General features: G+C 42.5%; 42 protein-coding genes. 22 read left to right on the top strand and 20 right to left on the bottom strand.

Annotation, left to right across the window (positions count from 1 at the left end; genetic code table 11):
• Nucleotides 1–318: 318 nt before the first annotated feature.
• Nucleotides 319–2250: an ATP-binding cassette domain-containing protein gene (locus tag MKI85_RS16220; protein WP_241629240.1), complete on the bottom strand. Its 1932-nt coding sequence runs from the start codon at nt 2248–2250 to the stop codon at nt 319–321.
• Between the two features lie 183 nt (nt 2251–2433).
• Between MKI85_RS16220 and MKI85_RS16225 the strand changes: the two genes are divergently transcribed.
• From MKI85_RS16225 to erpA, 4 genes are all read left to right on the top strand, one after another.
• Nucleotides 2434–3441: a putative solute-binding protein gene (locus MKI85_RS16225; RefSeq protein WP_413351488.1), complete on the top strand. Its 1008-nt coding sequence runs from the start codon at nt 2434–2436 to the stop codon at nt 3439–3441.
• A gap of 218 nt (nt 3442–3659) precedes the next feature.
• Nucleotides 3660–4670 (top strand): putative solute-binding protein, encoded by a 1011-nt coding sequence (locus tag MKI85_RS16230; RefSeq protein ID WP_241629242.1) that lies wholly within the window; start codon nt 3660–3662, stop codon nt 4668–4670.
• A gap of 189 nt (nt 4671–4859) precedes the next feature.
• Nucleotides 4860–5867: a putative solute-binding protein gene (locus tag MKI85_RS16235; RefSeq protein ID WP_241629303.1), complete on the top strand. Its 1008-nt coding sequence runs from the start codon at nt 4860–4862 to the stop codon at nt 5865–5867.
• A gap of 126 nt (nt 5868–5993) precedes the next feature.
• A complete protein-coding gene (gene erpA, locus MKI85_RS16240) occupies nt 5994–6329 on the top strand; it encodes an iron-sulfur cluster insertion protein ErpA (protein WP_142769879.1) in 336 nt (111 codons plus the stop codon).
• Nucleotides 6330–6381: 52 nt separating this feature from the next.
• Here the strand turns inward: erpA and MKI85_RS16245 are convergent, their stop codons facing one another.
• Nucleotides 6382–7512 (bottom strand): anhydro-N-acetylmuramic acid kinase, encoded by a 1131-nt coding sequence (locus MKI85_RS16245; protein WP_241629244.1) that lies wholly within the window; start codon nt 7510–7512, stop codon nt 6382–6384.
• A gap of 63 nt (nt 7513–7575) precedes the next feature.
• On the opposite strand from MKI85_RS16245, the gene tyrS reads away from it, so the two are divergent.
• The gene (tyrS, locus tag MKI85_RS16250; RefSeq protein ID WP_241629245.1) at nt 7576–8808 is read left to right on the top strand and encodes a tyrosine--tRNA ligase; all 1233 of its coding nucleotides are present in this window, start codon (nt 7576–7578) and stop codon (nt 8806–8808) included.
• Between the two features lie 58 nt (nt 8809–8866).
• Here the strand turns inward: tyrS and MKI85_RS16255 are convergent, their stop codons facing one another.
• The 5 genes from MKI85_RS16255 to dnaA all read right to left on the bottom strand — a co-directional run bounded on the left by MKI85_RS16255 (nt 8867) and on the right by dnaA (nt 15624).
• Nucleotides 8867–9238, bottom strand: a complete 372-nt coding sequence (locus MKI85_RS16255) for a hypothetical protein (RefSeq protein ID WP_241629247.1) — start codon at nt 9236–9238, stop codon at nt 8867–8869.
• A gap of 137 nt (nt 9239–9375) precedes the next feature.
• Nucleotides 9376–11844 carry a DNA topoisomerase (ATP-hydrolyzing) subunit B gene (gene gyrB / locus MKI85_RS16260; protein WP_241629249.1) on the bottom strand — a complete coding sequence of 823 codons (2469 nt, stop codon included), beginning with the start codon at nt 11842–11844 and terminating at the stop codon, nt 9376–9378.
• Between the two features lie 43 nt (nt 11845–11887).
• A complete protein-coding gene (recF, locus tag MKI85_RS16265; protein WP_241629251.1) occupies nt 11888–12970 on the bottom strand; it encodes a DNA replication/repair protein RecF in 1083 nt (360 codons plus the stop codon).
• Between the two features lie 14 nt (nt 12971–12984).
• Nucleotides 12985–14133, bottom strand: coding sequence for a DNA polymerase III subunit beta (gene dnaN / locus MKI85_RS16270; RefSeq protein WP_241629253.1), 1149 nt, complete (start codon nt 14131–14133; stop codon nt 12985–12987).
• A gap of 111 nt (nt 14134–14244) precedes the next feature.
• Nucleotides 14245–15624 carry a chromosomal replication initiator protein DnaA gene (dnaA, locus tag MKI85_RS16275; protein ID WP_241629254.1) on the bottom strand — a complete coding sequence of 460 codons (1380 nt, stop codon included), beginning with the start codon at nt 15622–15624 and terminating at the stop codon, nt 14245–14247.
• A 650-nt stretch (nt 15625–16274) separates the two neighbouring features.
• Between dnaA and rpmH the strand changes: the two genes are divergently transcribed.
• The 5 genes from rpmH to mnmE all read left to right on the top strand — a co-directional run bounded on the left by rpmH (nt 16275) and on the right by mnmE (nt 20375).
• Entirely contained in the window at nt 16275–16409 is a 135-nt protein-coding gene (gene rpmH, locus MKI85_RS16280; RefSeq protein ID WP_000831329.1) for a 50S ribosomal protein L34, read from the top strand.
• Nucleotides 16410–16439: 30 nt separating this feature from the next.
• Nucleotides 16440–16829 (top strand): ribonuclease P protein component, encoded by a 390-nt coding sequence (rnpA, locus tag MKI85_RS16285; RefSeq protein WP_100242855.1) that lies wholly within the window; start codon nt 16440–16442, stop codon nt 16827–16829.
• 9 nt (nt 16830–16838) lie between these two features.
• Nucleotides 16839–17159 (top strand): membrane protein insertion efficiency factor YidD, encoded by a 321-nt coding sequence (gene yidD, locus MKI85_RS16290; RefSeq protein ID WP_241629256.1) that lies wholly within the window; start codon nt 16839–16841, stop codon nt 17157–17159.
• 5 nt (nt 17160–17164) lie between these two features.
• A complete protein-coding gene (yidC, locus tag MKI85_RS16295; RefSeq protein WP_241629258.1) occupies nt 17165–18919 on the top strand; it encodes a membrane protein insertase YidC in 1755 nt (584 codons plus the stop codon).
• A gap of 100 nt (nt 18920–19019) precedes the next feature.
• On the top strand, nt 19020–20375 hold the full coding sequence (mnmE, locus tag MKI85_RS16300; RefSeq protein WP_241629260.1) for a tRNA uridine-5-carboxymethylaminomethyl(34) synthesis GTPase MnmE: 1356 nt from the start codon (nt 19020–19022) through the stop codon (nt 20373–20375).
• Nucleotides 20376–20428: 53 nt separating this feature from the next.
• Here mnmE and MKI85_RS16305 read toward each other — a convergent pair whose 3' ends face one another.
• On the bottom strand, nt 20429–21613 hold the full coding sequence (locus MKI85_RS16305) for an MFS transporter (protein WP_455168465.1): 1185 nt from the start codon (nt 21611–21613) through the stop codon (nt 20429–20431).
• Nucleotides 21614–21701: 88 nt separating this feature from the next.
• On the bottom strand, nt 21702–21968 hold the full coding sequence (locus MKI85_RS16310; protein ID WP_241629262.1) for a metal/formaldehyde-sensitive transcriptional repressor: 267 nt from the start codon (nt 21966–21968) through the stop codon (nt 21702–21704).
• A 37-nt stretch (nt 21969–22005) separates the two neighbouring features.
• On the opposite strand from MKI85_RS16310, the gene dmeF reads away from it, so the two are divergent.
• On the top strand, nt 22006–22956 hold the full coding sequence (gene dmeF / locus MKI85_RS16315) for a CDF family Co(II)/Ni(II) efflux transporter DmeF (protein WP_413351726.1): 951 nt from the start codon (nt 22006–22008) through the stop codon (nt 22954–22956).
• Nucleotides 22957–23081: 125 nt separating this feature from the next.
• On the top strand, nt 23082–23783 hold the full coding sequence (locus MKI85_RS16320; RefSeq protein WP_241629266.1) for a DsbC family protein: 702 nt from the start codon (nt 23082–23084) through the stop codon (nt 23781–23783).
• 70 nt (nt 23784–23853) lie between these two features.
• On the opposite strand, the gene MKI85_RS16325 is transcribed toward MKI85_RS16320, so the two are convergent.
• The 4 genes from MKI85_RS16325 to MKI85_RS16340 all read right to left on the bottom strand — a co-directional run bounded on the left by MKI85_RS16325 (nt 23854) and on the right by MKI85_RS16340 (nt 27481).
• Nucleotides 23854–24111 (bottom strand): GlsB/YeaQ/YmgE family stress response membrane protein, encoded by a 258-nt coding sequence (locus MKI85_RS16325; protein WP_241629267.1) that lies wholly within the window; start codon nt 24109–24111, stop codon nt 23854–23856.
• Nucleotides 24112–24320: 209 nt separating this feature from the next.
• Nucleotides 24321–24848: a hypoxanthine phosphoribosyltransferase gene (gene hpt / locus MKI85_RS16330; RefSeq protein WP_241629269.1), complete on the bottom strand. Its 528-nt coding sequence runs from the start codon at nt 24846–24848 to the stop codon at nt 24321–24323.
• A gap of 204 nt (nt 24849–25052) precedes the next feature.
• Entirely contained in the window at nt 25053–26372 is a 1320-nt protein-coding gene (guaD, locus tag MKI85_RS16335; RefSeq protein ID WP_241629270.1) for a guanine deaminase, read from the bottom strand.
• 53 nt (nt 26373–26425) lie between these two features.
• A complete protein-coding gene (locus MKI85_RS16340) occupies nt 26426–27481 on the bottom strand; it encodes a Rieske 2Fe-2S domain-containing protein (RefSeq protein ID WP_241629272.1) in 1056 nt (351 codons plus the stop codon).
• A gap of 116 nt (nt 27482–27597) precedes the next feature.
• Here MKI85_RS16340 and MKI85_RS16345 point away from each other — a divergent pair, with 116 nt between their 5' ends.
• Nucleotides 27598–28203 (top strand): nucleotidyltransferase family protein, encoded by a 606-nt coding sequence (locus tag MKI85_RS16345; RefSeq protein WP_241629274.1) that lies wholly within the window; start codon nt 27598–27600, stop codon nt 28201–28203.
• Between the two features lie 64 nt (nt 28204–28267).
• Here the strand turns inward: MKI85_RS16345 and MKI85_RS16350 are convergent, their stop codons facing one another.
• A complete protein-coding gene (locus tag MKI85_RS16350; protein WP_241629275.1) occupies nt 28268–29230 on the bottom strand; it encodes a TerC family protein in 963 nt (320 codons plus the stop codon).
• Nucleotides 29231–29879: 649 nt separating this feature from the next.
• Between MKI85_RS16350 and MKI85_RS16355 the strand changes: the two genes are divergently transcribed.
• Nucleotides 29880–30164 (top strand): GNAT family N-acetyltransferase, encoded by a 285-nt coding sequence (locus tag MKI85_RS16355; RefSeq protein WP_241629277.1) that lies wholly within the window; start codon nt 29880–29882, stop codon nt 30162–30164.
• Between the two features lie 63 nt (nt 30165–30227).
• Here the strand turns inward: MKI85_RS16355 and mpl are convergent, their stop codons facing one another.
• Nucleotides 30228–31595, bottom strand: a complete 1368-nt coding sequence (gene mpl / locus MKI85_RS16360) for a UDP-N-acetylmuramate:L-alanyl-gamma-D-glutamyl-meso-diaminopimelate ligase (protein WP_241629279.1) — start codon at nt 31593–31595, stop codon at nt 30228–30230.
• 235 nt (nt 31596–31830) lie between these two features.
• Here mpl and MKI85_RS16365 point away from each other — a divergent pair, with 235 nt between their 5' ends.
• From MKI85_RS16365 to MKI85_RS16380, 4 genes are all read left to right on the top strand, one after another.
• A complete protein-coding gene (locus MKI85_RS16365; RefSeq protein ID WP_241629281.1) occupies nt 31831–32181 on the top strand; it encodes a DMT family protein in 351 nt (116 codons plus the stop codon).
• Nucleotides 32182–32473: 292 nt separating this feature from the next.
• Nucleotides 32474–32989, top strand: coding sequence for a 5-(carboxyamino)imidazole ribonucleotide mutase (gene purE / locus MKI85_RS16370; protein WP_241629283.1), 516 nt, complete (start codon nt 32474–32476; stop codon nt 32987–32989).
• A gap of 15 nt (nt 32990–33004) precedes the next feature.
• Nucleotides 33005–34126, top strand: a complete 1122-nt coding sequence (locus tag MKI85_RS16375; RefSeq protein ID WP_241629285.1) for a 5-(carboxyamino)imidazole ribonucleotide synthase — start codon at nt 33005–33007, stop codon at nt 34124–34126.
• 672 nt (nt 34127–34798) lie between these two features.
• Complete coding sequence (locus tag MKI85_RS16380; protein ID WP_241629286.1) at nt 34799–36097, top strand: lytic murein transglycosylase; 1299 nt, start codon at nt 34799–34801, stop codon at nt 36095–36097.
• A gap of 51 nt (nt 36098–36148) precedes the next feature.
• Here MKI85_RS16380 and MKI85_RS16385 read toward each other — a convergent pair whose 3' ends face one another.
• From MKI85_RS16385 to MKI85_RS16405, 5 genes are all read right to left on the bottom strand, one after another.
• Entirely contained in the window at nt 36149–36526 is a 378-nt protein-coding gene (locus tag MKI85_RS16385; protein ID WP_241629288.1) for a hypothetical protein, read from the bottom strand.
• A 118-nt stretch (nt 36527–36644) separates the two neighbouring features.
• Complete coding sequence (locus MKI85_RS16390; protein WP_281070043.1) at nt 36645–37550, bottom strand: matrixin family metalloprotease; 906 nt, start codon at nt 37548–37550, stop codon at nt 36645–36647.
• Nucleotides 37551–37659: 109 nt separating this feature from the next.
• Nucleotides 37660–39603 (bottom strand): molecular chaperone DnaK, encoded by a 1944-nt coding sequence (gene dnaK / locus MKI85_RS16395; RefSeq protein ID WP_241629290.1) that lies wholly within the window; start codon nt 39601–39603, stop codon nt 37660–37662.
• A gap of 121 nt (nt 39604–39724) precedes the next feature.
• The gene (gene grpE, locus MKI85_RS16400; RefSeq protein ID WP_241629291.1) at nt 39725–40273 is read right to left on the bottom strand and encodes a nucleotide exchange factor GrpE; all 549 of its coding nucleotides are present in this window, start codon (nt 40271–40273) and stop codon (nt 39725–39727) included.
• A 174-nt stretch (nt 40274–40447) separates the two neighbouring features.
• Nucleotides 40448–41326 (bottom strand): LysR family transcriptional regulator, encoded by an 879-nt coding sequence (locus tag MKI85_RS16405; protein WP_241629293.1) that lies wholly within the window; start codon nt 41324–41326, stop codon nt 40448–40450.
• Between the two features lie 100 nt (nt 41327–41426).
• Between MKI85_RS16405 and MKI85_RS16410 the strand changes: the two genes are divergently transcribed.
• The 4 genes from MKI85_RS16410 (at nt 41427) to MKI85_RS16425 (ending at nt 45130) form a co-directional block, all read left to right on the top strand.
• The gene (locus MKI85_RS16410) at nt 41427–42290 is read left to right on the top strand and encodes an MBL fold metallo-hydrolase (RefSeq protein WP_241629295.1); all 864 of its coding nucleotides are present in this window, start codon (nt 41427–41429) and stop codon (nt 42288–42290) included.
• 540 nt (nt 42291–42830) lie between these two features.
• Entirely contained in the window at nt 42831–43067 is a 237-nt protein-coding gene (locus tag MKI85_RS16415) for a hypothetical protein (protein ID WP_142769856.1), read from the top strand.
• A gap of 265 nt (nt 43068–43332) precedes the next feature.
• The gene (locus MKI85_RS16420) at nt 43333–44394 is read left to right on the top strand and encodes an alpha/beta hydrolase (RefSeq protein WP_241629297.1); all 1062 of its coding nucleotides are present in this window, start codon (nt 43333–43335) and stop codon (nt 44392–44394) included.
• A 166-nt stretch (nt 44395–44560) separates the two neighbouring features.
• Entirely contained in the window at nt 44561–45130 is a 570-nt protein-coding gene (locus MKI85_RS16425) for a peptidylprolyl isomerase (RefSeq protein WP_241629299.1), read from the top strand.
• Nucleotides 45131–45426: the final 296 nt, after the last annotated feature.

Raw genomic sequence — 45426 nt, forward strand, 5'->3', positions numbered from 1 at the left:
AGCTAAATCCTTGTTAATCAACAAGTTTTTATCTGCATCACCGCCGATGGATGTGCATTCTACAGCATTTCTTATCCGTTACAACCCCTATTTTGGTTTATTTTGCACGTCTGTTGTTTTTTTCCACGAATTTGTGCAAAAAACTTGTTTTCCACTCATTTTTTAAGCGTTTTAATGCCTAAATTGCATATTTATTTTCATTTTTTCTCTTTTATATATGTTTTTATTTGCTCTCTATCACTTTCTTACTTGTTTAAGTTTTCTTCTACAAAAAAGCACAGCCTAGGGCTGTGCTTTTTTGTCTTCTCTATCAATGAATCAAAATGAGCTTTCGAGTTCTTCCAATTCCATCATCAAACCCAGCATATCTTCTTCAGTTTGCTCTAACTTGGCTTTGAGTTGATTTTGCTCATCCATCAATTTTAATAAATCTTGCTTACGTTCAGCGTCATATAAACTACTATCCCCCAGCAAGGTTTCGATTTCTTGCAAACGCGGCTGTAACTTCTCCATTTGCGATTCGCATTTCTCAATATTCTTACGAATTGGACGACTGAGTTCACGTTGACGTGCTGCTTCTTTGCGTTGAGCTTCTTTATCCAGTTTAGAAATAGTCGGTTTCACCTCGACTTGTGATTGAATTGGAGCAGTAGGTTGCTGACCATTTTTCATCATGTCGATACGCGCTTGACGTAACCATTCTGCATAAGCGGTCAGGTCACCATCAAAGTCACGACACGTACCTTGGTGTACCAACAACAGTTCGTCACAAACGCTGGCAATCAATTGACGTTCATGTGACACCAACACCACAGCACCTTCGAAATCTTGAAGTGCCATGGTCAGTGCATGGCGCATGTCCAAATCCAAATGGTTAGTCGGTTCATCTAGAATGAGTACATTAGGGCGTTGCCAAACAATCAGTGCCAGCGCTAAACGGGCACGCTCTCCCCCAGAGAAGCTTTCACTCGGCGTATCCATCCGCTCACCACTAAAGCCAAAACTGCCTAGAAATGATCGTAAACTTGCTTCACTAATTTTCGGATCTGCAATACGTGCCAATTGCAACATTGGGCTAGCATTCCCATCCAAGGCATCCATCTGATGCTGGGCAAAATAACCAATATTGAGTAATTCAGATGCTTTTCGTAGTCCTGCTAATAAAGGGAGATCACCCACTAAGGATTTAATCAGGGTAGATTTACCTGCTCCATTCATCCCCAATAAACCAATTCGACTGGTCGGGGTAATTTGCAGGTTTACATTGGTCACAATCAGTTTGTCGCCATAACCGATATCTGCACTTTCCAATTCCAGTAAAGGTGAACTCATTTTCGATGGTTCGCGGAAACTAAACGTAAACGGCGTATCGACATGGGCAGCAGAAAGTTCCTGCATACGTTCTAATTGTTTAATTCGACTTTGTGCTTGTTTGGCTTTGGTGGCTTGTGCTTTAAAGCGGTCGATATATTTTTGCAAATGAGCGCGGGTTTCTAATTGCTTTTCATAGGCTTGTTGCTGTTGTGCTAAACGTTCGCTACGGGTACGTTCAAAAGTCGAGTAATTCCCCGTATATAAAGTCAGTTCTTGATTTTCAATATGTAAAATATGATCGGTGATGGCATCCAAGAAATCACGGTCATGCGAAATCAGCACTAAGGTGCCTTCATAGGCTTTTAACCAGTCTTCTAGCCACAAAATTGCATCTAGGTCTAAATGGTTGGTCGGTTCATCCAGTAACAATAAATCTGAACGGCTCATGAGGGTACGTGCCAGATTTAGGCGCATACGCCATCCACCTGAGAAACTTGAAACATCGAGTTGAGATTGATGTTCAAAGAAACCTAAACCCGCCATGAGTTGTGATGCTTTGGCAGCAGCCGAATAGCCATGAATTTCATCAAAGCGACCATATAAATGTGCCAGTTCATCATTGCTTAAGTTTTCTGGATGATCCAGTTTGTTCTGAATCTCCCAATATTCTTCATCGCCCGATAGAACAAAATCAATCGCTTTCATATCTAAGGCTTTGATTTCTTGAGCCATATGTGCGACTGTCCAGACTGCTGGACGGGTCAAACTGCCTTCATCTGCACCTAATTCACCTAAAAAGGCTGCGAACAAGGTCGATTTACCTGCACCGTTTACCCCTGTTAGACCAATTTTCCAGCCTGGATGCAATTGCATAGAGGCTTTTTGGAACAAAACTCGTCCCCCACGGCGTATAGAAAGTTGATCTAACTGAATCATTACAAAGACTGGCACATAAAAAGTTAGCGCTATTCTAAAGGAAGTCGCTCAGAAAACAAAAAGTACAAAAGCAAACCGACCTAAATGTTACTGATCGGAAATAGAGTAAAAACTCTATTTCATCCAAATAAAACATGCTTATATAAATTTGTTCCTGAAAAATCAAAAGAATGAGGTGGAATCGTGAAGCAAGCCGTTTTGATCTTATCGACAGCAACGCTCTTTAATTTATCCAATGTAGCTCACGCCAATAGCAATGTATGTGTATTCGATTTACTGGGCAAATCAGGGGAATCGTATAAATTTCTGGAAGAATGGGCATTAGCCAGTCAAAGCTGGGGCGCCCATATCGATCTGACGGCTTATAAAGATGAAGCTCAATTAGACCAAGACTTTAAAGCTGGGGTTTGCGATGGGTTCTATATGACCTCTATGCGGGCTCGCAATTATAATAAATTCGCAGGTTCAATCGATGCCTTAGGCGGCGTACCCAATAACGCGATTGCGCAAAAAGCCATTATCTATGTCTTGGACAAGAGAAATCAAAAACGCTTGATTACCAAATCAGGAAAAGACACCTATGAAGTTGCGGGCATTGGTCAGATTGGTCCCGCTTATTTATTTGTGCGCGATAAATCAGTGAATAGTGTTGACAAACTGAATGGTAAAAAAATTGCGGTGATGGAATTCGATCAAGCCCAAAAAATTATGGTGAAACGGGTCAATGCAGTACCCGTAATGTCTGAAATTTCCAATTTTGTGAAAAAGTTTAATCAGAGCGAAGTCGATGTTGTCCCTGCCCCAGCCTATGCATTTAAACCACTGGAAATCCATAAAGGATTGGGCAGTAACGGCGCGATGATCAACTTCCCCGTGCTGAATGTCACCGCAGATCTGATTCTACGCCCAGAAAAATTTCCAGATGGCTTTGCTGCTCAATCGCGACAATGGTTTGTCCGCCAATTGCCTAAAAGTTTTGCCATGGTGCAACGTGTAGAAGCCACGATTCCCGCGAAATACCGAATGGAACTGGACAAGGAGGATAAAGAAAAATACCAAAAGCTATTACGTGATGCGCGCATGGATCTGACTCAGCAAGGTATTTATGACCCGACCATGATGACCGTCCTCAAAAAAGCCCGCTGTACTGTGGAACGTACCAATTTTGAATGCTCACTGGGTGGTGAATAATTTTTTGATCGTTTTGAGCAGTAAGCGCATCATTCAATTGACTGATTTTCATGAGAACACTTCTTTGGATTGGACAAATTGACAGCAATTTTACTCAGCGTGTCATTTTTTTATTTAAAAATGGAGTAAATACTCTATTTATACATGTAAAACTTGCTTAATATTGTCTGCGTGTAAGGACACTAAGAACAAGAATCAATCTGAAAAGGATGAACACAATGAAAAAAGTCATGTTAGGTTTCGCTGCAGTTACTGCGATGGGTCTGTCGACGACCACGCAAGCCGCACAGGTAGATGTCTGTGTGTTTGATTTGCTTGGAAAATCTGGTGAGTCTTATCAAATGGCGCAAGAATGGGCTTTGGCGGCAAAAAGCTGGGGCGCAGAAGTTAATCTGATTCCACGTCAAGATGAAGCTGTTGCAGACAACGACTTTAAAGCAGGTAAATGTGACGGCGTATTTATGACTGCCATGCGTGCCCGTCAATACAATAAATTTGCAGGTTCGATTGATGCCTTAGGTGGTGTACCTAGTAATGCCATTGCACAAAAAGCCATTAGCTTTGCTCTAGACCAGCGTAATGCCAGCAAAATGGTCACGACTCTGGGTGGGAAGAAATATGAAGTTGCAGGCATTGCCCCTCTCGGTTCTGCCTTTATTTTTGTTCGTGATAAAAACATCAATTCCATTGAAAAAGCCGCAGGCAAAAAATTTGCTGTATTAGGGTATGACCAAGCGCAGAAAATTATGGTGCAACGTGTCGGTGCACAGGCAGTCATTTCAGATGTCTCGAATTTTGTGGCGAAATTCAATAATGGTCAGGTGGATATGGTCGGTGCTCCAGCGTATGCCTATAAACCCTTAGAAATTTACAAAGGTTTGGGTAACAGTGGTGCGATGTTCAACTTCCCTGTACTGCAAGTGACTGCAGACTTTATTATTCGCCCAGAACAGTTCCCAGCAGGCTTTGGACAAAAATCCCGTGATTGGTTTGTGAAAAACCTGCCAAAAAGCTTCTCGATGATTAACCGACTTGAAGCCGCAATTCCTGCAAAATACCGTATGAATCTGAGTGCTGAAGATAAAACCAAATATCAAAAGATGTTACGTGATGGTCGTATCGATCTCACCAAACAAGGCATTTATGATGCCAGCATGATGAGTGTTTTGAAAAAGGCTCGTTGTTCTGTCGATAAAGCCAATTTCGAATGTTCAATGGCTGGTGAATAAGCCTAAAATCAATCATTAAAGCCTAGATTCTTCTAGGCTTTTTTCTGTTCACCTTTTGTCTCCAATGCCAATGAAGATCCTGCAAAACAGGCTAAGCTTGAGCACAGGTAACATGATTGTTTTACCGCGACATGATGAAGAAACTCATCACAACACTATAAAAAGAATGGAATAAGGACAATTCACATGATGACAGCATCATCCAAGCAACTTTTGATCGGACTCGGACTCTGTGCTGCAACCAGCCTTGTACAAGCCAAACAAGTGGTCTGCGTATTCGACTTGGTCGGGAAAAGTGGCGATGTATATGCCCTCATGAAAGACTATCAATTGGCTGCCAAAAACTGGGGAGCCGATATTGAACTACGAGTGGCTCAAAATGAAGCGGTGATTGCGGAAGATTTTAAAGCAGGCAAATGTGATGGCATCAGCGTTACAGGTATGCGAGGACGCCAATTTAATGATTTTACAGGTTCACTGGATGCGATTGGGGCAATTCCCAATCTCAAACTGGCGGTCAAAGTCATGCAAGGTTTAGCCAATCCGACCTTCAGTAAATATATGGTGAAAGGTCAATATGAAATTGCAGGTGTCATTCCTGTTGGCGATGCCTATTTAATGGTGAATGACCGTAATATTAATAGCGTGGCAAAAGCCGCTGGGAAAAAGATTGCGGTACTGGATTATGACCAAGCACAAAAAATCATGGTGCAGCAAGTCGGTGCTCAGGCAGTCAGTTCAGATGTCACCAATTTCGGCAGTAAGTTTAACAATGGTCAGGTCGATATTATTGGCGCTCCTGCGGCTGCCTTTAAACCGCTCGAACTGCATAAAGGTTTAGGCAGCAAGGGCGCAATTGTGAACTATCCGATCTTACAGGTCACAGGCAATATCATTATTCGTCCCGAACGCTTTCCCAAAGGCTATGGTCAACAATCGCGTGAATGGGTAAAAGCACAATTGCCACGTGCCTTTGATATTTTAGGCAAGATGAAAGCCGATATTCCAACAAAGTACTGGATGGACGTTCCTGCTACCGACAAACCTGGCTATCAAAAAATGATGCGTGAAGCACGGATTAATTTGACCCAGCAAGGCGTGTACGACAAGCGCATGATGAAACTGCTGTGGCAATTTCGCTGTAAAGAAGATGCCAAAAATTTTGAATGTGGTCTGCAAGATGAAAACTACAAATAATCTTGATAAAATTACTCTGATTTGACTTTTAATCTTCGAATATTGACCATATATTGAGTATGCTATACTAGACATATGGTCTTTTCATTTTTTAAAAGACCCAAGAACCGAACTGAGGAATCTATCATGACTGCTCCAGCGCTTGAGTTGACCGACAATGCAGCAAATAAAGTACGCCAATTGCGCGATAGTGAAGGCAACCAAGATCTAATGTTACGTGTTTATGTAACGGGTGGGGGCTGTTCAGGCTTTTCTTATGGCTTTAACTTTGCCGACAATATGAATGAAGATGATGCTGAGTTCATTAATGGCGATGTAAAAATGCTGGTTGACTCACTGAGCTATCAATATCTCGTCGGTTCAGTGGTCGATTATGTGGAAGGTCTAGAAGGTTCTCGTTTTATTGTACAAAATCCGAATGCCACCACGACGTGTGGCTGTGGATCGTCTTTCTCGATTTAAGCCGATCACAGAGATAAAAAACCTCCTGAATTGGAGGTTTTTTTATACATGTCTAGACTGCCGTGATGCTGCCTAAAATCCGATAGCCGTCCGCGCCTGTCACCGCAGGTAAATTACCACTCAAATGCTCGACAAAACGCATGGCTAACCATGCAAAAGCCGTCGCTTCAACCCACGTCGGACTTAAGCCCAAATCTGCAGTACTTTGTACGGTCCATTGATGCTTACGTAAACGCCAACGTAATTGCTCTAACAGTTGCGAATTATAGGCCCCACCACCACACACGTAGACTTCACCCGTATCCATCCCAGAACGATAGATGGCTTTTTTAATTGCACGTGTGGTTAGTTTTAATAGTGTGGCTTGGACATTTTCAGGAATGTCTTCCAATTCATCATAAGCCAGCTCGTCATTACGCCAGTCCATGATCTGATCATCCAGCCAATCCAGATTAAAATCTTCACGTCCCGTACTTTTAGGCGGCTCCTTGGCAAAAAAGTCATGGGCTTGTAAGCGCTCTAACAAACTGCGAATTGGCTGACCATAAGCGGCCCAGTTGCCATTTTCATCGTAAGGCTGCCCCGTATAACGATGACACCATGCATCCATCAGAATATTGGCGGGTCCTGTATCAAAACCTGATACTTTTTCAAGTGCACCCGCTGGTAAAAGACTGACATTGGCGATGCCACCCAAGTTCAGAATCACACGGTGAATGCTTTCATGCTGGAATAAGGCTTGATGAAAAGCGGGTACCAACGGAGCCCCCTGCCCACCTGCTGCCATATCACGACGGCGAAAATCGGACACCACTGGAATGTTGGTGATTTCAGTAATGATATTTGGATCGCCAATCTGTAAGGTAAACCCATGCTCTGGACGATGGCGAATGGTTTGCCCATGCGAACCAATGGCTTTAATTTGGCTACGATCTAGTTGATGCTGTTCAATCAGCGTATTGATGCCTTCCCCTATCATTTTCGCCAATGCCACATCGGCTTTGCCCATACGATCAATTTCGTTGTCATCTGGCAAAGTCAGCGCCATCAGTTCATCACGTAAATCTGGGTCAAAAGCTAAGGTGAGCGTGGCATGCAACTGCAATGGATCGAATGAAGCGGCCACAATATCTACCCCATCCATGCTGGTGCCGGTCATTACTCCAATATAGATTGCTGTCATGATTATTCTAAAGCCTGCAATGTGCTGAAAAAGTGTTAGTATATCGCACAAATTGAATAACTGATGTGTTTGGGTTTTGTGATGTCAAATTTCCTGCCAGCTGAAGAACAGCTTGCCCTCATTCAACGAGGCACTCATGAAATTATCTCGGAAGAGGATCTGTTAAAGAAACTCAAAGAGAATCGTCCTCTAAAAATTAAAGCGGGCTTCGACCCGACTGCACCTGACTTGCACTTGGGTCATACGGTGCTGATCAACAAATTAAAAACCTTCCAAGACCTCGGTCATGAAGTGTTTTTCTTGATTGGTGACTACACCGCCATGATTGGTGACCCGACGGGTAAAAGCGCGACTCGCCCACCGTTGTCACGTGAACAAGTCTTAGAAAATGCCAAAACCTATCAAGAGCAAGTGTTTAAAATTCTTGATCCGAACAAAACCAAAGTGGTGTTTAACTCGGAATGGTTTGCGACCAAGACTGCGGCTGATTTAATTCAGCTAGCTTCACAGCAAACCGTTGCACGTATGTTGGAACGTGATGACTTCACCAAGCGTTATAACAACCAACAACCGATTGCGATTCACGAGTTCTTGTATCCCTTGGTACAAGGTTATGACTCTGTTGCCTTGCATGCCGATGTAGAACTCGGTGGTACGGATCAAACCTTTAACTTATTGATGGGTCGTACCTTACAAGGTCGCTATGATCAAGAAGCGCAAGTGTGTATTACTGTGCCAATTCTTGAAGGCTTAGACGGCGTCAATAAAATGTCTAAATCTTTAGGCAACTACATTGGTGTATTTGATACACCAGGGGCGATGTATCAAAAAGTCCTTTCTATGCCAGATGCTTTGATTGAACGCTATTTTGATCTACTCAGCTTCAAATCGGTTGAAGAAATCAAAGTATTGCTAAAAGAAATTGAAGAAGGACGTAACCCTCAAGAAGTGAAGAAGATTCTTGCACTTGAATTGGTGGAACGTTTCCATGGTGCTGAAGCGGCTGCAAACGCCCACAAAGGTGCAGGCAACATCATTACCGAAGGTGAACTACCAGAAGGTACACCTGAAGTGACTATTTCACGTGCCGAGTTTGGTGGCGAAATGTTTATTGCTTCGATTGTACGTGCTGCGGGTTTAACAAAAAATGCTGCTGCAGCAAAAGATGCTGTTTCACGTGGAGCCGTTAAAGTTGACTGGAATGTGGTTGATGCCAGCTTCTCTGTGAACGAAAACATCACCCTGATCGTTCAAGCAGGTAAAAAAGCGATTGCGAAAGTGACGTTTACTGACTAACCCACGCAAAGCTAAAAAGCAGGTCACTCGACCTGCTTTTTTATGTCTAAAAATCAACTCAGTCGAATAGGCCCACCAGTTTCTTTTTACAAAAGCGTAATTCTACAATTTGCCATGCATCAGATTGGAAATGCCACGTTTCCTGAATAACCTGTTCAGGCTGTGCCAAATGCAACAGAATTCGGCATTCTGTTTGGGCCGGATTAAACTCAAACATTTCGGTCTGAATCTCTAAATGACGCGGCTTCCACACCCCATTTTGCACTGCATGCTGAATACTGGCATAACGGCTTAAATTACTTTCCACCTTTCCCTGAGCTTCATACACCACTTTAAACTCAGGATGCTCATATTGCATCAACTCTTGTATCTGCCCCGTATAAAAGGCATTCAGCCAATGATCACGCTGCTGCTCCAAACTTAAATCCATCATCTTCCCTCGCTATTATTTATTTTTATTCAGCATGCCACACCAATACGACAGTTTAATAACGCTCACCAAAACTCAACAAAACAACCCGCCATAAAAAAGCAGCCCTCAGGCTGCTTTTAGAAAATCACCACCGATTATGCATCGATATCTGCATTTAACGCATTTTCTTCAATAAAGGCACGACGTGGTTCCACATCATCCCCCATTAAGCAAGAGAACATACGGTCCGCTTCAATCGCATCATCAATGGTCACTTGCAACATATGACGGTTTTCAGGATCCATAGTGGTTTCCCAGAGCTGCTCCGCATTCATCTCACCCAAACCTTTATAGCGCTGAATCATCATGCCACGGCGAGAGTCTTGTAGAATGTGCTGCCACACTTGATGGAAAGTATTCACCTGAATTTTGCGCTCACCTTTTTCTAAATAAGCACCTTCTTCAAGCAAGCTGAACCAGCTCTTCGAATTCTTGAGTAAACGTACATATTCAGTCGAAGACAATAAACCCGCATCCAATAAATAGCTGTGCGGCAAATTATGCACATAAATGGTAATACGCGGGAAATACACTACCGCTTTTTCACCACCCGCCAATTCTTTATCGAAAGCTTCGAGCGTTAATTCAGGGCGTAAGCTCGGCTGAATTTTTTCTACTGCAGCACGCAATTGCTCGCCCCAGTGTTGTACATAGGCCAAATCTTGCGAGTGATCAAATTTGTAGGTTTCTAATGAAATCAGACCATCCAACAAACTTGCAGGATAACGCTGGGTTAAGCGCTGTAAACTTTTTTGCGAGGTTTGATAATCGGCAATCACACGCGCCAACGCTTCACCACGAATGGCTGGAGCATCTACATTGACATGTAAAGCTAAATCATCAATCGCATTGGAGATCAAGAAGGTTTCGAGCGCCTCATTATCTTTCATGTATTGCTCATGTTTACCCTTCTTCAATTTATAAAGCGGTGGTTGCGCAATATAAATATGTCCACGTTCCACCAATTCTGGCATTTGACGGAAGAAGAAAGTGAGTAACAAGGTACGGATATGCGAACCATCGACGTCAGCATCGGTCATGATAATGATTTTGTGATAACGCAACTTATCAGGATTATATTCTTCACGACCAATACCACAGCCTAAAGCTGTAATCAGTGTGCCGACTTCCTGAGAAGAAATCATCTTGTCAAAACGTGCACGTTCCACGTTTAGGATTTTACCTTTCAACGGCAAAATCGCCTGCATTTTACGGTTACGACCTTGTTTCGCCGAACCACCTGCAGAGTCACCCTCGACCAGATACAGTTCAGACAATGCTGGATCTTTTTCCTGACAATCTGCCAACTTACCTGGCAAACCCGCAATATCCAAAGCACTCTTACGACGCGTCATTTCACGTGCTTTACGTGCTGCATCACGCGCACGCGCTGCATCAATAATTTTGCCTGCAATTGATTTTGCAGCCGCAGGATTCTCAAGCAAGTACTCTGAGAATGCCTTGTTCATAGCTTGTTCAACGGCTGGCTTCACCTCACTCGATACCAATTTTTCTTTGGTCTGTGAAGAGAATTTTGGATCAGGCACTTTCACTGAAATAATCGCCGTTAAACCTTCACGAGCATCATCACCCGTCACAGCCACTTTTTCTTTTTTCAGTAGACTTTCATTTTCCATGTAGCTGTTTAAGCCACGCGTTAGCGCTGCACGGAAGCCCGCCATGTGCGTTCCGCCATCTTTTTGCGGAATATTATTGGTAAAGCAACGCACATTCTCTTGGTAAGAATCATTCCATTGCAAAGCCACTTCGACCCCAATGCCATTTTCAGCTTGAGTGGTAAAGTGGAAAATGTCATTCAGATGGTTTTTGCCCTGATTGATATATTTTACAAACTCAGACAAACCACCTTCATACGCATAAATGTGCTCTAAATTGATCCGTTCATCACGTAATACAATGCGCACACCTGCATTCAGGAAAGACAACTCACGTAAACGACGCGCCAAAATATCAACATTAAAAATAGTCTGGCTAAAGGTTTCTGCACTTGGCCAGAAACGTACAATGGTCCCTGTGGTTTCAGTATTACCAATCACTTTCAATGGATACTGCGGATCACCATGACGATATTCTTGTTGATGAATATGTCCTGCACGGTGAATGGTTAATTCGAGTTTGCTCGACAAAGCATTTACAACGGAAACACCTACGCCGTGTAAACCACCTGAAACTTTATAACTATTATCATCAAACTTACCGCCTGCATGCAGAATGGTCAGAATAACTTCTGCGGCAGAAACGCCTTCTTCAGGGTGAATATCGGTTGGAATCCCACGACCGTTATCTGAAACACTGACCGATTCATCTTCATGAATCGTGACGAGAATTTCATCACAATGACCTGCCAATGCTTCATCAATGGCGTTATCCACCACTTCGAACACCATGTGATGTAAACCTGTGCCATCATCAGTATCGCCAATATACATACCTGGGCGCTTACGGACGGCATCCAAACCACGTAAAACTTTGATACTGGAAGAATCATAAGCCTTTTCGATGGTTTGTTCTGTTTGAGTGACAGATTGGTCTTCTGAACTCATGGTTACTCCCTAGTGAAAAATCGGTCTATCCAAAGATGGGAAATCATTGCACAACACATGCCACTCGCCCATTTTCCACGTGGAACAATTGGTAGGAAATAGACAAGTCATGTAAATGTTTTTGTACGGATTCATGCTCTAAAGTGGTAATAAAAACTTGACTACCAAGTTGGCTTAATCGCTCAATTAAACGTTGTTGTGCGGCTAAATCTAATTCTGCTGTCAGATCATCTAATAATACCACAGTTTCCTTATTACAGGCATGTAGCATTGCAATCTGGGAGAGTTTTAGCGCCATAATCAAGAGCTTTTTTTGTCCACGTGATAAAACAATATCCGCCTCCCCCATCGGGGTTTTTAAGCGTAAATCAGCACGATGTGGACCATATTCAGTATAACGTCGATCAAGGTCTTTTTGGTGGTGACTGCACAGGTCATGCAATAACCCATGCTCAGTATGAAAGCCTGCGACATATTCCAGCTCGATGCTTAAATTGGGCAATAATTGCTGCAAATCTTGCTGAAAATAAACATTCCACTGTTCCACAATCGCAACACGCTGAGAGTGTAAAATTTCGCCATATTCACCCAGCATTTTATTCCATGGTTCTAAAGTTGCCAGACTTAAATTACGCTGTGACTTTAATAAACTATTCCGTTGCTTCAAAGCACGAGAATAGTATTGCCAGGCATGATAAAACTCAGGTTCCACGTGAAACATGAGCCAATCGAGTAGCTGGCGCCGTGGTTTGGCCCCATGATCAATAATATCGGTACTTTGCGGATCAATATGTTGTAAAGGCAATAGTTTTGCTAATTGCCCTTGCGTGGCAATATGATCGCCATTGACTTTCATGACCTGCTCACCACTCAGATGCTTTTGCATACCCACTTTTTCAGTGGCTGATTGAGCGAATACAACAGCATTCTGAGCTTCATACAGAATATAGTGCTTGGGAATATGGGTACGAAAGGAACGCCCTGTCGCAAGTAAATGAATAGCCTCTAAAATAGAGGTTTTACCCGAACCATTCGCACCGTAAAAGACGTTAAACGGCTGCAACTCAGAGAGTGCAACCGTTTTTAAATTACGAACACGTTCGATGTTTAAACGCGTAATATGCATAATAAATCTAGAGATTAGACACGCATCGGCATCACGACATAAGTCTGATCGGTATGTACAGGATCATGTACCAACACCGACTGGTTGGCTTCAGTCATGGTCATCGACACATCATCACCGTCCAAGGCACTTAATACATCCAGCAAATACTGTGCATTAAATGACATTTCTAACGGAGCATCGTGATATTGAATGGCTAAATCTTCAATCGCTTCATCTTGTTCAGGGTTATTGGCACGCAACTGCAAGGTATCCGTGCTGAAATTTAAGAACACACCGCGTAATTTCTCATTACTTAAAATCGAAACACGTTGTAGAGATTGCTTAAACACATCGTGTGCAATCAATACATTTTTGTCGCCACCACGTGGAATCACACGGCGGTAATCAGGAAATTTTCCATCAATCAGTTTCGTGGTAAAGCGAACTGTAATTGGTCCCTGCTCTTTATCACGACTTGGTGTATTGATGGTGACATTTAACAATTCACGACCAATCAATAGAGACAATTGCTCATCTTCAATGCTGAGTAAACGTTGTAATTCACCCACGGCTTTTCGTGGCACAATTGCTTGAACCAATTGCTGCGTATTTGAAGAAGCTAAGGTTTCACATAATGCCAAACGGTGACCATCAGTTGTGACTGCACGTAATTGATTTTCATCAATTTCCAATAACGTACCCGTTAAATAAAAACGCACGTCTTGCACAGCCATCGCAAACGCGGTTTTTTCAAATAAACGTTTTAATTCACGCTGAGTCACCGTAACTTGCGTGCCTTGCGTATTTTCAGTGTTTAACAGTGGATAATCTTCAGCAGGTAAGGTACCCAATACAAAGCGACTGTTGCCTGACTTAAGGATACAGCGTTGATCTTCAGTAATTTGAATATCAATCAGGGCAGCACTTGGTAAAGACTTACAGATATCCATCAATTTACGTGCAGGAACTGTGGTTTCACCTGCTTGTAAGCAAGCCCCTTCAATCAAATTGGTGCTCGCCACCAACTCAACTTCCAAATCAGAACCTGTTATCGCCAAAGCATTTTGACTCACTTGTACTTTAACATTCGATAAAATGTTTAAGGTGTGGCGACGTTCCACCGCTCCTACCACATGGGAAAGAACATTAAGTAAACTTTCTTTGGCGATTTTTAAACGCACGATGCATTCCTCGAAAAAACTGAAGATGAAATATAAATAAATGTATTTTTTAGCAGTGTACTATGCGGCAGAATATACCGCATTGCAAGACTAGAATTTGAGCAATAGGCTTTAACTTTGCAGCAGGCGTTGCAAGTTTTTGTAATCCTCATTAAAGATTGGATCTTCTTCTCTGAGGCTTTGCACTTTTTCACAGGCATGCATCACGGTACTGTGATCACGACCACCAAATGCCATACCAATTTCAGGGAAACTGTCCCCAGTGAGTTCACGTGCTAAGCCCATCGCCAATTGACGTGGACGTGCATAAATTCGCGTGCGCTTAGGGCCGATCAATTCCTTTAATGGAATGCGGAAATATTCACTCACCACACGCTGAATGTTTTCTGTACTGATGGTTCGCGCACGAATTGCCAAAACATCTTTTAGCGACTCTCGCACCACATCAAGATCAATCGACGTCCCTTTGAAACGTGAAATCGCGACCACTTTATTCAGCGCGCCTTCTAATTCACGTACGTTAGCCACCACTTGTTGTGCAATAAAGAGTGCACAGTTACGTGGCAAATCGACACCACTGCTCTGCGCTTTCTTTAATAAAATTTCAATGCGCGTTTCAATATCAGGTGGTTCAACTCCAACCGACAAGCCCCAAGAAAAACGGGAAACCAAACGAGCATCAAGTTCCGTAAGTTCTTTAGGATAACGATCAGAAGTTAAGATAATTTGTTTAGATTCATCTAATAAAGCGTTAAAGGTATAGAAAAACTCAACCAAACTGGCTTCTTTACCCGCCAACAAATGAATATCATCGACCAAAAGTAAATCTAATGAACGACAATTTTTCTTAAACTCTTCGACTTTGCCTTGTTGTAAGGAACTGACAAAATCCTGCACAAAACTTTCAGCCGTCATGTACATGACACGTGCATTTGGTTTTGCCTGTAATAAAGCATTGCCCACTGCTTGCATTAAGTGGGTTTTACCCAAACCTGTCGGACCATATAAAAACAAAGGGTTATGCTGTGAAGCACCCAATTGTGTCAATACTTTACGACAAGTCTCTGCCGCCATCTGGTTAGAACGACCTTCAACAAACAGAGAAAATGTAAATAAGGGATTCAATAAGCGCTTTTTATTTTTTAACTGCGCATCATCTTTCTCTTTCTTTACCTTTGCAACTGGCGCAGGTGTTGAAGTTTCTAATGCCGCAGTCGTAGTCGCTGGCTGTTCACTTGGGGATAAAATCGCGCCTGGACGCGAATCTACCATAATTTCTACATGACGAACGCGTCCTTCAGACAATTGTTCCGCCAAAATGGTAATCAATTCTAAATGATGTTCCTGAATATAGCGCGTCCAGTATGGATTAGGCGCATATAGTCGCAAAGTGTCATCCAACTCTTCAGCAACTAAAGGGCGAATCCACATTGTAAAAACATTTCCAGAGAGCTCTTGTCGCAAGCGAGTTAAGCAGTCTGTCCAAAGCATGTGAAACCCCTATTCATCCATTTTTAAATTTAAAAACACCACTGTCCGCCAAAGCGGGTCGCCATTCTAACCAAGTTATCCACATCTGTCATGAAGAATTCTGCAGAAATTGCTCAAAAAAGAAATAATCAATCTAAATTTAAATTCAAAACCACATGTGGATAAAAAAACCCACAAGCTGTGGATAAAAAAAACAGTAAAGTTATCCACAATTCCTTAAAATCTTAAAAACATAGATATCCACAACACTAATACTTGTTTTTATAGGTTAAAAGTAGGTTTCCCACAGAAAAACAGCTCCCTAATAATAATAAATTTAAATTTTAAAATTTGAATTTATTTATAAGGTTTGACTTTATTGTGGATAACCCAAACATTCGAATAAATTTAAATTTAAAACTGTGAGGTGTTTATATGTGTGTGGATAAATTTGTGCATAATATTGTTTATAACTTATTTTCCATTATTTAACAAGTTATTATGGTGTGAATACTTTTTTGTTGATCTGAACGTTAAATAAAAAGGCGACAGTCAAAGATTTAATAGTTACAAGTTTATTTGTGCGGAATTGGTGTTTTTGATTGACAGCTCAAGCAATGAACACTAAAATCGCGGACCTTTATAGAAAGATCATTTTTTGGAGTTTCGATATGAAACGTACATTCCAACCATCTGAATTAAAGCGTAAACGCGTTCATGGTTTCCGTGCTCGTATGGCTACTAAAGCTGGTCGTCAAGTATTAGCTCGCCGTCGTGCAAAAGGTCGTCACAGCTTAACGGTTTAATCTGTTAACGCTTAAACGATTTTGGGTGTTATGACACTTTATGACTTCGGCGCAGAACGGCGTCTTCGTTGTGCTGCCGATTATAAAGTTGTGTTTGATGGTGCGCTTTTTAAAGTGCATCAACCCCACTTCTTGTTTCTGGCAACATATTCCAAACAACCTAACAGTCGTTTGGGAATTGTTGTTGCTAAGAAGAAAGTGCGCCGTGCGCATGAAAGGAATCGAGTAAAACGACTTGCTCGCGAAAGTTTTCGCCTGCATCAAATGCAATTGGATGCCTTGGATATTGTTGTTATGCCTAAAGTTGGTATAGAAACAGTTGCCAATTCTGAATTGCATCAGCAATTACAATTTGCTTGGCAAAAGCTGCAACGCATTGCTAAAAAGCATTCAAAAATAGCTCCCTCCCCACAGAAGTAGAGAAGGCCAATGGTACGTGTGCTGCATTGGTTCATTCGATTCTATCAGATCGCGATTAGTCCTATGTTAGGACCACGCTGTCGTTATATACCTACATGTTCTCAATATTCATTGGAAGCAATCCATACACATGGAGCTGTACGGGGTGTTTGGTTGGCTACAAATCGTATTTGTCGATGTCATCCATGGGGCGGCTCGGGCTATGATCCTGTTCCTGCAAAAGCAATTCGTTTTATTTCATTTCAGCAAATCGATTCTCAAACGCATCTCGTTGCTGTACCCTTTCGTGGATGTTTATGGAATCAAAATCACTCTAACTTTTTGGGGTAATAGATATGCAACAATGGGCCAGGATTGCAATTCTAGGAGCCATGTTTGTCGTCGCATATTTGCTTATTTTGGCATGGCAAAAGGACTATGGGCATAATGAAACTCAACAGCAGCCACAAAAAGCTGCGGTCGTTTCACATGAAGTCTCTGCTGACCTGCCAAATGGACAGACAGCGACAGCTGCTTCAGATGTGCCACAAGCAAATAATGCAGCGCAGCAAACAACAGAATCGACTGCGGCAGCAAGTCAACAGCTTATTTCAGTTCAGACTGACCTTTATCATCTTTGGATTAATCCTAAAGGTGGTGATATTGTTCGTGTTGAATTACTCAATCATGATAAAAACAAAGATAGCGATGAACCGTTTGTTATGCTGGAAAGCGATGCCAAGCGTACGTATGTTGCACAATCTGGTTTAATTGGTCTAAATGGACCTGACAGTGGTCGTAATGGTCGTCCTGTCTATGAAATTGAGAAATCTGCTTATACTTTAGCTGATGCAAAAGCAGCGAAAGATAAAGACGGCAAGTCAGTTCAAGTACTTTCTGTTCCGATGGTCTTTAAGACGGCTGACGGCGTAGAAATTATTAAAACCTTTACTTTCACGCAAGGCGAATACCCAGTTGTGGTCAACCACAAGGTGGTGAACCGCAGTGGTCAAAACTGGCAAGGCCAGATGTTTGGTCAGCTCAAACGTGATAATTCAGAAGATCCAGGTAAATCGGATCAAGGGATTTTCACTCTGGGTACCTTCTTGGGTGGCGCATGGGGTACGCCTGAAGAACATTACAACAAGTTGAAATTTGCTAACTTTAACGATGAAAAGTTAAGTGTTGAAGCAAAAGGCGGCTGGGTTGCGATGGTTCAGCATTACTTCGTCAGCGCTTGGATTCCAGGTGAGTTGAAGTTAACGCAGGCAGATGGTCAAGCATACAGTGCTAAATTAGAGTCGCGTAAATCGAGTGATGACATGAACATCCTCAGTTTTACTTCTCCAACCATCAATGTACCTGCAGGTACGGTGGCTGAAGTGGATGCGACGTTCTATTCAGGTCCTAAAATTCAATCTGAATTGAAAGACTTGGCTGTAGGTTTAAATCAGACTGTGGATTATGGCTGGTTATGGCCAATCGCGAAATTATTGTTCTTAGGCTTACAATTCTTCCATAACTTGGTGGGGAACTGGGGCTGGTCAATCATTTTACTGACTGTATTGGTGAAGTTGATCTTGTGGCCATTGTCGTCGAAGAGCTATCGCTCAATGGCGAAAATGCGTGTGATTGCACCTGAAATGCAGCGTATGAAAGAAGAATTCGGTGAAGACCGTATGCGCTTCTCTCAAGAAATGATGGCATTGTACAAGCGCGAGCAAGTGAATCCACTTTCAGGCTGTTTACCATTGTTACTACAAATGCCAATCTTCTTGGCATTGTACTGGGTACTGATGGAAAGTGTGGAACTGCGCCATGCACCTTGGATTCTCTGGATTCAAGACTTATCGGCAATGGATCCGTGGTTTATCCTGCCGTTGTTGATGGGTGTAACCATGTTCATCCAGCAAATGTTGAACCCGCAACCTGCCGATCCAATGCAGGCGAAAGTGTTCAAGATCATGCCAATCATGTTCACAGTATTTATGTTGTTCTTCCCTGCAGGCTTGGTACTGTACTGGATTGTGAACAACACCATTACCATCACTCAACAATGGTTTATCAATAAATCAGTTGAAAAAGCGCGTAGCTCAAAAGAAACTGCATAAGCAGCTTCTCACAGCAACTAGCTGATTAAATCCGCTTAAGATGGTAATCTTAGGCGGATTTTTCTTTGGGTTCGATTAGGACTAACATCAGGTGAATTTTATGCAACATCAAACCACTATCGCAGCGATTGCTACTCCGCCAGGTCGTGGTGGTGTGGGCGTAATTCGTCTTTCAGGTCCGCAAGCCTATACCATTGCAGAACAGTTGACGCAGAAGGCATTACCGAAAGCACGGATGGCAGGTTTCCGTCAGTTTCTGGATCTTCAGGGTGAAGTGCTGGATGAAGGTCTGGTGATTTGCTTTCCAAATCCTAACTCGTTTACCGGTGAAGATGTGGTGGAGTTACAGGGACATGGTGGACCTGTAATTCAAAATGCCTTGTTGGCTCGTTGTTTGGAATTGGGTGCTATGGCTGCCAAAGCAGGCGAATTTTCCATGCGTGCCTTTGAAAATGGCAAGCTGGATTTGGTTCAGGCAGAAGCCATTGCCGATTTGATTGATGCCACTTCACAGGCAGCCGCGCGTTCAGCCGTACGTTCTTTACAGGGAGCTTTCTCGCACAAGGTCAACACGGTCTTAGAAAAATTGATCCATTTGCGTTTGCATGTGGAGGCTGCGATCGACTTTCCAGAAGAAGAAATTGATTTCTTGGCAGATGGCAAGATTCTTTCTTTATTGCAAGAAGTACAGCATTCAGTCGCTGCGGTACAGCAATCAGCGCGCCAAGGGCAACTGTTGCGCGAAGGTCTTCAGGTGGTGATTGCTGGCAAACCGAATGCAGGTAAATCTTCGCTATTAAACGCTTTAGCGGGCATTGATCGTGCCATTGTGACGGATATCGCGGGAACCACTCGTGATGTCTTGCATGAAAAGATTAGCCTGAATGGTTTGCCGATCACCCTGACCGACACCGCGGGTTTGCGTGAAACGGGCGATGTGGTGGAAAAAGAAGGCATACGCCGTGCAATTAAAGAAATTGAACAAGCCGATTTGTTATTATTGGTCTATGACTTGAGCCAAGGTGAAGATCCGTTGCAATTGGCACGAGAATACTTTGAACACCATCTTGAACCTAAGCGCCTCATGTTGATTGGCAATAAATGCGATTTAACTGGTGTGGAAGCTCAAATTGGTGATTTTCAAGGGTTCCGCCATATCACGGTCTCAGCTAAACAGGAAACAGGCGTTCAATCACTCATAGAAGCGATTACAACGCATGCAGGCTTTCAGCCAGAGGAAGACACCTTTATTGCCCGTACACGTCATTTAGACGCAATGAAGCGCACGCAGCACTATCTTGCAGAAGCACATGAGCAACTGGTGGTGTTTCATGCAGGGGAACTGGTGGCAGAGTCATTACGTCTGGCGCAAAATGCCTTGGGTGAGATCACTGGTGAGTTCAGTGCGGATGATTTGCTGGGGAAAATCTTTGGCTCGTTCTGTATTGGTAAATAACCGTTCTATCCCCTTTCTCTGATTTCACTCTAATTTGATAATAAGGCTTTGTTTCATACAGGAAGCAAAGCCTTTTGTTTTCTGTGCCACAAATAGAGTCCCAAACACAGTAGTGCCATGCCAATGCCAAAACCGCTAACCGCCAGATTTAAGCCCCAAAGATCGGCACTGTAACCGACGGCAATAATTGGGACGATCGTTCCCAAATAGCCCATAAACAAATAGGTCGAAATGACCGCAGCGCGATTGTGTGAATCGGTCATTTGGTGAATCAGACCAAAAGAACCCATGATGCCCAAGCCATGTCCCAAACCTACACCAATATCACTGATAAAGAACAATAGACTCCAATGGGTTTGCATACAGATTGCCAAAAACAGGCAACTCAGCATGAGCAGAAGCAATCCATAATTCAAGCTACGTGCTGCAGGGAGCGATTTGGCAAAAAACTGTACCAGTGCGGAAATAAACAGAATGCTGGAAATGGCGAGACCACTCACCAAAGGACCATGCCAAGGGATCAGGTCTTTGACAAAGGAGGCTGACAGTGAAGCAAATAAGCTGAATGCGCCAAAAGCACAAAATGCGGTTAAACCTGCAATAAAAAAATGCATCCGCACTGAAGCGACAGGCAGCTCTAAGTGTGGTGCAATTGAGAAGGTTTGCGCTTGGAAGGCGGGGGGCTTTAAGCGAAATAACCCGATTAAACAAATAATTGCTCCTGCAATAATCGGTAGATATGGCATGAGTAATGGGGCTGCAGAAAATTGGGCAATTATTCCTCCGATGAAAGGACCTAAAGCAAAGCCGATGACGGTGATAATCGAACTTAACTGCGGAGCATGTGCTTTATGACTCTCTGGAATGGTCAACATTAAGCCTAACATGGCAGACGTACTGATCAGCCCTGATGCAATCCCGATAATAAAGCGCCCTAAACCGAGCCAAAGCGCATTACTGGCAAATGCGGAGAGTAGCAAGCCCGTAGTGACAAACAATAAACCTACCTGTAAGGTGCGTAGAAAACCAAAGCTATTACTGGCTCGCCCAAAAAAGAGAAGAGTGGCTAAACACCCAAACATATAGGCGACAAAAATGTAGGTAATTTGGCTCGGCAGTAAATGCCATAACTGCTGATAAATCGGATACAGCGGACTGGCTAATGCTGTACCAATGGTACCCATGCATAAAGCAAGGCTGATCATCAGGAATGATCGCCACGGATGTTGAACCGTCATAAAGCATCACAAAAACTGTCGGAAAAAGCACAGTAAAAAAATAGAAGAGTTCCGACAGCTTAAGCTGAAACTGCTGCTTTAACAATCATTAGCCATAGCGTTTCAGTAATTTCATGAACTCAGCCAGTTCATCGTCATTGGTTTCGGTATTGGTACCTATAACGTGATGACGTAGATGCGCTTCAATCAATTCATTCATCAGCCCATTCACTGCCCCTTTCACGGCGGCCACTTGCTGTAATACCTCAATACAGGAGCAATCGGGCTGCATGAGGGCTTGATTAACCGCTTGGATTTGCCCTTGTAAACGCTTCACACGATTTTGAATTTTCTTATCTTCAGATAAATGACCCACACTTACCTCCAAAAAATAATATACTACTGGGGAGTATATTGGTGAGAATATCATGCAACATTCAGCAACGCACAGAACTCATAGTCATCAATTTGATGAAGGGAATCCCTTGGCGCAAAAACGAATTCTAATTGCCGCTATTTTAACGGCAGTCATGATGCTATTAGAAGTGATCGGCGGCTGGATTTTTAATTCTATGGCTTTACTGGCCGATGGCTGGCATATGAGTTCACATATGTTGGCATTGGGATTGGCTTATTTTGCTTATCGTGCAGCGCGGCATTACGCTCGGGATCAGCGCTTTAGTTTTGGGACATGGAAAATTGAAATTTTAGCGGGATATAGTAGTGCTATTTTACTGTTGGTGGTGGCCATTTTTATGGCATTTCACTCGGTAGAACGGCTCATTTATCCTGTTGATATTCAATACAATCAAGCGATTCCGATTGCGATTCTGGGTTTAGTGATTAACTTGATTTGTGCTTGGCTTTTGCATGATGGTCACCATCACCATCATGAGGAATCAAGTCATTCGCATGGTCACGACCACACCCATGAACATGATTTAAATCAAAAAGCCGCATTTTTGCATGTGGTTGCCGATGCAGTGACTTCCGTGTTTGCCATCATTGCCTTGTTTGCAGGGAAATATATGGGATGGTCCTTTCTCGATGCTTTATTAGGGATTTTAGGGGCTATTTTGGTGGCACGATGGGCATATGGCTTAATTCAGGAAACAGCAAAAACCCTGTTGGATGCAGAAATGAATCATCCTGTGGTGGAAGAAATCCGTGAAGTGATACAGGACTTGCCTGTAGTTGTTGAAGTGACTGACTTACATGTCTGGAAGGTCGCCAAAGGTAAGTTTGCCTGTATCTTGGCACTCAGTAGCCACGCCTCAATCAGTGCAGACGAGGTGCGCGAAGCCTTATCGATTCATGAAGAAATCGTACATGTCTCAGTCGAGATCAATCCTTTATCGGTTTAGGGCAAAGTTCCACGTGAAACACTCGGGTATTTGTTTTACCAAATACCTGATAAAAATGATCAATCATCACAATAATTAAGATTAAACTGATTCCCTTTGATAACTTACGTGAACGAGCAGAATTCATGTTGAAAAAAACAATGGTCGCAGTACTGGCGGGTTTAGTGTCTTTATCCAGTTTTGCGAGTGTAGACACTGTAAAAAACAATCTTGTAAAACAACATCCAGATTTGAAAGTTGAAAATATTCAAACCACAGAAATGCCAGGCATTTACAGCGGTTCTATGGATGGTCAGGTGGTTTATCTGGGTGAAAATGCCCAGCACATTTTGGTGGGTTCGATGATTCGCCTGAAAGATCAGCATAATCTGACCAAAGATTTGATCTTGAAACAAAACTCGATTGACTGGAAAAAATTACCACTACAGGATGCAGTAAAAACTGTACGTGGTAATGGCAAACGTCAATTGGCGATCTTTTCTGACCCAAATTGCCCGTATTGCAAGCAACTTGAGACTGAATTAAAAAAACTGGATAACGTGACCATTTATACGTTCATTTATCCAATTAAACCGCAATCCGTCGCGCCGTCGAAAGCAGTATATTGTGAAAAAGATCAGAGTTATGCTTGGGAAAATCTGATCGCCAAAGGTGTTGTACCTGCGGGGAAGAAGAGCTGTGCCAACCCGATCGAGCGTAATTTAGCTTTGGGTAAATCGCTTGGTGTCAATGGAACCCCGACCTTGATTTTCTCCAATGGTTTTAAGGCGGTGGGAGGCTTACCTGCTGAACAAATTGAACTGATCTGGAAAGAGTTTGGTTTGTAATTCAAGATCAATCAATTTTATTTAAAAAGCCTTTTCATGTTTCACGTGAAAAGGCTTTTTTATGGCAGGTTTAAGCGTGCGATTTCTTATTGAACAGGTTGTAGATAAATAAAATAATAATTGCGCCAATCACGGAGGCGAAGAATCCCGCTGCGACATTGTCGGCATATAGTCCAAGCATGCGCCCAGCATAAGTGGCGACTAAGGAACCTGCAATCCCTAACAGGGTGGTAACCCAAAAGCCAGCCTTGTCATCTCCGGGATGAATGGCACGTGCGATTAGACCAGCAACAAAACCGACGAAAATCGCAACAATCAGTGACCACATAGAGTTCTCCTTGTTGTTCTATTTGAATGAATTATTAAGTGAACAAGATTATTTTGAATTGTGCTGTGGCTCAATAAAAGCCTAATCCTGCAAGCGAATGTGGTGTTTTTGTGTGAGCGTGTTACAAAGTCAGCAGACATAAAAAAGCCTTTTAAACGCAGCCGTTTGACCGTTTTAAAAGGCTTTTAACGATGTGATTGATCTAGGACTTAGAGACCAATTTCACCAATAAATGGAATGTGGCGATACTTTTGATCGTAATCGAGACCATAACCAACAATAAACTTATCTTCGACTTCAAAGCCCAAGAATTTCACGTTTAAATCAATTTCACGGCGTGAAGGTTTGCTCACCAACGTACAGAGTTCAATGGAGTTTGGTTCACGTGTTTGTAAGATCTCAAGCACTTTGCTTAAGGTATGCCCAGAGTCGATAATATCTTCTACGACCAGTACATCTTTACCACGAATTTCGCCGTCCAAGTCTTTCAAAATTTTTACATCACGACTTGAAACTGTAGATTTGCCATAGCTTGAAACGGTCATAAAGTCGAGCTCGTGCGGCTTTTCAATTGTTCGGCATAAATCAGCCATAAAAATAACGGAACCACGTAATAAGCCAATCAACACAAGTTCTTTGTCGCTTTCGGCATAGTGGGCATTAATTTTAGCACCAAGCTGTTTAACTTTTGCTTGGATCTCTTCAGCTGAAATCATTACGCTCATTTGAACGGTCATGGGCAGATACCTAAAAATCAAAAATAAAAAAGGCGTTGACTTGCAACACCCCAAAATATGCATTTATTTTAATACATCTGCTAAGCAGATGCACCCCTTGTTGTATATTTTTTGCTCTCACCATGACTGTCGCGTCGGAGTAAGACGATGCCTGCGAGTAGCAGCAGGCACAGTTTTAACTTGGGCAACGTAGGCGGCACAGGCCTATTGAGGCTGGACATAGGCTGCTTGACCATAAACATAAGTCGCGTGAATATTACGGTCATCGCCCATGGTCATTAGGGCAAATAATGCGTCTTCAATGCCTTTGGTACGTTGTTGACGAAGAGACTGTAAAGCTGTGGCATGCAGGTCCAGCACAATAAAATCGGCTTCTTTACCCACATTAAAGTTACCCAGTTGATGATCTAAGCTGAGGGCTTTGGCACCGCCTAAAGTGGCGTGATAAAGCGATTCAAATGCAGACAGTTTATCGCCTTGTAACTGCTGTACTTTGTAGGCTTCATTCAATGTTTGCAGCTGATTGAAGGACGTCCCTGCCCCAATATCGGTGCCTAATCCAACTTTCACCTGTTTTTCCCAAGTCTTTTTCAATGGGAATAAACCACTACCGAGGAACAGATTTGAAGTTGGGCAGAAGGCGATCGCTGAATCTGTGGTATGCATACAGTCCCATTCGTGCTCTTCTAAATGCACGCAATGGGCAAATACCGAACGTGACCCAGTTAGCCCATAATGATGGTAAACATCTAAATAGCCTTGTTGTGCAGGAAACAGTTCTTTGACCCAAGCAATTTCATTCTTATTTTCACTTAAATGGGTATGAACATATACATCTGGATATTCAGCTTTAAGTTGCCCTGCCAGTTGTAATTGTTCAGGCGTAGAGGTAGGAGCAAAACGTGGGGTAATCGCATACAGCGCACGCCCCTGCCCATGCCATTTTTCAATCAGGGCTTTAGAGTCCGCATAAGCGCTTTCAGGTGTGTCACATAAAGCATCAGGTGCATGACGATCCATCATTACTTTACCAGCAATCAGGCGCATCTGATGGCGTTGCGCTGCTTCAAACAAGGAATCTACCGATTCAGGGTGCACGGTGCAGAATACCAATGCTGTGGTGGTGCCATTTTTAAGAAGTTCTTGGACAAAAAACTCGGCGATTTTGGCTGCATAAGCAGGGTCTTGAAACTGCATTTCTGTTGGGAAGGTATACGTATTAAGCCATTCCAACAGTTGTTCGCCGTAGGCACCGACCATTTCGGTTTGCGGAAAATGGATATGGGTATCAATAAACCCAGGCACAATCAATTTTTCAGGATAATGCTGGATTTCAACGCCTTCTGGCAGATGTGCCGCGGCATCTTGCCAAGCACCAAACCATTTGATTTTTCCAGCTTCACTGATGAGCACGCCATCTTCTATATAACGCACCTGCTCTGCAATATCCGCAGCTTGCGCAACTAAATTCTGAATATCTAAAAAACGACCGCGAATGACAGTGGTCTGCAACAATGAAGACATGGAAAACCTACAACTTTTACTTTTTTCGGTTGATTGTACCTGAAAATGCCCGACTAAACTGTATAACGTTGACTGAGCCCCCACTCGGCTAAAATACGGCGATAGGTGGTAGAAGAACGATCGGCTTCAAAATGGGCTTCCATCATTAAATCCAGTGGCAGTTCTTCGGGTTTTTGTGATTCCACCATCGCTTGGTCTTCAGTAAAGATTTGTGCATTAAAGGCGTATACGGATTCCAAATCACCCGTTTGGTCAAAATTCCGAGTTATAGGTACAAATAAGCGCGTTTGATTGTGTGATACGGGACAGCAAGCATTTAAAATTTTCAGTACACCATCATTCGGAAAGTCAATACTGAGAATAGCGGAAAATGGCGGATAAACCTCGAAGGTACGGACCCATAAAAAATCTGCGGGCGCCAAATGCTGCAAGCCATGAGGATAGTTGCTGACATTGCTGATATACACGGTTTTCAGTCCATATTCCGTGCGTTCGGTGTGATATTTGGGTACCACAGGATTGTCACGATCGGCAAAGGCTTGATGGTGTACCCAAGCAAAATGTGTTACATCAATAAAGCCTTCCAATTGTCGACCACTAGAACCTGCAATATCTACATAGGGCGGTAAAATCGCTTGATGATCGGCATTGTCCCAAGTATCGAACACGGGAATATTGGTTTGGGTTGTGTCTCGTGCATGCAGGCTGGTCCAGATCAAACCATAGCGTAAAATCACAGGAAACTGGGTCAAGCTGAAACGCTCTGAAATCGTCGTTAAATCAGGTTGTGCGGGAATTTTGGTACATTTGCCAGCGCCGTTATAGCGTAAACCATGATAGAGACAAATAATCTCCTCCCCTTCTACCCAGCCTTTGGATAATGGCACACCGCGATGCGGGCACACGTCACGGATCAGATGAATGTGACCTGCTTCCGTTTGATAGAGGGCCATGTTTATATCCAATAACGTCACCCGCTGCAGTTGCGTGCTGACATCTTGAATACGCGCCACGGGATACCAATATTGCGCCAGAATTTCCCAGTCTTGTGCGATAAATTGGCTATGACAAGGCTTGGCAATCGGATTCAGGGTTGGAATAGTATTCATGCTGTACGCTCATCATCCTGCTGGATCTGAATGAAGCAAATTCTTTGCCAAACTATCCAGATCCAGCCAAGATATTAGGTACGGGATGTATCTTTTAGCTTAAACAGGACCATTCGATGCAGGAAGAATTAGAAAGCTTAGATCGCCAAAACATCATGGCACTCCAGCAGATGCTGCGGAATCATGGAGCACTATGGCAATGTCTAGAGGTTTTGCGTAGCTTGCACCCTGATGCCTATATTTCTGCGGGTGCATTACGAAACTTGGTTTGGTCAAATTTACATGCTCAGGCTTTGGTACTGGAACAAAGCGAAATTGATGTGATTTTCTATGATCCAACCGACCCTGAAGATCACGTGGCAAAGCGATTGGCACAGCAACTCCAAACACATTTTCCTGAATACCTCTGGGATGTGGTCAATCAAGCCAATGTACATCGCTGGTACACCCATGCAGATGGGCAGCCGATTGCTGCTTATTCCTCATTGTTTGAGGCTGTCTCAATGTGGCCCGAAACGGCGACTGCAGTTGTCGTGCGCTTGTGTCTGGATGAACAGTTAGAGGTCGTTGCACCTTTGGGGCTTGCAGATTTATTTGAACTCAAACTGCGCTGGAATCCTCGCATGGTTAGTCATGCAGTGTTTTTACAGCGGATGCAAAGTAAAGCTTTTCTGCAAAAGTGGTCCAAATTGCGTTGGGTGCAACAGGAATGTGCGGATTGAAGCTCCCATAAAAAAGACAGACTTAGCGGGCTAAATCTGTCTTTCTGAGATTCATGCTTCTGGTTTAAGCAGATGGGTTCTCTTGTTTCTTATTGTGGCGGACTGACAGCCACGCGGTAATGCTCAATACAATCACAATAAAGCTTAGAGAAATCCAGATAGGCATGTGGAATACATCCAGCATCAACATTTTGAAGCCAATGAACAACAGGATAATCCCGAGACCGTAGGGCAAGTAATGCATTTTCGATGCAGCGCCAGAGAGCAAGAAGAACATTGCACGCAGACCCAAAATTGCCATTAAGTTAGCTGTTAACACAATGAACGGATCACTGGTGACTGCAAAGATGGCAGGAATAGAATCTACCGCAAAGATCACATCAGATGCTTCAACCAGTACCAGTACCAAGAATAATGGGGTAAACCACAACACGCCATTTTCACGGATAAAGAACTTATCGCCTTGCAGTTGCGGGGTAATACGTAAATGCTTACGTAACCATTTTAAGATCGCCATGTTCTCGATATCGGGTTCATCATCCTGCCCTTTGAGGAATTTGAAGCCTGTGTAGACCAAGAACGCGCCAAATAGGTACAGAATCCAAGAAAACTCTTGAACGAACCAAGCACCAATGAAAATAAAGATGGTACGCAGTACAATGGCACCAAGTACACCGTAGAGTAAGATTTTGCGTTGTAATGCAGGTGGAATTGCAAAAGCTGCGAAAATCATTAACCAAACGAAGACGTTATCAATCGCGAGGGATTTTTCCAGTAAATAACCCGCGATATATTCCATTGTTTTTTGGTTGGCAATCGCAACGCCTACGGTTTGCTGTAAATACAGCCAGAGGCCACCAGCGAATAACATTGCTACAGTGACCCAAGCAATACTCCAGTAAGCTGCCGTTTTAATGGCAACCTGTTGCCCTTGCTTTTGTTTAAATCCAAGAAAGTCGATCAACAGCATGATAATCACAATGCCGAAGAACGCTAAATACAGCCATAAATTGCCGATAGATTCCATAAAAAATCCTCAACATCTGGCAAATGGCCACAAAAAAACCTTGACCTGTTGCCAGATGATATAAACATCTGTGTCAACATGATCAAGGTCTTGCCTACATTACATCGAGTAATGCTCAGATACCGACTTTTTGCAAAGTGTAATGACGATATTCTGACACGTCAGCACGGTGTGCTGTTGCTGACGTCTGGAGGAGGCTACTCCCCTTGTTCAAATTCTGTATTGGACTAGGTCCAAATGATGCGGCAAGAATCGCATATTTTGTACAAAAGTGCAAATCTAAAGCGAAGCTGATCGATGTAAAGACTCAGAAGATTGATCTGAGGAGGAAAGCAAAGTTTATTCTTGGTCTAGGGTTTAAATATCAACGTCTGTATGGAACTGTGTTGTCATATTGGTCAATGACTTTGGCCAATAACGAACCACAGAGCATTAAAACAAAATAAATTAACATGCCGCTGCTCCTGTGCGTGCTACATGATTAGCATAGAAATAAAGTGCTAGGAGCTTCATCCCTTAAATTGGTGATTTATTGCGCAAGGTGTAACCAGATTTTAAACTTTGGTCGACGGAGGTTAAAACTGGGTGTTTTTTCTGCAGCGCTTATGGCATGTTAGCTGTAATTTTTCTCAATCAAGGATTGCCGAGCATGCAGTTCCAACATCAAAATAATGCGCAAAAGGGTGAGTTTTTTCTGAATGATGCCGCAGGTCAGCGGATTGCTGAAATTACTTATGTATGGCGTGATGCCACTACGATTGTGGCAGATCATACTTGGGTGGATGACAGTTTGCGTGGACAAGGTGTAGCACGTCAGTTATTGGATGTTTTGGTGGAATACGCGCGTGAACAACAGTTAAAAATCGTGCCTGTATGTTCTTATGTGGATGTGATGTTTAAACGTGATCAAAGTTTGTTAGATGTCGCAGCCTAACCTTCTATACAAGCTCCAAAAATAAAAAAGCCCGCTTTCAGCGGGCTTTAATCAATACAGTGCTTATTGTGTTTCTAAAGCGTGAATCAGCTTTTGATGTAAACCACCAAAGCCACCGTTCGACATAATGACCACGGCATCGCCCTCACCTGCTTCAGTCACCACAGTCTGAATGATATCTTCCAGTGAACGCGCAACCACAGCTTTATTCGGTGCTGCATCAATCACAGGCTGTAAGTCCCAGTCCAAACCTTCAGGTTGATACCAGATCACTTCATCGGCCAAACGTGCTGAATATGCCAATCCGTCTTTATGACTGCCCATACGCATGGTGTTCGAGCGTGGCTCAATAATCGCCCACAGTTTACGTTCGCCTAAGCGTTTACGTGCGCCATCTAGCGTGGTTTCAATTGCAGTGGGATGATGCGCAAAGTCATCATAGACTTCAATGCCTTGAATGGTGCCGAGCAGTTCCATACGACGCTTGACGCCACCAAAATTGGATAAGGCTTCACAGGCCGTTTCAATCGCTACACCCACATGTTCTGCCGCAGCAATGGTGGCTAAGGCATTTGCCACTGAATGTTGCCCTGTCATGTTCCATTTCACTTCGCCTTTGACCACGCCGTGCTGCAACACTTTAAAGTGCGAACCATCTGCCGACAGTTGTTCTGCAGAGAGCGCTGCATCAGCATGTGCATCTAAAGAGGTACGCACTACAGGCGTCCAACAGCCCATTTCTAAAACTTCATCAATGTTGCTTTCGGTAATGGGCGCAATAATGCGACCTTCACTTGGAATGGTACGCACTAAATGATGGAACTGTTTTTGAATGGCTGCCAAATCATCAAAAATGTCGGCATGGTCAAATTCGAGGTTGTTTAAAATGGCAGTTTTAGGATGGTAATGTACGAACTTGGAACGCTTGTCGAAAAATGCCGAGTCATATTCATCTGCTTCTACACAGAAATATTTTCCAGCGCCTAAACGGGCACTTTCAGAAAAACCTAAAGGTACACCACCAATCAGAAAACCAGGTTCTAAACCCGCTTGGTCGAGTACCCACGCCAGCATAGTCGTGGTAGTGGTCTTACCATGCGTACCTGCTACACCGAGCACATGTTTACCTTGTAACACATGGTCGGCAAGGAATTGCGGTCCCGAAATATACGGTAGTCCTTCATTTAACATATATTCAACTGCATCAATGCCACGTTTCATGGCATTTCCAACAATCACAAGGTCTGGATGCGGTTGTAAATGACTACGATCATAGCCTTGCATTAAAGTAATGCCTGCATTTTCCAGTTGGGTCGACATAGGTGGATAAACGTTCAGATCTGAACCTGTCACTTTATGTCCTAAATCTCGCGCCAGTAACGCCAATGAACCCATAAAGGTGCCGCAAATACCCAAAATATGCAGATGCATTGATTTTTAACTCCACTGCTTTTTGACACAGCACTTCATCATTGGTGTTGTTGTCAGAATTGATTTGACAGCAACGATAGCAAGGCTCTTCGGGAAAAGATAGTTTTTCTTGTATCTATTTAGAGCATGATTTCAGCCTGAATTATGTGTCAGTGAAACACGATAACTTCCCCTAAAACGGGTGCTTTGGCTTATACTTTTCAGCTCATTTTTCCTCTTGAATAAATGTGCTGTAATGATGAATAGCATGATGATTCCTTTTGCCTTGTTAGTGATTTCCAATTGTTTTATGACCATGGCTTGGTATGGTCATCTGAAGTTTTTACATGGTGCACCACTGTGGCAAGCGATCTTGTTTGGCTGGGTCATTGCGCTGCTGGAATATGCTTTTATGATTCCTGCCACACGTTTATTGGCGCAGGATGGTTGGACTTTAGGACAAATGAAAATTACCCAAGAAGTTATGACCTTATTGGTATTTGTGCCGTTTATGATGTATATGTTTAAACAGCCGTTTAAGCTGGACTATATCTGGGCGGGTTGTTGTTTATTGGGTTGCGTGTATTTTGTATTTCGAAGTCAGTAACTATTTTTAGCAGAATATAATGGTATGAATCTCATTCTGAGCCGTTGATAATGCTCAAGCCATAAAAAATTGCTGTTTAGCAGCTCAAATCATGGCGAAAGCGCTACATTTTTTTATCCATGCAATCATTTCCTTATTTTTATCGAAAAAAAAGCAAAAATATTTCGCTCCTGCCCTGCATAAATTTTGGTGAGATGAAAAATCAGTCTATAATATTCGGCTTCTGAACCAGTTAAAGCTTGGCTCTCGTCGAGATTTATCCTCTTTCACTCTAATCTCTGGAACATTAGCAATGAATGCGGCCGCAGCACAAGACGCTCAACCCCTCGTAGGAATTATCATGGGTTCTCAATCTGATTGGGCGACTCTCGAACACACTGCCAATATGCTTAAGCAACTTGGTGTCCCATTTGAAGCTGAAGTTGTTTCTGCACACCGTACCCCAGATCGTTTATTTGAATATGCTGAAACTGCACGTGATCGCGGTATTCAAGTGATCATTGCAGGCGCAGGTGGTGCAGCGCATTTACCTGGTATGTGTGCGGCAAAAACAGACTTACCAGTGTTGGGTGTGCCAGTAAAATCTTCTATTTTAAATGGTGTTGATTCACTGCTTTCGATTGTACAAATGCCAGCAGGTATTGCAGTCGGTACTTTGGCGATTGGTCCTGCAGGTGCAACCAATGCGGCAATTATGGCAGCGCAAATTCTTGGTTTGACTCGTCCAGAGATTGCGACAAATGTCGCAAACTTCCGTGCAGCACAAACAGAAAAAGTGGCAAGCAACAATATTCCGGGTCAAGCTTAAAACGGGACACAGGTTATGAACAAAACCATCGGTATTTTTGGTGGTGGTCAATTGGGTCGCATGATGGCGCAAGCAGCCTTGCCACTCAATATTCAATGTACCTTCTATGAAGCAGATACAGACTGCCCTTCCGCAGCTTTAGGTCAGGTGATTTCCAGCCAAACCGAACAAGGTCTGCAACAGTTTATTCAAAGCGCCGACGTTTTTAGTCTGGAATTTGAAAACACCCCGCTTGCGGATGTCGATCTTTTAACGCAAAGCAAAGCTATTCATCCGCCGCGCCAAGCGTTAGCGACTGCACAAAATCGTTTAATGGAAAAAGCCTTATTCGATCAATTGCAGATTCCTGTTGCGCCGTATCAAGCAGTGGACTCTTTGGAGAGTTTACAACAAGCTGTAGCTACGCTTGGTTTGCCTCTGGTACTGAAAACAGCCACTGGCGGTTATGACGGAAAAGGTCAATTTGTTCTGCGTAGCGAAGATCAAATTGAGCAAGCTTGGGCTGAATTGGGTCCAGCAAAAAGCCTGATTGCAGAAAGTTTTGTGACCTTCTCGCGTGAAGTGTCAATCATAGCGGTGCGTGGTCAAGATGGTGAAGTGAAAACTTGGCCTTTGGCTGAAAACCATCACCACCACGGAATCTTGTCGCATTCGATTGTTCCTGCACCAAACAGCGCGGATTTACAGCCTGCTGCGCAAGACTACATCACGCGTTTACTCAATCACTTAAACTATGTCGGCGTGCTGACACTAGAATTGTTCGTGACAGAACAAGGTCTATTTGCCAATGAGATGGCGCCACGTGTGCACAACTCAGGTCACTGGTCGATTGAAGGTGCGGTGTGTTCGCAGTTTGAAAATCATATTCGTGCAGTTGCAGGCTTACCTTTGGGTTCAACTGAAGTGGTCCGCCCTACCGTGATGATCAATATCATTGGACAGTATCCAAAATCGGAACAGGTTTTGGCGTTAAATGGTGCACATCTGCATTTGTATAACAAAACAGAACGTGCGGGTCGCAAGATCGGTCACATCACGTTAATGCCAAATGACAGCACCCAATTGACCACTTTATGTCGTCAATTGGCGAAAATTTTGCCTGTACCTTTAGCATTAAGCGAAGATATGACCATTTAAATCCTGAACTGTTTAGCAAAAAAGCGATCACTTTGTGGATCGCTTTTTTTATGTCGATAACTCAGGCATGCTACGCGACCCTGCACAGAAGTCGCACCGTTTATCGCAAATTATAGTTTCGTATTGTGGATTGAATGAATGAAAAATACGCTATAAGTCGTAGTTTTTGGTTGTTAAAGAATAAGAAAATAGAAAAATACTTTGAATTTAAAACTTGGTTTTGCTGAAAAGTTTGAATTTAAATACAGTGTGAGTCGTTAATTGTGGATAAAATAATTTGAATTTAAAGTTGATTGAAGCTTTTAAATTCATTTTTTTAAATTTAAAAGTATGGTTTATGAATTTAAATTAGGATTTTTGAATTTAAAAGTCGCTCCAGAGAGTTGTGATTCATACTAAGGCTGCTTGAATTGTGCGTTTGTACGTTTTAAATTTAAAGAACGGCTGTGGATAACATGTTTTAAATTCAAACTTTGAGTTTTAAATTCAAAGTGGTGGTTTTGAATTTAAATAAAGGTTTAGCTGGGGTTATGGATATCTATTTTTAAATTTAAAAATTAAATATGAATTTAAAACGAAGAAAATGAATTCAAATTTTACGTTTCTTATCTGTCAATTTTGCACTGGAATGTTAAGGTAAACGCATAATTTGAATTTAAAACGAAAGTCACGATGAAACGAGTTAATTATTTTATTTTTGGATCCATTTTTTGGGTTGCAGCACAATCCCATGCGGAATTGATTATTAATGGTCAGCCAGCTTCGGTTTCGACTTATAACAATAACTTAACAAAGCCAGGTGGTTATCGTTCCGAGAATAATTTTCAAGGTTGCTTATCGAATTTACGGAGTCAAGCACTTGCAGCAGGTGTCAGTGCGAGCACTTATGATCGTTATACCCAAAATTTAATGCCTGATTATAGCGTCATTGATAAGCTAAATTATCAGCCTGAATTTTCCACCCCGATTTGGGATTATTTGTCTGGTCTGGTTGATGATGAACGAGTGGAGATGGGGCGACAAAAATTAGCTCAACATCGAGATGTACTCAATCGCGTTGCCCAAGCTTATGGTGTACCTGCTGAAACTGTGGTGGCAGTCTGGGGCGTCGAAAGTAATTTTGGTAATATTTCAGGGAGTTATCCTTTGTTGCAGGCTTTGGGAACCTTGAGTTGTGAAGGTCGTCGCCAAAGTTATTTCCGTGGAGAGTTTTTTACCACCATGCGGATTTTACAGCGTGGTGATTTAAGAGAAGAGCAGTTGCGCGGTTCGTGGGCAGGCGCATTTGGTCATACTCAGTTTATGCCTTCAACCTATGAAGAATTAGCTGTTGATTTTGATGGTGATGGTCGCCGTGATTTGGTATCGAGTACCTCAGATGCATTGGCTTCGACCGCTAATTTTTTAACTAAACGTGGCTGGCAAACAGGTATGCCATGGGGCTTTGAGGTGACTACGCCTGCAAGTCTTTCTATTTCTGGTGAAGGGCGTCGTAATAAAAAAAGTTTGTCCTACTGGATGAATCAAGGAGTGATGCGTGCTGATGGTGGTGCATTAGTTCAAGGTAATTTATCGGCAAGTACCCCAGCAGGATTAATGGCACCAGCAGGTGAAAATGGACCGAAATTCTTGGTCTTTAAAAACTTTGATGCGATTTATAGTTATAATGCGGCAGAAAGTTATGCCTTAGCGATTGCACATTTATCGGATCGTTTACAGGGTAAAGGTCAGTTCCAACAAAGTTGGCCAACCAATGATGCTGGTACATCCCGTGCAGAACGCCGTGAAATTCAGCAATATTTACTCAATCGGGGTTATGACATTGGTAAAGTGGATGGTTTGATAGGTGATAAAACCCGACAAGCGATTCGTGATGAACAAATTCGTCTGGGTTTAAATCCGACTGGACGCGCAGGGCAACAGACTTTACGCGCTTTCCGTAACGAAAATGCCAAGTTGATGATGAAGTAATAAATTGAAAGATGACGGTGCAGCTGTACCGTCATCGCCTGTTTAGATATTTTATTCGACTTCGATGGGATCGAATTTCACCGCTTCTAGAATATCAAAAATCACCGTTGTGACATCCTGACTTAAATCGCGGTTATTAAAAATTTCATGTGCAGTAATCGTGACATCTGTATCGCTTGGAAGTAGGCGTTGTTCTTCTTCAATCAGATGTTGAATTGGCAGCAAGGTCTGCTTGATTTCTAAATGCAAAATATCCTGAAATTCAATATTTTCATCTTCCAGTTCAATTTCTTGCTCATTGAAATACGGCAGGAGAATAGAGTAGAGATAAGGCTGAATTTCAATAATATCATACAATTCCAAATCACGAGTTTGTTCAATTGTGCTGATATGATCATTCACTTCAATGAGAATATGGTAGTAACTCACATTGTTCTCCGCTCAGTTTGCTGTGTGGATGGTTCTATCACAATAGCATGAAATCTGATCTTTTGCTGCGCAAATCTAACTGAAAGCCTTATAAAGTTTAAGGGTATTTTTCAAGAGTCTATTGCCGTGCGGCCAATAACTGTAAATCCGCAGCTTTAAGCCTAAAATGCTCTAAATCCTGTTCCCCGAGCATTGGATACATCAAGGCTTGTGGATCATTATGATGTGCTAGTCCTAAGGCATGCCCTAATTCATGCGCGATGGTCAGTCTTAAATCATCACGACCATCAAATTGATAGATTTCAATTTTATCTCCCATAAAGACGCCTTTATGAAATTCACGTGCGGGAAAGCGTTGCTGGGCTTGTATGATTTGTTGATTAAATTGCTGAATATTTAGGTTGTGTTGATCCACTTGCTGATTAAACTTCTGATTTTGCTGTTGATAGTAAGCAATTTCTTGTTCAAATTGGGAAGCTCTTAGCTGAAGTTGTTGTTGCTGATCGCGCAGGCTTTGCTGCTGTGCAGGTGATCTTGCCTCAGCGAATTGAATTTGCAAGCGCTGATATTCGGCTTCCAGTTGTTGCTTTTGTTGTGTTAATCGCTGTTGGTGAAATTCAAGTTGAGCACGTGCTTGTTCAATATTGTCTGAAGAGCGGCCCGTTTGATTTCTGCTGTGATCCAGTTTTTGTTGGGTCTGTTTTAACGCCTCCGCATCTTGCTGGCGTTGATCATAGATCAGTTCAATACTGAGTTTGGCATTCGGATCATAAACAAACAGATTTTGCTGTGTACCTTGATGCCAGATGGTTAAAGCTTCTTGGCTTAGTTGAATGACTTGCTCATGTGTGAGTCCAAAACGTGGATCCACATTGCCAATTTTAAAACGTAAACGTTGGTCAAAGGGATGCAGGAGTCGATCCGACCAGGCGTTATAGCGTAATTGATAATGTGCATGACTTTGATAGCTGAGCCACAGTAAAGCCAAGAAGAGAAGAATTAACCCAAGTCGATGCATAATCATTTTTCTTGTTCATTTGTACTTAATGTAGCGAAAAGTACGTGATGTGGAAATATGCAGTACCTAAAAATAAAAAAACCGCGCTTACGCGCGGTCTTTTCAATCTGACAAATTATTTTTTGTCATCTTTTACTTCAGTGAACTCAGCATCTACAACACCGTCGTCCGCTTTTTGTTGTTGACCCGCATCGCCACCTTGGAATGCATTTGGATCAAAACCTTGCGCGCCGCCAGCTTGTTGAGCTGCTTCGTATGCACGTTGGCTAATCGGCATAATGATGTTTTGTAATGCTTCAGTTTTCGCTTTGATCACTTCAACATCATTTTCTTTCGTAGAGGCTTCAAGTTCAGAAACTGCAGTTTCAATTGCTGTTTTTTCATCAGCAGTCACTTGCTCGCCCAAATCTTTCACTGCTTTTTGCGCGCTAGAAACAAGAGCATCTGCTTCGTTACGAGCTTTCGCGAGTTCTTCAAACTTGCGGTCTTCTTCAGCATTCGCTTCAGCATCTTTAATCATTGCTTCAATTTCAGCATCAGACAAACCTGAGTTTGCTTTGATCTGGATCGATTGCTCTTTACCCGTGCTCTTATCTTTCGCAGATACTTTTAAGATACCATCCGCGTTAATGTCGAACGATACTTCAATTTGCGGTACACCACGTGGCGCAGGTGGAATGTCACCTAACTGGAAGTTACCCAACAATTTGTTTTGTTGAGCCATCTTACGCTCACCTTGGTAAACCGAAATGTCTACAGCAGGCTGGTTATCAGCAGCGGTAGAGAACACTTGTGATTTCTTCGCAGGAATCGTGGTGTTTTTCTCAATGATTGGAGTCAAAACGCCGCCCATTGTTTCGATACCTAAAGTTAAAGGTGTTACGTCAAGTAAAAGAACGTCAGTTTTGTCGCCAGACAATACTGCACCTTGAATCGCAGCACCGATTGCAACAGCTTCGTCAGGGTTCACGTCTTTACGTGGCTCACGACCGAAGAACTCTTGAACTTGCTGTTGAACCATTGGCATACGAGACTGACCGCCCACCAAGATCACGTCAGAGATGTCAGAAGTCGAAAGACCAGCATCTTTAAGTGCAATACGGCAAGGCTCAATGGTACGAGCAACCAAGTCAGCCACTAAGCCTTCAAGTTTTGAACGTGTTACGTTGATCACTAAGTGTTTAGGACCAGTCGCATCAGCTGTGATGTACGGAAGGTTGATTTCAGTTGCGTTAGAAGAAGAAAGCTCGATTTTTGCTTTTTCAGCAGCTTCTTTCAAACGTTGTAACGCAAGAGGATCATTCTTCAAGTTAACGCTTTGTTCTTTCTTGAACTCTTCAACCAAGAATTCGATCAACGCATTGTCAAAGTCTTCACCACCAAGGAATGTATCACCGTTAGTCGACAATACTTCGATTTGTTGGTCGCCATCTAAGTCTGCGATTTCAATGATTGATACGTCAAAAGTACCACCACCTAAGTCGTAAACCGCAATTTTACGGTCGCCTTCTTTTTTGTCCATACCGAACGCAAGTGCCGCAGCAGTTGGTTCGTTAATGATACGTTTAACATCAAGACCTGCAATTTTACCTGCATCTTTGGTTGCTTGACGTTGTGCATCGTTAAAGTAAGCAGGAACCGTAATCACGGCTTCAGTCACTGTTTCACCCAAGTAATCTTCTGCAGTTTTCTTCATCTTTTTCAAGATTTCAGCAGAGATTTGTTGTGGTGCAAGTTTCTTGTCGTTTACTTCAACCCAAGCATCACCATTGTCTGCTTTGATGATTTTGTAAGGTACCAGACCGATGTCTTTTTGTACCGCTTGGTCTTCATAACGACGACCGATCAAACGTTTGATCGCGAATAATGTGTTTTTAGGGTTAGTCACTGCTTGACGCTTTGCAGATTGACCTACCAAGATTTCACCATCTTTATACGCAATAATCGATGGAGTTGTACGAGCGCCTTCAGCGTTCTCGATTACTTTAACTTTGTCGCCTTCAAGTACAGCAACACATGAGTTTGTAGTACCTAAGTCAATACCAATGATTTTAGCCATTAGATCTGTTCCTCAAAAATTCTTGTGCAATGTTTTTGCTTGTTATCCGATATGAGAGCCATTCAAAATTTTTCAAGTTGTTTTTCTGAAAATTTTTCACAAACTCCCGTATTTATAAGGCTTATGCGCCTACCATCACCATCGCAGGGCGAAGTAAGCGACCATTCAAGGTGTAACCTTTCTGTAAAACGGTGCCAATTTCGTTCGCTTTGGCATTTGGATCAATACCTACCGCTTGGTGCAAATCTGCATTGAAGCCGTTTTGTGTATCTGCTTCGACCACACCAAATTTCTCAAGTGTCGTGAGTAAAGATTTCAATGTGAGTCTTACACCTTCGAGTACAGGTGTTTCTTCTTCGCCTGCAGCCTGAATCGCGCGTTCTAAATTGTCGACAGAGTCGAGTAATTCTTTCGCAAACTTTTCCAGTACCGTGTCTTTATGCTTTTCAGATTCACGTTGAATGCGTTCTACGCTTTTCTGTGCTTCATAAACGGCATTCGCAGTACGGGCTTTTTCCAGTTTTAGACTTTCTTCAAGCTTGCCGATTTGTGCCTGTAAATCTTCAACTGAAACGTCTGCTTGCTCGGTTTCAGCTTGAGTTTGCGCTGTTTGTTGATCCGCTTGCTCTTGTTGAAGGTCTTGAGCGTGTTCGTTTTGCTCAGTTGTCATTGATTTACTCCGTTTAAAAGGGTTTTTAAACATGTACAGTCCTTTGGCGTCAGTGCTAACTGGTTAATTCTGAACTGCCATGAGTTATGAAATTCATGATTAGTACAAGAGTTCGGGGCAGGGATGGAAAATTCAAGTTGTAGGCTTGATTAAATTTGCACTATTTATGTTTTTTTAAGGCAAATTGAAGTGTTGAGCCACAAATGCGATGAATTCTTGTGTTTTTATACTTAAATGACGACGAGACGAATACACCACAGACAATTGCATTTGCGGCAAGGCGTAGTCGGGCAGAATCTGATGTAGTTGCTTTTGATTCAGTTCAGTTTGCACTAGTGCGGCTGGCAACATGGCAATCCCTTGAGCATGTTTACACAGTTCTAACAGGGCATAGGCATCGTTACTTTGAATCACACTGTTTAAGGCATAGTTCTGCGGTTTTTGGTTGATGGCATTCAAGGTCCAGATGGAATACATACTGTGATGCGTCAGACAGGTGTGTTGCAATAGTTGGTCGGGATGCTGAATTTCAGGCGCTTGAGCCAAATACTCAGGATGCGCGCACAGCACCGAGTCTATGGGAAATAAGGGGAGCGCAATTAAGCCTTCAGCAATTTTCGGGCTGATGCGAAAAGCCAGATCAATCTGCGCTTCAATTAAATCGAGCGTGTCTTCGGTCACCACGATATCAAACTGTACAAATGGAAATTGCTGACGGAAGCGTTGAATACATTCGGCTAGACCATTTTGTAACAGGAACAGCCCTGTGGTCAGTCGAATTATTCCCGTTTGTTGCTGATCTTGAGTCATCTCCAACAGCAGTTGCTGTTGTTGCAAAATATTTTCACAGTAATGCAGCGCTTGTTCACCAGCAGCCGTGAGCGAAATTTTACGGGTATTACGATGAAATAATCGGGCAGAAAAGTGATTTTCCAGATGCTCTAAATAGCGTGACACCATGGCCCGCGAAAAACTGAGCTGGTCTGCTGCTTTGGTCAAACTGCCTTGTTGGGCAATACAGACAAAGACTTGAATGGCTTTTAAGGTATCCATATTTCTGATTATTGTTGCAATATTTGCAACAGTTTATCTTAATCCAGATGGTTTATTTGGCAAAAACTGAAACTTATAGTATTCAAAAATCAAATCTGAGATGAATACCATGCAAGCCATGTTTTATGCTGTTGCCTTAACCGCTTTAGCATTGAGTTCTACTGCGTATGCGCAAGACTTAAAAACTCACACTTATTTAGCCCAATCTGAACATTTCGGCGTGACGTCTACCCTGATTGAAGGTGATAAAGAAGTCATGCTGGTGAATGCTCAATTTTCTAAGTCTGAAGCGCTACGAATTGCCGCAGATATTTTGGATCGAGGCAAAACTTTAAGCACGATTTTCGTGAGTTATGGTGATCCTGACTATTATTTTGGTTTGGATGTTTTCCAGCAGTACTTCCCAAAGGTGAAAATCATTGCGACGCCTGAAACCGTGCAACATATTCAGGCGACTCAAGCATTGAAAGTCCAATACTGGGCACCACAAATGGGTGCGAATGCACCCAGCAAAATTATTGTACCTGAAGCGTATAGCGACAAAACCTTAGGCTTCGAACATGAAGTCATTGCAATTAAAGGGCATAAGGAACTGACTTATTTATGGATTCCAAGTGCCAAAGCGGTGGTTGGGGGCATCCCTGTTTCATCGGGTATTCATCTATGGATGGCGGATACGCCTAGTTCTAAAGATCGTGCCGAAGTGGTGAAGACATTGGAATCCATCAAAGCACTTCAACCTGAAGTCGTTGTTCCTGCACATATGCAGGCGGGTGCTGCTGAAGGGCTAAATGCGGTGAACTTTTCCATTGATTACTTAAAGCAGTATGAAAAAGCCGTGAAAAAAAGCAAAAATGCTGCAGCGTTAGTTCAAAGCATGCAGCAACAATATCCTGATCTGACAGAGTCTAGTAGTTTAGAATTAGGAGCGAAAGTGGTTAAAGGCGAGATGAAATGGCCTTAATCCATTCATTAAGAGCAAAAAGCGATCAAGTTAAACGAAATTAAATATTTCACAATTTTTATAGATTTTCTTAAGCTATGCCTTAGCAATCGCTGCTGTAGTTTCTGATAGATTGATTCAGAATCTGTTTTTTAAGCTTATTCAACCTACGAATAAGCTTTTTTTTTGTGAAATTGCGGAGAATTGCAATTTTTTATAGCAATTAAATGTCAATCACGTTGCAATGCGTCGGTTGTGTGTTTGTTCCGCAACAATCATGACGTGTTTTATGACTAAACATGCCTCTGATTGATCTTGTTCTTAGGCTGGTGATAGAAGTGAGATGCAATTTACTTGAATAAAAATAGCAATTTGTATGCTTTATGCTTTTTCTAAAAACAAATTAAGCCTGAATCGGCCTGTTTAAAAAACATTGCAGAACGCCACCAAGTCATAAAAAACCGTAACGGTAGATGTGTGCAAAACTCAGTGAAAACATCAATCCTAGTTCTCGCAAAGCTGGAGCAAGGCTTTGTGCTTTTATTTTCAAAGGAACTCTGTATGAAAAAAGTCGGTTTATTTTCTATTTCTATGTTAGCTATTTCAGTGCTTGCAGTGGGTTGTGCTTCAAAAGATCCTGTACAAGCGACTGAAACAGCTCAAATGTCGACCGGAGCAGAAGTGGGCGCACAAGGACAAGTCGGAATTGCAGCCCAGGCAGATGGATCTGCAAATATGAATGCTCCTCAGGCTCAAATGCAGGATATGCAGGCACAACCACAATCGATGCAACAATAGTTGTTGGCTTGAATTAACGCATATTTAGAGTAAAAGACAGTACTTGAATGAGGTGTACTGTCTGAATCTCTTCAACTGCTTATGTAATTTGTACTTGTTGTGGATTTAAAGCTTTGTATTGATGATTTTGACTTGAACTTGCAGAAAGAGTGTTAATGACAATATGCTTAAAGCAGATTAGCTTTGTTGCAAAAGCCATAATTTAAGGTTGAGCTTTATTTCTTAAAGTTCACCGAAAGATAAAACAACAAGGAATAAGTCGTTTATGGGCATATCAATACAAAAAGTCATGGAACAAAATCAAGGCACAGCAGCACGGCTGTTAGATAAGCTGCCTAATTTTGTACAGGAAAACATCGTCAAGGCCTTGGCTTATCCTTATCACTATCCCGAATTAGACTCTTTTCTTAAATGTCTGGTTGCCGTTCAGTATAAACAAAATAAAACAGGCTTTATTTCGGCAGATGCCCAGAACTCTCGTAAAGCCTTTGAATTACAGAGCCAACTTCTTGCGGGAAAATCAACAGCCATTAAACAGGTGGAAGATTTACGTTTACCTTTACACAGTGGCACCATCTTTGCGCGCCACTATCATCCGGCTCCCAATAAAAAACTGCCTATGCTGGTGTTCTATCATGGAGGTGGTTTTGTTGTGGGCAGTGTCGACAGTTATGACGAAGTCTGTCGTTTATTGGCGCGACATGCCAATGTACAAGTGCTCAGTATCGACTATCCATTGGCACCAGAAGCATCGCCGCATCAAATTGTCCAAAGTTGTGAAGATGCCTTGGCTTGGGTTTATCAAAACCGTAAACAGCTGAAGATTTTAAAAAATCGAATTGCAGTGGCAGGGGACAGTGCGGGCGGTAATTTAAGTGCAGTTGTGGCACAGCGTAGTGCGGGGAAAGCTTATGCACCGCATGCTCAATTTCTGATTTATCCAGCTTTGGACTTCAAAAGTCGTCATCCGTCCTTCTTTGCCTATAAAGATGGCTTGATCTTAACGGGTGATGATGTGGATACCGTGACTGCGCATTATGCAACGCAACATCAAGTAGCACTGGATGATCCGATTATTTCGCCAACCTATGGCAATTTAAAAAAATTGGCAGCGGCTTTTGTGGTCACCGCAGGGCATGATGTACTGCATGATGAAGCGGAGATTTATGCACACAAACTTCGACATCAGGGCGTAAACGTGGTTCACCATGATTACCCCAACATGACCCATGGTTTTATCAACCTCGCAGGTTTATCCAGCACTGCAAAAAAGCACTATATCGAGATGAGTCGCAAGTTCCGAAAATTTTGGGATAAGCACAGTTAAAACCGCGTTGGAATTCAAGTATAGGGTTTCATTTGAAACCCTCTATAAACTAGAGAATGTTGTATTTTTTGCTGTGTAGATAAATAAAAGAAAGGCAAAACTACCTGAAATTTGAGAGTTGTGCTAAATATAATCAACCATAAAATACATCATAGGAACCCCTAACATGTTAAAGCAAAGCCTCGCGTTATTGACTGCAGCAACATTCAGTGTGTGTACATATGCAGCCAATACTCTGGTGGAAATGAAAACATCAATGGGAAATATTGAAATTGAGCTATTTAATGATAAAGCACCAATTTCAGCAAAAAATTTTGAAGACTATGCAAAAGCAAATTTCTATAACGGCACTATTTTTCATCGTGTCATTCCAGGCTTTATGATTCAGGGAGGTGGAATGGATGCCAACATGGTCGAAAAGCAAACCAAAGCACCCATTAGCAACGAATCTTCAAATGGCTTGAAGAATATGCGTGGTACTTTGGCGATGGCGCGCACCAACAATCCGAATTCAGCAACCAGTCAGTTCTTTATTAACGTCGCAGACAATGACTTCTTAAATAAAGGCTCAATGAATGCTGGATATGCCGTCTTTGGTAAGGTGACAAAAGGGATGGATGTGGTCGATAAAATTGTAAAAGTACCAACCACAAGCTATGGCATGCACCAAGATGTACCGCAACAACCTGTGAAAATTCTTAATGTGAGCGTTAAACAGGCAAACCCAACTAAATAATGAAAAAATGCAGCAGAAATATTTTATTCATATTTCTGCTGTAGAATTAGGGGTTTATGGCAATAAAAGTATAATAATGAACCAAATTAGTGCATAAAAATACAACACTCATGAAAACAGCAAGTTAAAAGTGCTTGCAAGGGTTTTTATTTCCCCTATAATGCACCCATACCGACGAGATAGACGGAAACGAACGAAGCACAAAATGCTGAGTTGTTAAGTTTATTAAGTCCAGCATCTAATACTGACGAAGTATTAGAAAGATCATTAAGAGATTATGAAGAACAACTTGTGTG

It is taken from the genome of Acinetobacter zhairuonensis (assembly GCF_022601715.1).
Taxonomy (GTDB): Bacteria; Pseudomonadota; Gammaproteobacteria; order Pseudomonadales; family Moraxellaceae; genus Acinetobacter.

Excerpts from the sequence above, each read along its gene's own strand:
- MKI85_RS16220 (WP_241629240.1), bottom strand. The coding sequence starts at position 2,250 with ATGATTCAGTTAGATCAACTTTCTATACGCCGTGGGGGACGAGTTTTG.
- MKI85_RS16230 (WP_241629242.1), top strand. The coding sequence starts at position 3,660 with ATGAAAAAAGTCATGTTAGGTTTCGCTGCAGTTACTGCGATGGGTCTG.
- MKI85_RS16235 (WP_241629303.1), top strand. The coding sequence starts at position 4,860 with ATGACAGCATCATCCAAGCAACTTTTGATCGGACTCGGACTCTGTGCT.
- erpA (WP_142769879.1), top strand. The coding sequence starts at position 5,994 with ATGACTGCTCCAGCGCTTGAGTTGACCGACAATGCAGCAAATAAAGTA.
- MKI85_RS16245 (WP_241629244.1), bottom strand. The coding sequence starts at position 7,512 with ATGACAGCAATCTATATTGGAGTAATGACCGGCACCAGCATGGATGGG.
- tyrS (WP_241629245.1), top strand. The coding sequence starts at position 7,576 with ATGTGTTTGGGTTTTGTGATGTCAAATTTCCTGCCAGCTGAAGAACAG.
- MKI85_RS16255 (WP_241629247.1), bottom strand. The coding sequence starts at position 9,238 with ATGGATTTAAGTTTGGAGCAGCAGCGTGATCATTGGCTGAATGCCTTT.
- gyrB (WP_241629249.1), bottom strand. The coding sequence starts at position 11,844 with ATGAGTTCAGAAGACCAATCTGTCACTCAAACAGAACAAACCATCGAA.
- recF (WP_241629251.1), bottom strand. The coding sequence starts at position 12,970 with ATGCATATTACGCGTTTAAACATCGAACGTGTTCGTAATTTAAAAACG.
- dnaA (WP_241629254.1), bottom strand. The coding sequence starts at position 15,624 with ATGCTTTGGACAGACTGCTTAACTCGCTTGCGACAAGAGCTCTCTGGA.
- rpmH (WP_000831329.1), top strand. The coding sequence starts at position 16,275 with ATGAAACGTACATTCCAACCATCTGAATTAAAGCGTAAACGCGTTCAT.
- rnpA (WP_100242855.1), top strand. The coding sequence starts at position 16,440 with ATGACACTTTATGACTTCGGCGCAGAACGGCGTCTTCGTTGTGCTGCC.
- yidD (WP_241629256.1), top strand. The coding sequence starts at position 16,839 with ATGGTACGTGTGCTGCATTGGTTCATTCGATTCTATCAGATCGCGATT.
- yidC (WP_241629258.1), top strand. The coding sequence starts at position 17,165 with ATGCAACAATGGGCCAGGATTGCAATTCTAGGAGCCATGTTTGTCGTC.
- mnmE (WP_241629260.1), top strand. The coding sequence starts at position 19,020 with ATGCAACATCAAACCACTATCGCAGCGATTGCTACTCCGCCAGGTCGT.
- MKI85_RS16305 (WP_455168465.1), bottom strand. The coding sequence starts at position 21,613 with ATGACGGTTCAACATCCGTGGCGATCATTCCTGATGATCAGCCTTGCT.
- MKI85_RS16320 (WP_241629266.1), top strand. The coding sequence starts at position 23,082 with ATGTTGAAAAAAACAATGGTCGCAGTACTGGCGGGTTTAGTGTCTTTA.
- MKI85_RS16325 (WP_241629267.1), bottom strand. The coding sequence starts at position 24,111 with ATGTGGTCACTGATTGTTGCGATTTTCGTCGGTTTTGTTGCTGGTCTA.
- hpt (WP_241629269.1), bottom strand. The coding sequence starts at position 24,848 with ATGACCGTTCAAATGAGCGTAATGATTTCAGCTGAAGAGATCCAAGCA.
- guaD (WP_241629270.1), bottom strand. The coding sequence starts at position 26,372 with ATGTCTTCATTGTTGCAGACCACTGTCATTCGCGGTCGTTTTTTAGAT.
- MKI85_RS16340 (WP_241629272.1), bottom strand. The coding sequence starts at position 27,481 with ATGAATACTATTCCAACCCTGAATCCGATTGCCAAGCCTTGTCATAGC.
- MKI85_RS16345 (WP_241629274.1), top strand. The coding sequence starts at position 27,598 with ATGCAGGAAGAATTAGAAAGCTTAGATCGCCAAAACATCATGGCACTC.
- MKI85_RS16350 (WP_241629275.1), bottom strand. The coding sequence starts at position 29,230 with ATGGAATCTATCGGCAATTTATGGCTGTATTTAGCGTTCTTCGGCATT.
- MKI85_RS16355 (WP_241629277.1), top strand. The coding sequence starts at position 29,880 with ATGCAGTTCCAACATCAAAATAATGCGCAAAAGGGTGAGTTTTTTCTG.
- mpl (WP_241629279.1), bottom strand. The coding sequence starts at position 31,595 with ATGCATCTGCATATTTTGGGTATTTGCGGCACCTTTATGGGTTCATTG.
- MKI85_RS16365 (WP_241629281.1), top strand. The coding sequence starts at position 31,831 with ATGATGAATAGCATGATGATTCCTTTTGCCTTGTTAGTGATTTCCAAT.
- purE (WP_241629283.1), top strand. The coding sequence starts at position 32,474 with ATGAATGCGGCCGCAGCACAAGACGCTCAACCCCTCGTAGGAATTATC.
- MKI85_RS16375 (WP_241629285.1), top strand. The coding sequence starts at position 33,005 with ATGAACAAAACCATCGGTATTTTTGGTGGTGGTCAATTGGGTCGCATG.
- MKI85_RS16380 (WP_241629286.1), top strand. The coding sequence starts at position 34,799 with ATGAAACGAGTTAATTATTTTATTTTTGGATCCATTTTTTGGGTTGCA.
- MKI85_RS16390 (WP_281070043.1), bottom strand. The coding sequence starts at position 37,550 with ATGATTATGCATCGACTTGGGTTAATTCTTCTCTTCTTGGCTTTACTG.
- dnaK (WP_241629290.1), bottom strand. The coding sequence starts at position 39,603 with ATGGCTAAAATCATTGGTATTGACTTAGGTACTACAAACTCATGTGTT.
- grpE (WP_241629291.1), bottom strand. The coding sequence starts at position 40,273 with ATGACAACTGAGCAAAACGAACACGCTCAAGACCTTCAACAAGAGCAA.
- MKI85_RS16405 (WP_241629293.1), bottom strand. The coding sequence starts at position 41,326 with ATGGATACCTTAAAAGCCATTCAAGTCTTTGTCTGTATTGCCCAACAA.
- MKI85_RS16410 (WP_241629295.1), top strand. The coding sequence starts at position 41,427 with ATGAATACCATGCAAGCCATGTTTTATGCTGTTGCCTTAACCGCTTTA.
- MKI85_RS16415 (WP_142769856.1), top strand. The coding sequence starts at position 42,831 with ATGAAAAAAGTCGGTTTATTTTCTATTTCTATGTTAGCTATTTCAGTG.
- MKI85_RS16420 (WP_241629297.1), top strand. The coding sequence starts at position 43,333 with ATGGGCATATCAATACAAAAAGTCATGGAACAAAATCAAGGCACAGCA.
- MKI85_RS16425 (WP_241629299.1), top strand. The coding sequence starts at position 44,561 with ATGTTAAAGCAAAGCCTCGCGTTATTGACTGCAGCAACATTCAGTGTG.